The organism is Klebsiella sp. A-Nf5 (assembly GCF_002810545.1).
GTDB lineage: Bacteria > Pseudomonadota > Gammaproteobacteria > Enterobacterales > Enterobacteriaceae > Klebsiella > Klebsiella variicola.
The window spans coordinates 1-56,465 of record NZ_PIOG01000254.1; the positions used below are offsets into that span (position 1 = coordinate 1).

Genomic DNA, 56,465 nt, shown 5'->3' on the forward strand with positions numbered 1-56,465 from the left:
CAAACTTGATGCCTGCCTCGCTAAACACCTGGTACACCGGCTTAATGGCTTTTGACGCCATCATGGTCGCGGTGCCGACTTCATACACCTGCAGGATCGCCGGGGCGTTGCCGGTACGGAAAGCGGCGATACCGGCACTCAGGCTCTGTTCATAGTTGCCTTTGTATACCGGAACGATTTTGTAATCAGGATTGGCCGCGTTAAAGCGTTGCGCCAGAGAATCCACTTCTTTACCCAGCTCGCCTTCCATTGAGTGCCAGAATGGGATGGTGGTAACCGCCAGGGCCTGACCGGCAAAAGCCAGGCTCAGCGCCAGTCCTAAAGCTGTATGTCGTAACGATATCATCGGTTATCTCTCTTGTTGTGCCGGATGCGCGATTTCACGCGTTTTATGCTCGCGGGGTAACATGACATGTTCGAATTACAGAAAAATAACTCTTTTATTACAAAAAAAAGATAGTAACGGGTCAGAGAGATGACAAGCCGATGAAAGGACGGGGGAGGTAAAGTGGGGGCTGAGACACGGATAATATTCGTGCGATTGGCTCCCGGGGTCGGCGCAAGCGCCTCGCCCGGGCTACAACGGCTTGGGTAGCCCGGCCAAGCGAAGCGCCGCCGGGTTGCGATGAACTAACCGCCGAGATAGGCGCTGCGCACCGCCTCGTTGGCCAGCAGCGCGTCGCCGGTATCCTCCAGCACCACGTGGCCGTTCTCCAGCACGTAGCCGCGGTCGGCCAGCTTCAGCGCCTGGTTGGCGTTCTGCTCAACCAGGAAGATAGTCATTCCCTGCTCGCGCAGCTGCTCGATGGTGTCGAAAATCTGCTGAATGATGATCGGCGCCAGCCCCAGCGACGGTTCATCCAGCAGCAGCAGGCGCGGCTGGCTCATCAGGGCGCGCCCGATCGCCAGCATCTGCTGCTCGCCGCCGGACATGGTCCCGGCGCGCTGGATGCGACGTTCGAGCAGACGTGGGAACAATTCATACACCCATTTGATACGGGTCTGGAACTGATCGCGGTCGGCAAAGAAACCGCCCATCGCCAGGTTCTCTTCCACCGTCATGCGTGAAAAGACGCGCCGCCCTTCCGGGACGATCGCCACCGCTTCACGCATGATTTTCGCCGTCTGCCAGTCGGTAATATCCTTACCGTCAAAGACAATGCGCCCGCTTGACGCACGCGGGTCGCCGCACAGCGTACCGAGCAACGTGGTTTTCCCCGCGCCGTTGGCGCCGATAAGCGTCACGATCTCGCCCTGCTTGATTTGCAGGCTGACGTTGTGCAGCGCCTGAATCTTGCCGTAGTGGGCGCTGACGTTGTCAAAAGTTAACATCGCGTTTTCCATCTTATGCCTCACCAAGGTATGCGCGGATCACGTCCGGGTTATTACGAATCTCTTCCGGCGTCCCGTTGGCCAGCGGTGTCCCCTGGTTCACGACGTAGATGCGATCGGAAATGCCCATCACCAGCTTCATATCATGTTCGATAAGCAGGATGGTGGTGTTGTGATGGTTACGCAGCTCGGCGATAAGCTCGTCCAGCTCTTTGGTCTCTTTCGGGTTCAACCCCGCCGCCGGTTCATCTAGCATCAGAATTTCCGGCTGGGTCACCATGCAGCGGGCAATTTCCAGCCGGCGCTGGTCGCCGTAGGCCAGGTTGCTGGCCTGACGGTTGGCGTGCTCCAGCAGGCCGATACGCTCCAGCCAGGTGGCGGCCCTGTCCAGCGCTTCGCTCTGCGCCCGACGGAAGGCCGGCGTTTTCAGCAGGCCGGAGAAGAGCCCGGTTTTCAGCTGCTGATGCTGCGCCACCAGCAGGTTTTCAATCACCGTCATTTCGCGGAACAGACGCACGTGCTGGAAGGTCCGCACCACGCCCATCCGCGCAATCTGCTGACCCGGCAGCCCTTCCAGGTGCTGGTCGCGCAGCATAATGGTGCCGCCAGTGGGCTTGTAAAAACCGGTCAGGCAGTTAAAGACGGTGGTCTTCCCGGCGCCGTTGGGGCCGATCAGCGAGACAATCTCGCGCTCTCTGAGCTCCAGCGACACATTGTTGACGGCCAGCAGACCGCCGAAACGCATCATCAGGCCGCTGACGGATAATAATGGCTGACTCATGCCTGCTCTCCTTTCGCCTGACCGTTCTTCAGCTTCAACTGCACGCGCGTCATTGGCAGCAGCCCCTGCGGGCGCCAGATCATCATCAGCACCATCAGGCCGCCGAGCATTAACATGCTGTATTCGTTGAAGTCACGCATCAGCTCGCGCGACACCACCAGCAGAATAGCCGCGAGGATCACCGCGAACTGCGAGCCCATCCCGCCCAGCACCACGATCGCCAGCACGAAGGCCGACTCGGCGAAGGTGAAGGATTCCGGGCTGACGAAGCCCTGGCGCGCAGCGAACAGCGTCCCGGCGAAGCCAGCAAACGCGGCGCTGATGGTAAAGGCGGTCAGCTTGATGCGCGTCGGGCTCAGGCCCAGCGAACGACAGGCGATCTCATCTTCACGCAGCGCTTCCCACGCCCGCCCCAGCGGCATTCGCAGCAGGCGGTTGATGACGAACAGGCTGAGCACGACCAGCAGCAGCGCCACCAGGTAGAGGAAAATCACCCGGTCGGAGGGATCGTATTTGACGCCGAAGAAATTGCTGAAGGTATCCCAGCCGCCTTCGCGGGCGGTACGGCTAAATTCAAGGCCGAAGAAAGTCGGTTTCGGGATCTGGCTGATGCCGTTCGGCCCGCCAGTGATCTCGGTATTGTTGAGCAGCAGAATACGCACAATTTCACCGAAGCCTAAGGTCACAATCGCCAGGTAGTCGCCGCGCAGACGCAGCACCGGGAAGCCCAGCAGGAAGCCGGCCGCCGCGGAGACCAGGCCAGCCAGCGGCAGACAGGTCCAGAAGCCGAGACCGTAATAGTGGTTCAGCAGCGCGAAGGTATACGCGCCGATGGCGTAGAACCCACCGTAGCCCAGCACCAGCAAGCCGGAAAGGCCGACCACCACGTTCAGCCCGAGGCCGAGGATGATATAGATCATCGTCAGCGTGGCGATATCCACCGTGCCGCGCGACACCATAAACGGCCATGCCACGGCAATCACCAGCAGGGCTATCAGGAACAGCTTCTGCTTCACCGTCGAGCCGTCAATCGCCGGCATAATAAACTTCGGCCCGGAGACGTTCTTAACCGCTTTCTGGAACAGCGGCCGCAGCAACTGGAAGAAAAAGACCACCGCGGTGCCAATAAAGATCCACTGCCAGCGAATATCGGCGGCGGTATCGACCACCAGTTTGGTGCCGTCCAGCTCCAGCTGCACGCCCATAAAGACGCCCGCCAGAATGAAGAACATCACGGCAGACAGCAGCGCCATTGCAATTTGCATCGGTTTCATACTTTTTCTACCTCCGGGCGGCCCAGAATGCCGGTCGGCATCACTAACAGCACCAGAATCAGCAGCGCGAAGGAAACGACGTCCTTATATTCGGTGCTGAGATAGGCAGAAGAGAGCGCCTCGGCAATACCCAGGATCAGGCCGCCGATCATCGCGCCAGGGATACTGCCGATACCGCCAAGCACGGCGGCGGTGAAGGCCTTCATCCCGGCCATAAAGCCGATGTAGGGGTTAATTACGCCGTAGAACTGGCCGAGCAGCACGCCCGCCACCGCCGCCATCGCTGCGCCAATGACAAAAGTCAGGGCAATGACGCGGTCGGTGTTAATGCCGAGCAGGCTCGCCATTTTCAGGTCTTCGGCGCAGGCGCGGCAGGCGCGCCCCATCCGCGAGTAGCGAATAAACAGCGTCAGGGCCAGCATGGCGATAAAGGTCACCACCCAGATCACCAGTTGCATGGTGGTGATCGTCGCGGAGAAACTGTCGCTGTGGCCGACGACCCACTGGCCGTTAAACAGGCTCGGCAGCGCCACGTCGCGCGACCCCTGAGTCAGGCTGACATAGTTCTGCAGGAAGATAGACATCCCGATAGCGGAGATCAGCGCAATCAGACGCTTAGAGTTACGCACCGGCCGATAGGCCACGCGCTCGATACTCCAGCCGTAGGCGCTGGCAATCACAATGGCGCCCACGAATCCGGCGGCGACCAGCAGCCAGCTGGTGTCGATGCCCATCATCATCAGCGCGGCGATGATCATGAAAGAGACATAGCTGCCAATCATGTAGACCTCGCCGTGGGCGAAGTTGATCATGCCGATAATGCCGTACACCATCGTATAGCCGATGGCGATCAGCGCGTAGGTACTGCCCAGCGTGACGCCGTTAAACATCTGCTGCAGAAAATAGAGAAACTGCTCGGACATAAGGTAACCTTTTTCAAACCGCCCGCGGCTCGCGGGCGGAGGGATAACTCGTCTTTAGCGCTTATTTCGCCGCGCTCGAAGAGCCGTCGGCGTGCCACTGGAAGACACCAAACTCAAATCCCTTCAGATCGCCTTTTTCATCCCAGGTCAGCGGCCCAATCACGGTTTTCGCCCCGTGCGCTTTCAAATCTTTGATTAAATCCAGCGGCTGCTGGCTGCCAGTTCTGTCCATCGCCTGCGCCAGCGACTGAACGGCGGCATAGGTGATCCAGACGTACGGCCCGCTCGGATCTTTCTTCTCCGCTTTCAGCGCGTTGACGATGGCGCTGTTGGCAGGATCCTGATCGTAGCGTTTTGGCATCGTCACCAGCATCCCTTCCGCCGCGGCGCCCGCGATATTGGACAGCGAGGCGTTGCCGACCCCTTCCGGCCCCATAAACACGGTTTTCAGCCCAACGGAGCGCGCCTGGCGCAGCATCTGGCCCATTTCCGGGTAGTAGCCGCCGTAGTAGACGAAGTCGATGTTCTCTTTCTTCAGGCGCGCCAGCAGGGCGGAGAAATCTTTTTCCCCCGCGGTGATGCCGTCGAAGAAGACGATGTTGGCCCCGGCTTTTTTCAGGTTGTCCTGCACCGAACGCGCCAGCCCTTCGCCGTACTGCTGCTTGTCATGAATGATGGCGATACGCTGCGGTTTCACTTTCTCGACGATATATTTCGCCGCGGTCGGCCCTTGCGAGGAGTCGAGGCCGGCGGTACGCATGATGTACTGATAGCCGCGCTGGGTCAGCTCCGGGTTGGTCGCTCCCGGGGAGATCATCAGGATGCCTTCATCCTCATAGATGTCGGAAGCCGGCTGAGTGGAAGAGGAGCACAGGTGGCCGATAACGTACTGAATGCCGTCGTTGACGATTTTGTTGGCCACCGCGACCGCTTGCTTCGGATCGCAGGCGTCGTCATATTCGACGGCCACCAGCTTGTCACCCTTAATGCCGCCGCTGGCGTTGATGTCTTTAATCGCCTGACGCGCGCCATTGAACTCCATGTCGCCCCACTGGGCCACCGGACCCGACATCGCGCCGACGACGGCGACCTTAATATCCTTGGCCATCGCCGCGTGCGACATCGCTAATGCGACAATGCCCGCGACGATGGTTTTCGCGTTCCTTTTCATGCTGCAGAACCCCGTTCGTGATGTGGTGTAAATGTTTTGTATTTTTATGGTTAAAAAGCATTCTGTGCTTTTATTAAACAACGCCATTTTTACCATTGAGTTTAATGGTTTAGCGCAGCTTTTCACTAAAAAACAGATTAAAATCTCTATTTTTCAGTCGATTAAGCAAAGATAATATTCTGTATTTTGGTGAAGATAAACAAAAAAAAGTCCATCCTGCAGCATAAAATAACGATACATAAGGCGGAATAAAACGCTGCACATTAGGTTAAAATTCTGCTTATTTTTCGATCCATGACGGATTGCGCTACCCTGACTACATCCGGAAAACGAATCCCCTGATGTACGCGCAAAAAACAGCGCTCCGCCAGACAGCAATTTTGGGTACACTGGCGCCTCTGTTTTGCACTGGATTTGCCGCCCATGAAACTGACCATTATCCGTTTACAGCACTTCACCGATCAGGATCGCATCGACCTGGGGAAAATCTGGCCGTCGCAGGATCTGTCGACGTTAACCCTGGACGAGAATCATCGTCTCTACGCCGCCCGCTTTAACGAGCGCCTGCTGGGCGCTGTGCGCGTCACCCTGCGCGGCGTCGAAGCCGAGCTCAGCGATCTGTGCGTGCGTGAAGTGACCCGCCGCCGCGGCGTCGGGCAATACTTAGTGGAAGAGACGTTGCGAGATAACCCGGCCATCAATAGCTGGCGCGTCGCCGACCACGGGGTGGAAGACCGCGGTGTGATGGCCGCATTTATGCAGGCACTCGGCTTTAGCGCCCAGCAGACCGGTTGGGAAAAGCATTAAGAAAAGCGTTCGTCGGGTAACACAGCGCTTGTTTGTTGCCTCCCGGCAACGGAATAAAGCCCAGCCGCGGGTAAACGGCTGGGCTTGTTTATTTCATACTGCGACGATAATGCCATGGTGCCCCGAACGCGAAGCTGCGGATTGGCCTGTCAGATATTCACCAGGGCAAAGGCCCGCATGATATTTCAGAATTTAACGCGCGAGTGCACGTTTCCCCTGCGCTTCACGTGAGGTAAGATTCGCTGACGCGTAAAATTGCGCAGAAAGTATTCAGCGCAACGCGATCATCAGCAGTCAACATGGAACAAACATATGGAAATGTCTATCGGGCTGGCTATTGTCGCCGTGATCCTTATCTGGGCGATCTTCACTTATAACCGTTTTATCTCTTTACGCCGTTTCAAAGATGAAGCCTGGAGCGGTATTGCCGTCCAGCTCAAGCGCCGTCACGATCTGGCGCCCAACCTGTTCAGTCTGGTCAAACGCTATGCGCAGCACGAAAAAGAGCTGCTGGAAGAGATCGGCCGCCAGCGCAGCGTCCTGATCGGCAATCCCCGACAGGTGGCCGACAGCGAGCAGCAATATGCCGGAACGTTGAGCCGTATATTCGCCCTGGCGGAAGCCTATCCGGAACTCAAAGCCAGCGAAAACTTCCTCTCGCTGCAGCAATCCCTTAGCGAAATAGAAGAACAGCTGCAGATGGCCCGCCGTTACTTCAACGCCACGGTCCGCGAGTTTAATATTCTGGTGGAGTCTTTTCCCAGCCTGCTGCTGGCCCGCCTGTTTAGCTTCAGGGCGGAACTTTTCTTTGAACTGGAGTCCCCTGAAGAAGCCAAATTGCCACGGATGGAGTGACCCATGTCCACCTGGTCCATGCGGATACTGCGCAGTATTGGCCTGTTGCTGCTGTTGAGCATCTCTGGCTTAGCCGTCAGCGACGATAAAGCTATCACCGAGGCGTCGCCACCCCCGGCTAATGCCCGCCGGGTCCCCGCGTATGAACATATTCTCTTTTTCGATTCCCTGGCGCGTTTTCAGCCAAATGGCAGCATGGAGATGCGGGAAAATATCACCGTGCTGGCCCTGGGAAAGGAGATCCGTCGGGGGATTTTCCGCACGTTGCCTCTCAACTGGCACCGTCAGGACGGCAAAATTTTTAGCGTTAATTACGCCATCAAATCGGTCTCGCGCAATGGACTCCCGGAACCCTACAGCCTCGATCGCACGACAAAAACGCTGACCGTGCGCATTGGCAGCGCCGATCGCACCCTGAAGCCAGGTATTTATAACTATGAAATTCGCTATCAGGTTAGCCACCATTTCAGCCGCTTCACCGACTGGGATGAGCTTTACTGGAACGTGACAGGCAACGACTGGAGCTGGCCAATCGGGAAAGCCCGTTTCCAGCTTGCACTGCCTGACGCCGCCGGGCAGTTGAATGCGGATGGCAGAGATGCAAGGTTGCGCACCATTGATGTTTACACCGGTCGTCAGGGGGCGAAAGATCACCATGCGACCATCCTGCCTGATGGCAGCATACAAACGTCGCGCCCCCTTGCCGCCGGCGAAGGGCTGACCGTGGTCTATACCTGGCCCCGCGCCATTCTGGCAAATGCCGCCGCCCCCGAAGCGGTTTGGCCGTTGGTTCATTTACTGGTGCCGACGCTGGCCACCAGCGTTATCTGGCTTCCCCTGCTACTGCTTGTTGGCTACTACTGGCTGTGGTGGCGCAAAAACGTCACGGCGACGGGTTTAAAAATGCCGCCGGTGACGCCGCAATTTTCGCTGCCCGCCGCGATGTCGCCAGGCTATCTGCGCTTTATTACGCAACGTAAGTATGACGATGTGGCATTCAGTAGCGATTTGCTGGGGCTGGTAGCCAAACGAGCCATCACATTGACGAGGAAAAAAAGCCAAACCAAAGGCGCATGGTCCTCATCCCCTGTTGATGAGCAGTGGCTTTCCCGCCAGCCAGACGAAAAGCATAATCCGCTGAATCCCATAGAGAAGCAGCTGATGAGCCTGCTTTTCAGCGCTAAACGTAAGAACATCAATCTCAGTACGCCCCATCAAACGTTGATGCAAAACGCGCGCCGGTGGCTGGAAAAATGTTGTGAAGAGCAGAAACCGCAGCTGTGCCGGACATGGGGTAAACCGCTGCGTCATTGTATTTATATTGCTCTGCTGGTTCCGATCGTTTGCGGCATCGGATTTAGCCCGGCGGCAGCGGCGCTCACCGTTCCCAGTCTGCTGTTTGTATCGGTCGGCGGTGTGATGACGTACTTGTGCCTGAAGTTTTTACGCAACCCGATGAAAACATTGCGTAGTTTGGGACCAGTTATGATCCTGATGGCGCTGGTATTTAGCCCTTTCGCCACCGTGGCGGGAGGCGTTTTCCTGCTCGGCATGTTACCCATCACCCAACTTCCTGCCGGGTACCTGGGCGCCTTGTTAACCGCCATCGCGCTGTGTGCGCTCGTCGCCTGGAAAACGCCACGCTATACGCAGAAGGGGTTAAACGATCTGGCCGTCGCCAAAGGGTTGAAACGGTATATTAAAACGGCCGAAGAGAAGCGTTATCAGACACTTTATCCACCTGACCAGATGGTCGCGCACTTTGAAAGCCTGCTGCCGGTCGCTCTGGCGCTCGGCGTAGGAAAGACCCTGGCGAACACTTTTGCCCGATACTTAAGCAGCACCGGCGCGATGTCGGAAGTGTTACAGCAGACGGACTGGCAGGACATGCATCATTTCTACCAGAGCTGTCATTCCGCTGCCAGCGAGAAGCCGGTGCAGCGTTCAGAAGGTGGCTCTTCAGGGTCGGGCTATAGCGGTTCCGGCTCTTCCGGCGGCGGATCGTCAGGCGGCGGTTCCGGTGGTGGTGGTGGCGGTGGCTGGTAAGAGAAGGCCGGATAGCATTTATCCGACCAATAAAGCTGCGGCGTGAAAGGCCCCCACTCATTTAACCCAGCATTTCGCGTTGCAAAAAGGCGTCAAGACCCGACATCCCCGAGAGCTTACATCAGTCAGTGACCGGGGTTGAGGGCCGCAGACAACGCATTTGCAGCGTGAAAGGCGCCCCACCCATTTAACCCAGCATTTCGCGTTGCAAAAAGGCGTCAAGACCCGAAATCCCCGGGAGCTTACATCAGTAAGTGACCGGGGTTGAGGGCCGCAGACAACGTATTTGCAGCGTGAAAGGCGCCGGTTAAATTATTTGGCGTCGGTCGCCGTACCATTCGCATGCCAGGTAAAGATACCGAATTCAAACCCTTTCAGGTCGCCTTTCTGATCCCACGACAGCGGGCCCATCACGGTGTCCACGGTCGCGCCTTTCAGGTATTTAGCGATTTCCGCCGGATCGTCAGACTGGTTCAGGCCCGCCTGCAGCGACTGCAGCGCCGCGTAGGTGGTCCAGACGAAAGCGCCGCTCGGATCCTGTTTCTTCGCCTTGATCGCATCCACGATCGGTTTGTTCGCCGGCACCTGGTCGTAGTTCTTCGGCTTGGTCACCAGCAGACCTTCCGCCGACTCGCCGGCGATGTTAGACAGGGAGACGTTCGCTACGCCTTCCGGGCCCATAAACTGGGTTTTCAGACCGGCGGCACGGGCCTGACGCAGGATCTGGCCCATTTCCGGGTGGTAGCCGCCGTAGTAAACGAAATCGATATTCTCTTTCTTCAGGCGCGCCACCAGGGTGGAGAAATCTTTCTCACCGGCGGTGATGCCGTCGAAGAAGACCACGTTCGCCCCGCCTTTTTTCAGGCCATCCTGCACCGCACGGGCCAAACCTTCACCGTACTGCTGTTTGTCATGTACCACAGCGATACGCTGCGGCTTCACTTTGTCGAGAATGTATTTCGCTGCGGTGGGTCCCTGGTCGGAGTCCAGACCGGTGGTGCGCAGGATCAGCTTATAGCCGCGCGCGGTCAGCTCCGGGGCGGTCGCTGCCGGCGTGATCATCAGAATGCCTTCGTCTTCATAGATGTCAGACGCCGGCTGAGTGGAAGAGGAGCACAGGTGGCCGATGACGTATTTGATGCCGTCGTTGACCACTTTGTTGGCGACCGCTACCGCCTGTTTCGGGTCGCAAGCGTCATCATATTTGACGATCTGCAGCTTATTGCCCTTGATGCCGCCCTTGGCGTTGATATCTGCTACCGCCTGCTCGGCGCCGGTAAACTCCTGGTCGCCGTACTGGGCCACCGGGCCGGACATCGCCCCGACGACCGCGATTTTGATATCTTCGGCCAGCGCCGCGCTGCTCATAACTAAGGCAATACATCCTGCCAGTAACGCTTTACCCTTCATATTCATCCTGAGGCTCCCCATTATTATGGTTTTTGCATTTGTTGTGATGTTGTTTGTTAGCGCATTATTTTGTTTATATCGATAGGAAAAGCATATGATAGCTAATCCACCGGGGGCTGCTCGCGCTTTTGCAGCACACTATGCTAAACATACCGTCATTCTGAGGAATTTGAAACGACTAAATTGCGGGCTATGTAACAGATAAGTGACAAATAAAAAAACCGCGCCAGCATGAACCGGACGCGGTGCAAAACAGGGCCTGATTACCAGCCAGCGGGCAGGTAGCCTACCGCGGACGCTATCGCATAGACGGCGCTGCAAAGATACAACAACACAATGAAGCATTGGATAAGCGGATGGGTCATCCAGGCCGGACAGGTCCAGCCAGGGGTCAGGTCGCCACGCTGGCGGGCGCCCTTCAGCATCAGGATCGGCATAATCGATAAAATGACGCCGCTGAACACCCCGGCAAAATAGAGCGCGTTGACGAAAGAAACCATGCCGCTATAGGCCAGCACGAACGGCGGGATCGCCACCACCAGCAGCACCATCAAGCGCCGGACGGGTTGCTCATCATTCCCCAGGCGGAACTGATCGAAAATGTTGGTCAGGAAGCTACCGCCCAGCCCCCAGTAAGAGGTCAGCATGGCGCACAGCGCAAACAGGTTGGCTGAGAAGAACGCCCATTCGCCAAGCGCGCGGCCCCAGGAGATGGTGGCCACATCCGAGATATTGTCCAGGCCATTAAGCGAGATCACCGACAGCGGCACCAGCGCCAGCAGGGCAAAGGTCAAAGCCATACCGACCATAATGGCCCTGGGCAATTTTTCCGGTTTGTCGGCGAAGCCCCGCGCCATCTCCGGCACGATATACTGTGCCGAGAAGCAGAATGCCACAACGTTGAAGACCGGAACCATATACAGCCAGTTGCCATCGAGCAGATAGCCGACGCGGGTGGTCTCTTTCAACAGCGTGGCAATCACCAGCACCGAGATCATCACCACCATGCCGATGCTGATAAATTTCTCGCCGCGGCCGATCGCCTTCAGGCCCAGGTAGAGCACCCCTGCAGCCGGGACGAAAAACAACACGCTGCCCAGCGCCGGCGAGATGCCAAACAACGAGTGCAGCAGCTTGCCGCTGCCGGTCATATAAGCCGTCAATGCGCCGACGCTGTTGACGCAAACGGAGAGGAACATCATCAACGCGCCAAAGCCGCCGACGTAGCGCTTCGATAAACCGCTGAGCTGCAGATGTTTCCGGGTGCGGAGCGTGGATTCCGCGACATAGAGCATAGTCACCGTCGTCAGGCTGCCCACCAGCACCAGCCAGAACAGCAGCGGTAAGAAGCCCGCTTTGCTCGACGCATAGGCGATAGAGAGGACACCCGCACCGATATTGGTACCGACAATCATCGATACGCCTTCGACGAAGCTCAGAGATTTTGTAGGGACAGCCGTACGTTCCCGGCCGGTGAGGACGGGAGAAAAGGTGGAGTTTTCAGACATAATACTTTCCGTTTTACTCCGACGGTTTTTACCGCCGGAAAAAAGGTGATATCAGGGTGATAAACCACTCACGCTGAGCATGAACAGCCGGCTGCGGCGTCCTGTTTCTGTTCGGCTTCCGTGCCGCCGCAGCCCGCCGGGGAGACGTTAGCTCTTCAGGATGCGCGCCAGAATATCCAGCGCTTTCGAGAACTGGGCGTCGGGGATAGTCAACGGATACAGGAAGCGGATCACGTTGCCGTAGACGCCACAGCTCAACAGCAGCAGGCCGTTTTCCTGCGCTTTCTGTTGCACCTGGCGGGTGAACTCCGGCGACGGCTCGCCAGTTTGCGGATCGTTAAATTCCACCGCCACCATCGACCCCCGGCCACGGACATCAACGATCGCCGGGCAGGTGGCGCGCGCCTGGTTGAGCACTTCCTGCAGATGGCTACCCAACTGATCAGCGCGCTGACACAGCTGCTCTTCGGCAATGACATCCAGCACCGCGTGTGCCGCGGCCACCGCCAGCGGGTTACCGGCATAGGTTCCGCCCAGCCCGCCAGGCGCTGGCGCATCCATCACCTCAGCGCGACCGACAACGCCCGACAGCGGGAAGCCGCCGGCGAGGCTTTTCGCCATCGTCATCAGATCCGGTTTCACCTCATAGTGCTGCATAGCGAACAGCTTGCCGGTGCGGGCGAAACCGGTCTGCACTTCATCAGCGATCAGCAGAATGCCGTGGGTATCGCACAGGTCGCGCAGCGCCTGCATAAAATCGGCCGGCGCGACGTTAAAGCCGCCTTCCCCCTGGATCGGCTCGAGGATGATGGCCGCTACCTGGTCCGGCGCAATATCCGCTTTGAAAATGCGCTCCAGGCTTTTCAGCGCATCCGCGGTGGTCACGCCGTGCGCCTCATTGGGATAAACGCCGTGATAGACCGATCCCGGGAACGGCCCGAAGCCGATTTTGTAAGGAGCAACCTTACCGGTGAGGGCCATGGTCATAAAAGTACGGCCGTGGAAGCCGCCGCCGAAAGTAATCAGCCCCGGGCGGCCGGTATAAGCGCGGGCAATTTTCACCGCGTTCTCGACCGCTTCCGCGCCGGTAGTGAAGAAGGCCGTTTTTGCTGGCCCGTCAATTGGCGCCAGATCGTTGATACGCTCCGCCAGCGAAACATAGCTTTCGTACGGCACAATCTGATAGGCGGTGTGGGTGAACGCCTGCAGCTGATCGGCGACTGCGGCGACCACTTTCGGATGGCGGTGACCGGTATTTAACACGGCGATCCCGGCGGCGAAATCGATCACCTCATTGCCTTCGATATCCCACAGCGTGGCGTTTTCCGCCTTCTCGACAAAGTAGTTACACATTACGCCTACGCCGCGCGGCGTCGCCTGCTGGCGACGTTGATTCAGTTCTGAGCTTTTCACCTGCGAATCTCCTGTCGTGTATGTCACGTTATCGCAACAAATTAGAAACGATGTCGTTTATTTACACAGGAGTTGGCCCTATAATCGAGTACCAATTTAGAATATCTGAGGGATCCAATTGCGTTCGCTGGTGGGTGACCTGGTGCTGGTCCGTCTGCAGGAAGAGCGGGATCCTCTTCTGCACAAACGCTTATATAACGCGCTGCGCCGCGCGATCCTCGACGGTTCGCTGGCGCCGCAAAGCCGCCTGCCGCCGTCGCGCGATCTGGCGGGTGAACTCGGCGTATCTAGAAACACCATATTAACAACTTATGAACAATTGCTGGCGGAAGGATATGTGGTTTCCCGTCGGGGAAGTGGAACATTCGTTGCCCAAACCGCACCTGAGAGCTCATTGACGGCTAAAGATCAGCAAGAAAACAGCAGTATCGCGTCACCGACGGCACATCTTTCACGCCGTGGCCAGCACCTGCTCGGCCAGGTCAGCGCCAGCCCGCGCCAGTGGGGGGCGTTTATACCCGGCGTGCCGGACGTTAACGCCTTTCCCCACCCGCTGTTCAGTAAGATCCAGGCCCGTATCAGCCGTCGGCCCAAACCGGAGCGGCTCAGCTATAGCTGCAACGGTGGCACCCCGGAACTGCAGCAGGCGCTGGTGGATTATCTGCGCGTGTCGCGCGGCGTCCACTGTCAGGCAGATCAAATTCTTATTACCGAGGGGATCCACCAGGCGATCGATCTGGTCACCCGCATGCTGTGTGACAACGGCGATCTGGCGTGGGTGGAGGAGCCTTCCTATTGGGGGATCCGCCACGTGCTGGCAATGAACGACGTTCGGGTGGAACCCCTGACCGTCGATGCCAACGGCCTGTGCCCACCGGAAACGGTTGACGACGCGCCGAGACTCATCTTCGTCACGCCTTCCCACCAGTATCCGCTGGGCGCGGTGATGAGCCTTGAGCGCCGCCAGCGGCTGCTGGCGCTCGCTCGCCAGCAGGGCAGCTGGATCGTCGAAGATGATTATGACAGCGAATTTCGCTTTTCCGGTCAGCCGATCCCCGCCCTGCAGGGGCTGGTCCCCGATGCCCCGGTGGTCTATATCGGCACCTTCAGCAAGACGCTCTATCCCGGCCTGCGCCTGGGCTACGTGGTGATCCCGCGTCCGCTGGTCAGCGACCTGAAGCACGCCCATGCCGAGCTTTACCGCGGCGGCCATTCGCTGATCCAGATGGCGCTGGCGGAGTTTATTACCGCCGGCCACTATTCGGCCCATATCCGCCGTATGCGGTTGCTCTACAGCCGTCGCCGCGCCTTTTTAACTGAGCTTATCCAGCGGCACTGTATGCCGTACGCCCTGTCTGACTTCAGCGATAATGCCGGGCTGCATTTGATCCTCAATTTGCCCGCAGAGGCTGACGATGTGGCGATCGCCAGAGAGGCCAATGCGCGCCATATTCTGGTGCGGCCGCTGTCGCGTTACTACCTGACGACGGCGCGGAAGAAAGGATTACTGATGGGATTCGCCAGCCAGCCCGAAGAGCAGATGGCGCCGGCGTTCAGCGTCTTACTCGGCTGCCTGCAGACGCACTGCCCGCAGATGCTCCTGCCCCGGGAGGACGCCGAAAAACAAAACGCCCCGACCTGAGGCGGGGCGTTACCGGGGAGCCTGATATCAGGTATCAGGCAGGCGTGGCGTATCAGGCTTCGATAGCGGCACGCAGTTTTTTCATGGCGTTCTTTTCCAGCTGACGCACGCGCTCTGCGGAGACGCCGTAGCGGTCGGCCAGTTCCTGCAGCGTGGACTTGTTGTCTTCGTCCAGCCAGCGGGCGCGGATGATGTCCTGGCTACGCTCGTCCAGGCCCTGCATCGCGTCAGTCAGCTTATTCGCCGCCTGCTCTTCCCAGTTGTCGTCTTCGATGCCGTCGGCAAAGTTAGACGTTTTGTCCTGCAGATACAGGACCGGCGCCATCGGCTGGCTGTCGGACTCATCGTCGGAAGACATGTCGAAGGTCATGTCCTGGGCCGCCATACGGGATTCCATCTCGCGGACGTCTTTGCTCGACACGCCCAGCTCACGGGCTACCATTTCCACTTCATCCTGGTTGAACCAACCCAGACGCTGTTTGGTTTTACGCAGGTTAAAGAACAGTTTACGCTGTGCTTTGGTGGTAGCGACCTTCACAATACGCCAGTTACGCAGCACGTATTCGTGAATTTCGGCTTTAATCCAGTGCACGGCGAAGGAGACCAGGCGCACACCCACTTCCGGGTTGAAGCGACGCACGGCTTTCATCAGGCCGATATTGCCTTCCTGGATCAGATCCGCCTGCGGCAGGCCATAGCCCGAGTAGTTACGAGCAATGTGAACAACAAAGCGCAGGTGAGACAGAATCAGCTTTTTCGCTGCTTCCAGATCGCCCTGGTAATGCAGCTTTTCAGCAAGCTCCCGCTCTTCATCAGCCGACAGCATCGGCCAAGTGTTAGCGGCCCGGATGTACGATTCCAGGTTACCAACGGGGGCTAAAGCTAAAGTTTGCATTTCTTTGGTCATTCAAATCCTCTCAATTGATATCTTCTGACGCGTTCTTGTCCCCATCAAGCAACAAGCATGCCAGCATTCATGAGCAACGAGAATATCACTCACATTAGTATCAGACAGTGATTTTATCCACAAGTTCCATGCAACGGTGTGAATAAATTACGCACAAAATGTGACACCACGATGAACAAGTGAGGGCAGGAAAAGGAGAACAAGCTTGCGGTATCTTTCCCTGCGAACAGGAACTCATTGCAGCAGGGAAAGATTATATCACGCTTTTTTTAATCGGGAGTAAAGTGACGTAAATGTTGCACTGTCGCCAGCCAGGCGGCGACCCAACCGATCATCGAGCAGACAATCAGCATCAACAGGCACTCGTCGAAGCCCAGGCCGCTCAGCTCAAACTGGGTGCCGAACACTTTCGCCACTTCGGTCACCGCCGACGAGAGGCGCATCACCAGAATCTCCGACAGGATCAGCGATAAAAACGCGCCGGAGAAGCCCAGCATCGCCCCACCATAGAGGAACGGACGCAGGATAAAGCCGTCGGTGGCGCCGATCAGCTTCTGCACGTTAATGGTATCGCGGCGGGCGAAGATGCTCAGACGCACGCTGTTGCCGATCACCAGGAACACCGCCGCCACCATCAGCACGCCGATCATCGCCGACACGCGGCCTACCAGCCCGGTAAGCGAGGAGAGACGGGCAAACCAGCTGTCGTCCATCCGCACCTCATCCACCCCCTGGATCCGCGATACCCGTTCGCGCAAGGTATTCAGCGCTTCCGTGCTCTGGAAATCCAGCTTCGGTACCACGATGGCGACCGCCGGCAGCGGGTTCTCTTCCAGCATATCCAGTGCGCCGCCAAAGCCTGACCAGTTACGGAATTCACCCAGCGCCTCGTCACGGGACAAATAGTTTACCTTGTCGACGCCCTGCTCCGCCTGCAGTTGGCCCACCACCCGCGCCGCGGCGTCGTCATCCAGCGTTTTTTCCAGATAAACGGTGATCTGCGGCGATGGATAGTACTGTGACGCCGCGCTGCTAACGTTTTTGTAGACCATGTAGCAGACGCTTGGCAGGGTCAACGAAATGGCGATGACCATCACCGTCAGGAAGGTCGCCAGCGGCGTGCTTTTTAGATCCTGCAACGCGCCGTGCCAGGCATAGCGCACCTGTTCGTTGAACACGTTACTCTTACGCGAGGCCGGGTTAGGCGCCGCTTTCGGCCGTTTTGGCGCATTGCGCCCGCCGCCGCTGCCGCCCGCCGCGTTGCGCAGGCGATCGAACTTACTGCCGAACTGGCGAATCTGGTTCATTGCGTCGCGCTTATTCACCCCGAATGCCTCCATGCAGATGGCCGTCGCTGAGCGACAGCACGCGGTACGGACGACTGGAGATAAGCCCCAGATCGTGCGTCGCCATCAGTACCGTCACCCCAACGCGGTTAAACTCTTCAAACAGACGTAAAATCCCCTCCGAGAGCGCCTCGTCGAGGTTACCGGTCGGTTCATCCGCCAGCAGCACCGCCGGCTTGTTGACCACCGCGCGGGCAATACCCACGCGCTGCTGCTCACCGCCGGAGAGCTGAATCGGAAAGTTCTTCGCTTTGTCCAGCAGGCCGACCTTGTCCAGCGCCGCCGAGACGCGGCGACGAATGTCATCGCCGCTGGCACCGGCGATAATCAGCGGGATCGCCACGTTGTCATACACGGTACGATCCATCAGCAAATGGTGGTCCTGGAAAATCATGCCGATCTGGCGGCGCAGGAACGGCACCTCACGGCTCTTCAGACGGCTGATTTCATGACCGCTGAAGAAGATTTTCCCGGCGCTGGGCCGTTCGATACCACAGATAAGCTTCAGCAGAGTACTCTTCCCTGCGCCGGAATGGCCGGTCAGAAACGCCATCTCGCCCGGCTGCAGGTGGAAGGTCACCCCCTGCAGCGCTTGTCTCCCACCGAGATAGGCTTTGCTGACTTGTTCAAAGCGAATCATTCTTAATCCTCTCGGGCAAAAAGTGCCTCAATAAAGTCGCCCGCATTAAACGGACGCAGATCCTCAATACGCTCGCCGACGCCAATATAGCGAATCGGAATACCGAACTGATCGGCCACCGAGAAGATCACGCCGCCTTTGGCGGTGCCGTCCAGCTTGGTCAGGGTGATCCCGGTCAATCCTACCGCTTCATGGAACAGTTTGGCCTGGCTAATGGCATTCTGCCCGGTGCTGGCGTCAATAGTTAACATCACCTCATGCGGCGCGTCGACGTCCAGTTTTTTCATCACCCGGACAATCTTCTTCAGCTCTTCCATCAGGTGCGATTTATTCTGCAGACGCCCGGCGGTGTCGGCAATCAGTACGTCAACATGGCGCGCCTTCGCCGCCTGAATGGCGTCGAAAATCACCGAGGCGGAGTCCGCGCCGGTATGCTGGGCGATCACCGGGATATTGTTACGCTGACCCCAGACCTGCAACTGTTCCACCGCCGCCGCGCGGAAGGTATCCCCCGCCGCCAGCATCACCGATTTACCCTGCTGCTCAAACTGACGCGCCAGCTTGCCGATGGTGGTGGTTTTCCCCACCCCGTTTACGCCGACCATCAGAATAACAAACGGCGTTTTGCCTTCAACGTTCAGCGGCTCATCCACTTTGGCGAGAATCTCGCCCATCTCTTCTTTCAGCAGGCCGTACAGCGCTTCCGCATCGCGCAGTTGCTTACGGCTGGCGCCTTCCGTCAGGTTGGTAATGATCTTGCGGGTGGTTTCCACCCCGACGTCGGCGATCAGCAGTTGCTCTTCCAGCTCTTCAAACAGATCATCGTCGATCTTCTTGCCGCGGAACAGACTGATAAATCCGGAACCGAGGTTCTCTTTGGTTTTCAGCAGGCTACGCTTGAGGCGGGCGAAAAAGCCTTCTTTCGTCGGCTTTTCCTGCTCCTGAGCCAGCGCTTCCACCGGCGCCTCGTCCTCGGGCTCCGGCACCACGACCGCCGCCTCTTCTGCCGCCTCGGCCGCCAGCGCCAGTGCTTCCAGCTCTTCATCGCTTAACGGGGCGTCCTCTTCAGGGACATCCGTCTCCTGCGGCTCGGCGATAACGTCTGCCACAGGCTGCTCTGCTACGGCTTCCGCCACCACCGGTTCGGCGATAACCTCTTCCGCCAGCGGCTCAACCACCGCAGGCTGTTCAAGCGGTTCGCTGACCGCGGGCTCCGGTTCAACAACAGGCGCGTCTTCGGCCAGAGCAGGCGTTTCCAGCCCCTCTTCTTCCTGCACGCTGGCAGGCTCCGCGAGGTGCGCTTTTTCGCTTTCGACTACCGTCTCGGTCACTTCAACGACGTCTTCGGCAAACGCTTCCGGGTCTGCTTTCGGCGCGCTCGGCTCAGCAGGGGTTTCCGCTACCGGCGTCTCATCGGCAACCGCTTGTTGTTCTTCTACTTTTTGTTCAGTCTCGGTTTCCTGTGCCTGTTCTTTCTGTCCAAAGCCCAGCCAGGAAAAGAAGCCACGTTTTTTCTCTTTTGCCATTTGCGACCACACTCCTCGCTGTTTTATTCATGGCGCAGCTTCATCAGAAGCTGAAAAAATGATGAAATTAGTCGGATAGTCTATCACTTAACTTAACTCGCAGCACCGCCCCCGGATTAAGGTTTCGTCAACCGCCGTCGATCGCTAGAATAGCAGGCCGGAAGTTGAGACTTGAGCAGAGAGATGAAAAAACCAAACCACGCGGGCAGCGGCCAGATCCGCATTATCGGTGGGCAATGGCGCGGCCGTAAATTACCGGTGCCGGAGAGCCCGGGCCTGCGGCCGACCACCGACCGGGTTCGCGAAACCCTTTTTAACTGGCTGGCGCCGTCCATCGTTGACGCGCACTGCCTCGACTGCTTTGCCGGCAGCGGCGCGCTGGGGCTGGAGGCGCTGTCCCGCTATGCGGCCAGCACCACGCTACTGGAGATGGAGCGCGGCGTAGCCCAGCAGTTGCAAAAAAATCTCGCCACCCTGAAAGCGGATCGCGGCAAGGTGATCACCACCAACACCCTCAGCTTCCTGAGCCAGCCGGGGACACCGCACCAGATCGTGTTCGTCGACCCGCCGTTCCGTCAGGGGCTGCTGGAGGAGACGCTACGTCTGCTGGAGACACAAGGCTGGCTGGCCGATGAGGCCCTGGTGTATGTCGAAAGCGAAGTCGAAAATGGCTTACCGCCGGTGCCAGCTAACTGGCAGCTGTATCGTGAAAAAGTGGCCGGACAGGTCGCCTACCGTCTTTACCAACGTGAGGCCCAAGGAGAGCACCATGCTGATTAATTTAGGCCGCCTGCTGATGCTGTGCGTCTGGGCCTTTCTGTTATTGAATCTGTTTCAGCCCTTCCCGAAGCCGCTGAATATCTTCGTCAACGTCGCGCTGATTTTCATGATCCTGATGCACGGGCTGCAGTTGACGCTGCTGAAGGCGACGCAGCCGAAAGAGGCGCCGCCGCTGAGCCGCTTTGAGCAAATCCGCATTTTTATCTTCGGCGTGTTTGAGCTCGTCGCCTGGCAGAAAAAACTGAAGGCGACGCTGAAAAAGTAGTCCTGAAAAGGGCTCAGTGATCGGGCGTAAACGCCACGAACGCTGTGCCCTTATAACTCAACATCCCGCGATCGCCCACGCTCAGCGCATGATATTGCGGCGCTTCAAGGCGAAACACCACCTCCAGCCCACCGTTTTCGGGGCGAAAGCTCGCTTCATAGCGCATTTCACTGCCTGCAGGCGTCACCGTCTGCTGCCGCGAGCGCCGATCGTTAATCACTTTTTCCCGTTTATTGCTGACGATAACCCGCTTTTGCAGCAACGGCGCGGCGTCATTCGCCTGTTTCTCACGGCGCTGCTGTACATAGCGAAACGAAGCCGCCACCACAATCACCGCGACAACCAAAACAAAAAAGAGGGGCATTTTACTCATTAAGGTTACCCATAAAAAATATCAGGAATCAGCATACTGCGTCGGGAATAACATTGTCATCTGCTACGCCAAACCACTACACTGAGTTGTAGCATCACGCATCCGTAACTTTCTTTATGATAACAGATACAGGGACTTACTATGCTTTGGTCATTTATTGCTGTCTGTTTCTCCGCATGGCTTTATGTCGATGCATCCTATCGTGGGCCGGCCTGGCGACGCTGGGTATTTAAACCAGTCACCCTGATTCTGTTGCTGTTACTGGCCTGGCAGGCGCCGATGTTCAATGCCATCAGCTATCTGGTGCTGGCTGGCCTGTGCGCCTCGCTGCTCGGCGACGCCCTGACCCTGCTGCCGCGCCAGCGGGTGATGTACGCGGTGGGCGCTTTCTTCCTGTCACATCTGCTGTATACCATCTGGTTCGCCAGCCAGCTGACGCTGTCGTTCTTCTGGCCGCTGCCGCTGGTGCTGCTGGTATTCGGCGCCCTGCTAATGGCGGTGATCTGGAGTCGGCTGGAAGAGATGAAAATGCCGGTGCTGACCTTTATCGGAATGACGCTGGTGATGGTCTGGCTGGCCGGTGAGCTGTGGTTTGCCCGCCCCACCAACACCGCGCTGTCTGGTTTCGCCGGCGCGGCCCTGCTGCTGCTGAGCAATGCCGTGTGGCTGGTGAGCCACTACCGTCGCCGCTTCCGCGCCGATAACGCCATTGCCGCCGCGTTCTACTTTGCCGGCCACTTCCTGATCGTGCGCGCATTGTACCTGTAATTTAGTCCTTGACTCTGGAGTCGACTCCAGAGTGTATCCTACGGCTAATGAGAAAATTATCATTTCCCGGAGGGTGCCATGTCGACTCCAGACGCGCAGGATAAAAAAGTTCCACAATTCTCGTCATTCACCATGCGGCCAGCGACTGCGCCGGCGGAGAGCTGCTGCACAGACCACGCCTGCACCACAGAATCCGCCCCTGCCGCCGAAGCACTCAGCGACGCCCGCTATAGCTGGCAGGTTGATGGCATGGACTGCGCCGCCTGCGCCCGCAAGGTGGAAACCGCGGTTCGTCAGGTGCCCGGCGTCAGTCAGGTTCAGGTGCTGTTCGCCACAGAAAAGCTGCTGGTTAACGCCGAGGGCGATATCCGCGCTCAGGTTGAGAACGCGGTCCGCCAGGCGGGCTATACGCTGCGCGATGCCGATGCTCCCGCAGCAGAGAAAACCCGAGAGTCGCTGCTGCGCGACAATCTGCCGTTACTGACGCTGGTTATCATGATGACCCTGAGCTGGGGGCTGGAGCAGGCCAACCACCCCGCCGGTCAGTTGGCCTTTGTTGCTACCACCCTGGTCGGCCTGTGGCCGGTTGCTCGCCAGGCGCTGCGCCTGATCAAGAGCGGGAGCTGGTTCGCGATTGAAACGCTGATGAGCGTCGCCGCCATCGGGGCGCTGTTTATCGGCGCCACTGCGGAAGCGGCGATGGTGCTGTTGCTGTTCCTGATCGGCGAGCGTCTCGAAGGCTGGGCCTCCAGCCGCGCACGGCAGGGGGTGAGCGCGCTGATGGCGCTGAAGCCCGACACCGCCATCCGTCTGCGCAACGGCGTGCGGGAAACCGTCGCCCAGCGCGACCTGCGTCCCGGAGATGTGATTGAAGTGGCCGCCGGCGGGCGTCTGCCGGCGGATGGCCAGCTGCTGTCGCCGTTTGCCAGCTTTGATGAAAGCGCCTTGACCGGCGAGTCGGTGCCAGTGGAGCGTCAGGCCGGGGAACGGGTCGCGGCGGGCGCCACCAGCGTCGATCGCCTGGTGCAGCTTACTGTGATATCCGAACCGGGCGACAGCGCCATCGACCGCATCCTGAAGTTGATTGAAGAGGCAGAGGAGCGTCGGGCGCCGATCGAGCGCTTCATCGACCGCTTCAGCCGGATCTACACCCCGGCCATTATGGTCGTAGCCTTGTTGGTCGCCATTGTCCCGCCGCTGTTCTTTGCCAGCGCCTGGCTGCCGTGGATTTATAAAGGACTGACGCTGCTGCTGATCGGCTGTCCGTGCGCGCTGGTCATCTCCACACCGGCGGCCATCACCTCCGGCCTGGCGGTCGCCGCCCGACGCGGAGCGCTAATCAAAGGCGGTGCGGCGCTGGAACAACTGGGCCAGGTGCGGCAGGTGGCGTTCGATAAAACCGGCACCCTGACCGTCGGCCAGCCGCAGGTGACTTCGGTTGTCGCCACAGCTGAGGTTGACGACAACGCGCTGCTGGCGCTGGCGGCGGCGGTGGAGCAAGGCTCCAGCCACCCACTGGCGCAGGCCATCGTCCGTGAAGCACAGCGGCGTCAGCTGAGTATTCCGCTTGCCAGCGGCCAGCGGGCGCTGGCGGGCTCTGGTATCGAAGCCGAGGTGAACGGCAGCCGCATCTTGATCTGCGCCGCCAGCAAAGCCTCCCCGGCAGAGCATGAGGCGCAGATCCAGCAGCTGGAGAGCGCCGGGCAAACGGTGGTGCTGGTGATGCGCGGCGAGACGCTGCTCGGCATCCTGGCGCTGCGCGACACTCTGCGCGATGACGCGCGTCAGGCGGTGGATGCCTTACACCAGTTGGGGGTGCAGGGGGTGATCCTCACCGGAGATAACCCGCGCGCCGCGGCGGCCATCGCCAGCGAACTGGGGCTGGAATTCCGCGCGGGTCTGCTGCCGGAGGACAAAGTGAAAGCCGTCATGACGCTGAATGCCGATGCGCCGCTGGCGATGGTCGGGGACGGCATCAACGACGCTCCGGCGATGAAAGCAGCCACCATCGGCATCGCCATGGGCAGCGGCACCGACGTGGCACTGGAAACCGCCGACGCCGCGCTGACCCATAATCGTCTGACCGGCCTGGCGCAGATGATTTCCCTGGCGCGCGCCACCCATGCCAATATTCGCCAGAACATCGCGATTGCCTTAGGGCTGAAGGGGATTTTCCTCGTCACCACCCTGCTCGGCCTGACCGGCCTGTGGCTGGCGGTGCTGGCGGATACCGGCGCCACCGTGCTGGTAACGGCTAACGCGGTGCGGTTATTGCGTAAGAAGTTGTAGCATAGATACCGACTTCCCTGCTCGCGCTACGCTTAGCAGGGCTACGGTTCCGGACCGTGGGTAGCCCGGATAAGGCGCAACGCGCCGCCATCCGGGATATTCCCTGCTCGCGCTACGCTTAGCAGGGCTACGGTTCCGGACCGTCGGGTAGCCCGGATAAGACGCAACGCGCCGCTATCCGGGAAAAGCTCAGTGGCTTTTGCGGATCAGATAGCGGTACGGCAGGGCTTCGGTTTCCTGGGCCACCAGCTCATGCTCCATAAAGCGGCAGAATCCCGGGATATCGCGGGTGGTGGCCGGATCGTCAGCAATAATCAGCAGCGTCTCGCCGACCGGCATCGTCCGCACGGTTTTACGCACCATCATGACCGGCTCCGGGCAGCGGAGCCCCAGGGCATCCAGGGTGTGGTCAGGAGTGGAGAAAAGTTCGCTCATTTTAGTCTCACGTCAACAAAACGGCCCTAGTTTACCCCCAGTTCGCCAGTACGCAAGCCAGGTTAACGTTTGCGCGAAAAACAACCATTGCATTACGCCGGTAACGCAGTATCATGCAGCCGTTTTTATTGGGTTCCCTCACCCCAACGTTCCGCTGCCGATTGCTCCTTAACCTGAAGCATGACGGGCATAAAAAGGTCACAATATGAATCCGTTTACTACCGTACAGCGCAAAAAAGCGCTCGTCTGGCTTTCGCTATTTCATCTGCTGGTGATCACCTCCAGCAACTATCTGGTTCAGCTGCCGATCTCCATTTTTGGTTTCCATACCACCTGGGGCGCGTTTAGTTTTCCGTTTATCTTCCTCGCCACCGATCTGACGGTACGCATTTTTGGCGCACCGCTGGCGCGACGCATCATTTTCGCGGTGATGGTCCCGGCGCTGGTCATTTCCTACGGTGTTTCCGCCCTGTTTTACATGGGCGAGTGGCAGGGCTTTGCCGCGTTGGGCACTTTTAATCTCTTCGTCGCGCGTATCGCCATCGCCAGCTTTATGGCCTATGCGCTAGGGCAGATCCTCGACGTCCACGTCTTTAACCGCCTGCGGCAGAGCCGCCACTGGTGGCTGGCCCCCACCGCCTCAACGCTGTTCGGCAACATTAGCGATACCGTCGCATTCTTCTTTATCGCTTTCTGGCGCAGCCCGGACCCATTTATGGCCGCCCACTGGGGGGAAATCGCCCTCGTCGACTACAGCTTTAAAGTGCTTATCAGCATCATTTTCTTCCTGCCGATGTACGGCGTGTTGTTAAATATGCTGTTGAAAAGACTGGCGGATAAATCTGATTTGTCGGCATTGCAGCCGAGTTAAAGGTACTCGCGGGCTGATGTGTTAAGATAGCCGGATGAGCCATTAGTGGCCGTTTATCGAAAGGAAGATGTCAATGCGCAATTTGGTTAAATATGTCGGTATTGGCCTGCTGGTGATGGGGCTTGCCGCCTGCGATAACAGCGATTCAAAAGCGCCAACCGTTGGCGCAGCAGCGGAGAGCAATGCCAGCGGCCAGGCAATCAGCCTGCTGGATGGCAAGCTGAGCTTCACCCTGCCTGCGGGCATGGCCGACCAGAGCGGCAAACTGGGTACCCAGGCGAACAACATGCACGTCTACTCTGACGCTACCGGCCAGAAAGCGGTCATCGTCATCGTCGGCGACAGCACCAATGAAGATCTGGCGGTGCTGGCGAAACGTCTGGAAGATCAGCAGCGTAGCCGCGACCCGCAGCTACAGGTGGTGAGCAATAAATCGCTGGAGATTAAAGGCCATACCCTGCAGCAGCTGGACAGCATCATCTCCGCCAAGGGGCAGACCGCGTGGTCTTCCGTACTGCTTGGCAAAGTGGATGACAAACTGCTGACCCTGCAGGTGACCCTGCCGGCGGATAACCAGCAGCAGGCACAGACCGAAGCAGAAAGCATCATCAACACCCTCACCATTCAGTAATTACTGGCCTGGTGCGATGGCCTCCGGTTCGCTAACCGGGGGCCGTTTTTTTAGCCGCCAGCCCAACAGCAGCGCCGCCATCACCAGCCCCGCCGCGGCGAGATAAATCATCGAGATCCCGGTCCACGCCATCAGCAATCCGGCCAGCGGCCCGGTAACGCCCAACGACAAATCCATAAACACGGTATAGGTCGCCAGCGCCGACCCCTGATTGTGCTGCGGCACCGCTTTGACTGCCACCACCCCCAGCGCCGGGAAGACCAGCGAGAACCCCGCCCCGGTAAGGAAGGTACCGATCTTCGCCAACAGCGGCGTATCGGCAATGCCGACCAGCAACAGTCCGATAATCTCCACGCTAAAGCAGAGCATCGCCACGTTCAGTCCACCGAGGCGATGAATGCCGTTAGGAAACAGCAGCCGCGTGCCAACGAACGCGCAGCTGAATAACGTCAGAGCGAAAGCCGCGCCGTCCCAGCCTTTAGCGTCATAAAACAGCGTGATAAAGGTGGCGATCACCCCGAAGCCGGCGGAGGCCAGCGCCAGCGCCATGCCGTAGGGCCAGACCCGGCCAAGCACCGCGCGAAACGACATCGCTTTACCTTTAGCTGCCTTCACCGCCGCGCGGGGCAGCGCACAGAGGATCGCCACCAGCGCCACCGCCATAATGACCACCGCCAGGCCGCTGAGGCCAATATGCGAATAGCACAGCACGCCGAGCGGCGCGCCCATCGCCATCGCCCCGTAGGTCACAATCCCGTTCCACGAAATCACCCGGCCGATATGCAGCGAACCGACCACGCCGACGCCCCACAGCGTCGACCCGGTGCCGGCAAAGCTCTGACCGATTCCAAGGATCACCCGCCCGAGGCATAACAACAGCAGGCTAATCAGTGGCCAGCCGCTGCTGCAGGCCGCCAGCAGATAGCTCAGACCGCTCAAAAAACAGCCGCAGAGACCGAAGACAACAATCTTTTTGGGCCCCAGCAGGTCGGCGTAGCGCCCGGCGTGCGGGCGGCTGAGCAGCGTGGCGAAATATTGCAGACTAATCACCAGCCCGGCCCAGAAAGCGCTAAAGCCCATGACATCATGAACATAGCCGGGCAGCACCGCCAGCGGCAGGCCGATGGTGAGATAGCTGGCAAAGTTAAAGATTACGACAGAGACAATCCGCAGATTGAGGCGCAGTCCATTGAGCGCCGGTTCGGCGACGGGTTCGGGCATCAGGTTCCACCAGATTTCGACAACCAGCTTTCACTATTACCACGCTGTCGGCGGAAAAGCAGCCCTCCTTTCGGAATATTGGCAGTCGGCGAACCGCTACACTTAACTGGCGCGACTCATAAAAGGAATCCCTATGTCCTCTCCGCAGGCTGATAAAGCCGGGCTCCATATTTTACTTAAGCTGGCAGCGCTGGTGATTATCCTCGCCGGGATCCACGCCGCCGCCGATATTCTGGTGCAGCTGCTGCTGGCTCTGTTTTTCGCTATTGTTCTCAACCCGCTGGTCAGCTGGTTCATTCGCCGCGGGGTGCGCCGTCCATTCGCCATTACCCTGGTAGTGACAGCGATGCTGGTGATGCTCACCGCGCTGCTTGGCGTACTGGCGGCGTCGCTCAATGACTTCGTCGCCATGCTGCCCGATTTCAACCGAGCAATGACACGCAAGATCCTCCAGCTCCAGGAGTATCTCCCCTTCCTTAACCTGCATATCAATCCGGAGCGCATGCTGCGGCGCATGGATTCAGAACGGCTGATGACCTGGGCCACGACGCTAATGACCCAGCTTTCCGGGGCGATGGCCAGCATCGTGCTGCTGGTGATGACGGTGATCTTTATGCTGTTTGAGGTTCGCCACCTGCCCTACAAACTGCGTTTTGCCCTCAATAACCCTCGCCTGCACATCGCAGGATTGCACCGGGCGCTGAAAGGCGTCACCCATTATCTGGCGCTGAAGACGCTGATTAGCCTGTGGACCGGGCTGATTGTCTGGCTGGGGCTGCTGGCGATGGGGGTACAGTTCGCCCTGATGTGGGGGGTGCTGGCGTTTCTGCTGAACTATGTGCCGAACATTGGCTCCGCCATCTCCGCTATCCCCCCCATGCTGCAAGCGCTGCTGTTTAGCGGCATTTATGAGTGCCTGTTGGTCGGGGCGCTGTTTCTGGTGGTGCATATGGTGCTGGGCAACATGGTGGAGCCGCGCATGATGGGCCATCGGCTGGGGATGTCGACCCTGGTGGTGTTCCTGTCGTTGCTGGTCTGGGGCTGGCTGCTGGGGCCGGTGGGGATGCTGCTCTCGGTGCCGTTAACCAGCGTCTGTAAAATCTGGATGGAGACCACCGTCGGGGGCAGCAAGCTGGCGCTCCTGCTCGGCCCGGGGCGTCCCAAAAGCCGGCTCCCCGGCTAGCGGCGTTTGACCGGCCAGAAGATCGTTAATACGCCGGCGACGATGATTGCCACGCCCAGCAGCGATTGCCAGTAGAACGGCTCATGCCAGCCGGGCAGCCAGATGGCGGCGGCCCACACGAGGATATAGCTCAGGCTCAGCAGCGCATACGCTTTCGACAGCGGCAGGCGATGCAGGGCAAAGTACCAGCAGACCATCGACAGCAGGTAGCCCAGCAGGCCGAAAAACAGGCCGAAGGTACCTGGCTGAAAATGCAGCAGATGTTGGATAAATACCAGAATATCGGTCAGCGGCGGCAGGGCCACCATGGCGCTGCGCAGCAGGAGCTGCGCGGCGCTGACGAGGCCGACACTGAATAATGCCCAGAGAAAGCCCATCAGACGCTGGTCCCCAGAATGACGATGCCCACGACGATCAACCCGACGCCAAACCAGTGACGACGGGCGACCGGCTCATGCCAGATACCCCAGCCCGCCAGGGTAACCCAAACGAAGTTCAGGCTCAGCATTGGGTAGGCGATGCTGACCGGAATAGACTGCAGGACGCTCAGCCACAGCAGCATGCCGCAGCCCAGGCATAACAGCGCCATCCCCAGCCAGAAGAGTATATGGCGACTCCGCCGTCCGCGACGGGACGGGCGGGTCGCCTGTTTCTGGCAGAGTTGTCCGGCGCAGCTCAGCAGGCTGGCGAACACCAGACAGATCCAGACACTCATTGCGGCAGGTACTGAAGGAAGACCACCCGACCCAGCTCGTAGGCGTTATCCGGTTTCGGTAACGGTAAGTCGACCATACTCTCTCCTTTATCCATCAACAGCACCAGCGAGACCGGCCCCTGCTGACGATGCGTGGCCAACCAGTCAGTGAACCCGGCCTGGCTGACAAAGCTTCCCTGAGCGTCCGGCCAGTCGAGACCGTACTTCAGCTCACCCTGTTTGTCGAACATAATAATATCGCTGCGCTTCAGCTCCCAGGCCAGGCCACCGGCGATCCCAACGTTGTTGGTCAGGACGTAACGGCTGGGCTGCAGGGACTCGCTCACAATATCCACGAGGAACTGCGGCTGTTTGCTGTCGATAACCCGGTCCGGGATAGCGAAGCCCACCAGCAGCGCCAGGCCGAGCGGACAGAGCGCGGCGAGGCTCCAGCGGCGGCCAGGGTTTTTCATCGCCAGCCAGCCCATCAGCGCCCAGACGGCGAAGGCGATCGCCGCCAGCAGACATTTATACAGCTCAATCTTGCTCCACACCGGCTTGTGCATCACGCCCCAGGGAGAGACTACCAGCACGGCGACCAGCCCCAGCAGGCCAAATCCCAGGTTGATCATACCGTTGATGCGCAGCGCTTTCGCGCCGGTTTTCGCCGCCTCCAGCGCGTAGCGGGCCATCAGAATCGACAGCGGCACAAAGCACGGCAAGATATAGGTCGGCAGTTTGCCTTTGGCGATACTGAAGAACAGGAACGGCATTGCCACCCAGCCCAGCAGGTATAGCGCCCCTCGCGCCTCATCGCGCTCGCGCCAGCCGCGCTTCAGCGCCCCCGGCAGCAAGGCCAGCCACGGCAGGCTGCCGGCAATCAGGAACGGGATGTAGTACCAGAACGGCGCTTTGTGCTGGGCATCTTTTTCGGCAAAACGCTGAATATGCTCGACCCAGAAGAAGTAGCGCCAGAAGTCCGGCTCACGCTGGGCGATAGCCAGCCCCCAGGGCAGCACCACCAGCGTACAAACGACCACCGCCAGCCAACCGTAGGTCAGCACTTCACGCCAGCGTTTACGGGCGATCACCCACGGCAGAACGCCCACCACCGGCACCGCCAGCGCAAGGAAGCCCTTGGTCATCACCCCCATACCGCAGGCGACGCCCAGCAGCACGTAGCCCAGTATTTTGCCGTTGCGGGTCTGCGCCTGCGTCGCGCCCCAGAAGCTGCACATCGCCAGCGCCAGCCACAGGGTGATCATCGGGTCCAGCACCGCATAGGTGCCGATGCCGTAGACCAGCAGGGCGGTAAGGAAGATAACCGGCGACAGGACGGCTACCCGCTTATCGCGAAAGATCCGCCACGCCAGCCAGGCCACCAGCACAGCGGTCATGGTGATGGCGAAGACCGACCCAAAGCGTACGCCGAAGTTATTATGGCCAAACAGCCACTGACCGATACTGTTGATCCAGTAACCGGCAATCGGCTTTTCGAAGTAGCGCAATCCGAGAAAATGCGGCACCACCCAGTCACCGGTGGCCAGCATTTCACGACTGATCTCCGCGTAGCGGGTTTCATCGGGTTGCCAGAGCAAACGGAAATTGAGCGGCAGCAGGTAATACAGCGCAAACAGCGCAATCAGAGAGACGCCATAGCGAATGCTTTTCATCAAACACCCGAAGTCAGTAATTGTTCACGTCCGAGCCAGCCTTCCCGGCCAGCCAGTTCACCCCGAACCACTTTGCCAGACGGCAGCTCGCTAAAGTCAGCGGGCAGCAGCTGGCTCAGTGGGCAAAACTGAATTTCTTCTTCCGCCGCCATGGTCAGCAGTTCATCGAACTGATCGGCGTAGGCAATACCTTCCACTTCGGCGTGAATGGTATAGACCGGCACGCCCGTGTCGCGATGGATGCAATCCAGCAGGTAGCGGTTAAAGCCAGCGATATCGACCGCCGTGCCCACCGCCTCGTCCCAGGTCGGCAGCGTGACTGGGATCTGCACCGTACCGGACGTGCCGCTACCGAGCTGGGGCAGAAACGGCCGCGTGCCGCGACAGTCGCTGTTGTAGAGAAAATCGAAGGATTCTTTGGCTTTGACTACCCGCTGATCGGCGCGCCAGCCGGCGACAGCCGAGCAGGTGACCGGACGGCCGATAATGCGCTCGAGCTCCAGCAGACCGCGCTCAACCTCCAGCGTTAACCGCTCGGGCGGCCAGACGCCGCTCCACGCCTGCCAGCTGTAATGATCCCAGGCATGCAGCCCGACTTCATGAGACTCGGCGGTCGCGCGGATCACCGCTTCGTTACCCGCGCCGATGCGGCGTCCCGGCCAGGCGGTGCCGGCCAGCAGAATATCCCAGCCGTACAGCGAAGCCGCTCTGGAACGCAGCATCTTCCACAGAAACTTCGGTTTTATCAGGCGCCACAGATGGCGCCCCATATTGTCCGGCCCGACGCTGAAGAAGAAGCTTGCCTGAATCCCGTGCTGGCCCAGCAGGTCCAGCAGCCGCGGAACGCCGTCCCGCGTTCCGCGAAAGGTATCGACATCTATGCGTAAGCCGACCTGTTTCATGGATTTTTATCGTCCACCAGTTCAACCGTGCGCAGGAAGAAGTCCAGCGTATGCTCAACGGTCTCTTCCATCTCGACGGTCGGTTCCCAGTTCAGGCAGCGTTTGGCGTTGCGAATGCTCGGCTTACGATGCTCAACGTCCTGGTAGCCCTTCCCGTAGTAATCGCTGCTTTCCACTTCACGGAAGCCGGCAAACGGCGGGAAGCGATCGCGCAGCGGATGGCGTTCGAAGCAGGCGAGCAGCATTTCGGCCAGCTCTTTGATACTCGCTTCGTTTTCCGGGTTACCGATGTTGATGATCTGCCCGTCGCAGCGGCCGTCTTTGTTCTCGATGATGCGGAACAACGCTTCGATACCATCGCTGATATCGGTAAAGCAGCGCTTCTGCTTGCCGCCTTCGATGAGCTTGATCGGCGACCCTTCCACCAGGTTGAGGATCAGCTGGGTGATGGCGCGGGAACTACCGATACGCGCGGCGTTGAGGTTATCCAGGCGCGGCCCCATCCAGTTGAACGGACGGAACAGGGTGAACTTGAGATCGTACTTATCGCCGTAGGCCCAGATCACGCGATCCAGCAGCTGCTTGGAAACCGAGTAGATCCAGCGCTGTTTGTTGATCGGCCCGACCACCAGGTTGGAGGTATCTTCGTCGAAGTTTTTGTCGGTGCACATGCCGTACACTTCAGAGGTCGACGGGAAGATGATGCGCTTATTGTATTTCACGCAGTCGCGGATGATCTTCAGGTTCTCTTCGAAATCCAGCTCGAACACGCGCAGCGGGTTACGGGTGTATTCGATCGGGGTCGCGATGGCCACCAGCGGCAGCACCACGTCGCATTTCTTAATGTGATATTCGATCCACTCGGAGTGAATGCTGATATCGCCTTCCACGAAGTGGAAACGTGGGCTCTCAAGGAAACGGCTGATGGCGTCGGAGCCGATATCCAGGCCGTAAATTTCATAGTTGTCGTCCTGCAGCAGGCGCTCGGTCAAATGGTTACCGATAAAGCCATTGACGCCGAGGATCAGCACGCGGGTGCGACGCTTAATCGCCACCACCGGTTTGCTGCTGATCACTGCCCCGGACACCAGGCCAAGCGCCTGCGCCAGCTGAGTGCCCTGCATGTACACACCGCGTTCGGTCTGGCCGGTGACAATTTCCAGCGCCCCGTCCTGACACGCCACGATCAGCGGCGCAACGGAGATAACGGTGCCCGGTTTGGCTGCCGGCAGATCGCGGCGTACACGGGATTTCCAGACAATAAATTTGTTTGCGCCGGCGTAGCCGAACGCGCCCGGCCACGGGTCAGAGACGGCACGCACCAGATTGTGCAGCGTCTGCGCCGGCTGCTCCCAGTCGAGGCGGCCATCTTCCGGGGTACGACGCCCCACGTAGGTCGCCTGGCTGTGATCCTGCGGGCGCTCTGTAGTTTTTCCTTCAAGGATAGCCGGCAGCGCCTGGCCCAGCAGTTCAGTGGCAGCGGTGCACAGCTTACGATGCAGCGCCAGGGCGGCGTCATCCGGGCCAATCGCCACGGTTTGCTGGGCGACGATATCGCCGGCATCCGCGCGGTTCACCATGCGGTGCAGGGTCACGCCGGTTTCGCTTTCGCCATTGACCAGCACCCAGTTCAGCGGCGCACGGCCACGATATTTCGGCAGCAGCGAACCGTGCAGGTTAAATGCCCCTTTCGGCGCCAGATTGAGGATCTCATCGCCCAACAGGTTGCGGTAGTAGAACGAGAACAGCACGTCCGGCTTCATCTCGCGGATACGCTCAATCCACAGCGGATGGTTCACGTCTTCCGGCGCCCACACCGGAATGCCCTGCTCGGCGGCAAGGCGCGCCACGGAGCCAAAGAAATGGTTTTCGCCAGGGTTATCCGGGTGGGTGAAAATAGCAGCGATATCATACCCAGCGTCCAGCAGGGACTGGATACCTGTGCAACCCATATCGTGATAAGCGAAGACTACGGCTTTCATGAACGATCTTCCTCTTTAGATGCCGTTTCCGGCTGGCGAACAACACGTTGAATAAAGTAGCGGGGACGAGCGCGAACGTCGTTATAGATGCGTCCGATATACTCGCCGAGCAGGCCCATACCGATAAACTGGGCGCCGATGAACATAAACAGCACGGCGAAGAGCATAAACACCCCTTCCGCCGCCCACTGCGGGCCAAAGGCCAGACGCAGTACTACCAGCATCAGGCCGAAGGCGAAGCCCAGCAGGGCAATCACGCTGCCGAAAATACTGAGCAGACGCAGCGGTGTGGTGGTCAGACAGGTCACCAGGTCGTACATCAGGTTAATCAGGCGCATAAAGCTGTATTTGGAGTCGCCGAATTCGCGCTCGGCGTGCATCACCGGGATCTCGACCGCGCGCCGGGCGAAGGTATTCGCCAGGATCGGGATAAAGGTGCTGCGCTCGTGGCAGTTGAGCATCGCGTCGATAATGTGGCGGCGGTAAGCGCGCAGCATGCAGCCGTAGTCGCCCATCGCTTTGCCGGTGGTGCGCTGGATCAGGCGGTTAATCATCTTCGAGGCGCTTTTGCGGAAGATGCTGTCCTGACGGTTCTGGCGGACGGTGCCCACCACGTCGTAGCCTTCATCAGCCTTCTCTACCAACCGCGGAATTTCCTCCGGCGGGTTTTGCAGATCGGCATCAAGGGTAATAATCAGATCGCCCGTCACATGGCTGAAGCCGGCCATGATCGCCGAGTGCTGGCCGTAGTTACGGTTTAACAGTACAGCGACGACGTGACTGCCTTCCGCCTCAGCGGCTTCGGTCAGCATGCGCGCGGAATCGTCGCTGCTGCCATCGTCGATCAGCAGAATTTCATATTGCCGCCCCAGCGTGGCGCAAGCAGTATCCGTACGACGAAGCAGTTCCGGCAGGCTATCCTGTTCGTTATAAACCGGGATAACCACCGAAACCTTCTTCACGGGAGGGTATGTAAGCATATCAACGTCCTGACAGCTGGCGCAGTGCGGAAATAACGCGAGTGACATCGTCATCGGTCATGTCCGGGAACAACGGGAGAGAACAGATGCGGGCGCTGTTCCATTCGGTATTCGGCAGGGAAACCTCAGGGAAGCGCTCGCGGTAATATTTTTGCGTATGAGCCGCACGGAAATGCAGACCCGTACCGATACCCATCGCCTTCAGTTTTTCCATCAGCGCGTCGCGGCTGATGCCGCATGCGGCCTCATCGACGCGGATGATAAACAAGTGCCAGGCGTGCTGGTGATCCCATGCCGGGACGGTCAGCGGTTTAAACGGCGTGTCCGCCAGCTCGCGCAGGTAGCGCTGGGCAATCTCCGTCCGGCGCTGATTGGCGTGGCTCAGTTTTTCCAGCTGGACCAGCGCCAGAGCGGCGTTGATATCGGCAAGGTTGTACTTAAAGCCCGGGGTGATCACCTCCGCCTGCGGCGCGCGGCCGTGGGTCTGACGATCATAAGCGTCCACGCCCAGACCATGGAATTTCAGACTGCGGATGCGGGAAGCCAGCTCGTCGTCGTCGGTGACAATCAGCCCGCCTTCGGCGCAGGTCATGTTTTTGATCGCGTGGAACGAGAAAATGGCGGTCCCCTGCCAGCCAATGTGGCGGCCTTTATAATGGGTACCCGCCGCATGGGCGGCATCTTCGATCACCGGAACGCCATGGCGCTCGCCCACCGCGCGAATGGCGTCGATGTCGGCTGGCGCGCCCGCATAGTGCACAGGAATTATCGCTTTGGTACGCGAGGTGATCGCCGCTTCCACCGCCTGCGGGGTAATCATCAGATTGTCGTTATCGACATCGATCATCACCGGCGTGGCGCCCAGCAGGCAGATCATATTGAGAGTAGAGACCCAGGTCTGGGAAGGGGTAATGACTTCATCGCCGGGGCCAATACCCAGCGCCATCAGGGTCACATGCATCCCGCCGGTCGCTGAACTGACGGCAATCGCGTGGCGGTTGCCGGTCAGCTGGCAGAATGCCGCTTCGAGTGCCTGATTCTTCGGTCCGGTGGTGATCCAGCCCGACGCTAAAACTTCACGCAGCGCAGCCAGCTCTGCGTCGCCCATCGACGGGCGCGAAAACGGCAAAAAATCGCTCATCATCATCCTGTTCTGTAGATGACCCACGCACAAATCAGGGTCGTTAGAATAAAATATCCTGCGCCTGCGGACTTAAACGAAATTAAAATGAAGTGAGTTCAGCGCGGCATTCCATTTCAGGGTATTTCGACCACTATTAATGTAGTCGACCTTGCTTAGGATAATATTAAGAAATTAATATTTTCCCAACACAAGTAATAACTCATTATTAAACAGTATGATAGGATTTTTTTATGGCAGGGGTATGACAGAAAAGCGTTCCTGTTAGCGGGGACAAACAGGAACGCAATAGCAGAAAGTAAACGGAGATTAAACCAATACACAATACTTTAATTAGCGATCGTCACGCTTAATGACAAAAAGTTAGCGCAGATCACAAATTTATTTCTGCTGTATTACAAATTTGCAGGGAAATCAGCTGGCAATTCACTTGCCGGGCAATTAATAACCTCGTCATTATCGGCACCACAGTCGCGAATGAAGGTGATGGTGGCGAACTCGTCAATCACTTCCGTCGGGTAGGCCGGGCCGGCATCACGGTACGAATTCATCAGCGGAATATGGTCGTTCTGGAAGCAGACGGTTTTTTCCGGGTTATTCATGATCCAGCGCGGGAAGAAAATGGTGCCGTGGAACAGTTTGTCGCCCAGGTTGACGATCAGGCTGACGTCGGTGCCGGTCGGTTCGGTCCAGGAGATTTTGTAGATACTTTCCCCCACCCGCACAATGTACGCTTCCTGATCTTTCACCCAGCGATTGCCGACGATGCCGCTGTGAATACGGTAGTCGAGGGTGTGGCCATTTTTGACGTAAATCTCGTAGTTCCAGCCGTTGTCGTAGGTGTAGACCAGATGTTTACCGATAAAGCCGCTGAGGTCATGTTTGTCGAAAGTGCTCATCATTTATTCTCCTCTGTTTCGTTGAGGACAGCATACGTCTTTAAAAAATGAATGAATAACGTTATGTTTGGATTAAATACATCCAAATTTTAGATTGATTATGCACAAGACAACCCTGGAGCAGTGGGCGTTACTCGAAAAGGTAGTGGAATTGGGGAGCTTTGCCAGAGCGGCGGAGGAGACCAACCGCAGTCAGTCTTCGGTGAGCTATAATCTCGCGCTGCTGCAGGAGCGCTTAGGTGTGGCGCTACTGGCGCCGTCCGGCCGGCGGGCGGTACTCACCCCCGCGGGTGAACTACTGCTGAATCAGGTCAAACCGCTCCTGCAGGCCTTTGCCTACGTCGAGACGCACGCCGCCACTCTGCGCAACGGGGCGCGCACCCGCCTGGATCTGGTGGTCGACAGCATTTTCCCTCGCCAGCGACTGTTCGCCATTCTGCGCCAGTTTCAGCAGCGCTATCCGCAGACCCAGGTCAGACTCACCGAAGTGCTGGAAAACCTTGATGACGAGCGCGCGGCGCGGACGGAAGCCGATGTGATGGTGCTGACCCGCCGCCAGGATATTACCGGCCGCGGAGAGTGGCTGATGAATATTGATTTCATTGCCGTCGCCCACCGCGACCACCCTCTTGCCGCGCTCGATGGGCCGCTGGAGGATAGCGCGCTGGCGCCGTGGCCGCTGGTGCGCATTGCCGATCAGACCGGCGATGGCCAGGCGACGCGTGACGCCTGGACCTTCTCCACCATTGACGCCGCCATTGATGCGGTGATGTATCAGGTCGGGTTCGGCTGGCTGCCGGAGGAGCGCATTCGTTCCCATCTCGACCAGGGCGTGCTGAAGCGGCTGCCTCTCAGCCACGGCGCGCGCCGCGCGACGCCGCTGCATCTGATCGTCAAGCGGGACCTGGCGCCGATCGACGAACAGGTGGCCACGCTGCTGGGCTTATTCCGGGCGCCCTGAGAGGCGCAGGCGGCGTTTACCGCCTGCGCGTAATGATACGATTTTCTTATACTTTCCGGCGCAATATTGATCCAGGTTACTCCCAAAGTATGATGAATCACTAAAATCGTCATACTTTCCTGTCGCTGAGATCGCTGTCTTGTCTATTATCCGCCTCACCCTGCTGGCGCTGGTCGCCTGCGCCCCTCTGCTGGCTCAGGCCACGCCGCACCAGCTCACCACCGCCTGGCCGGTTAACGTCGGTCCGCTGAATCCGCATCTCTATACGCCCAACCAGATGTTTGCCCAAAGCATGGTCTATGAACCGCTGGTGAAGTATCAGGCTGACGGCAGCGTACAGCCCTGGCTGGCGACCCGTTGGCGTCACGCCGCCGATGGCAAAACCTGGTGGTTCACCCTGCGCGACGATGTGACGTTCTCCAATGGCGAACCGTTTAACGCCCAGGCCGCGGCGGCCAATTTCCAGGCGGTGCTGGCCAACCGCCAACGCCATGCCTGGCTTGAGCTCGCCAACCAGATCACCGACGTGCGGGCGCTCAGCGCCACTGAGTTGCAGATCACCCTGAAAAGCGCCTACGCGCCCTTACTCCAAGAGCTGGCCCTGCCCCGTCCGTTCCGCTTTATCGCCCCCTCGCAGTTTATCGATGGCGGCACTGCCAGGGGCATAAAAGCCCCGATCGGCACCGGACCGTGGCGGCTGGCAAGCTCGCAGCTCAATCAGCGCGATGTGCTGGTACGCAATGAGCGCTACTGGGGTAGCAAACCGGCACTGCAGCAAATCACCATCAAGGTGATCCCCGATGCCACCAGCCGGGCGGTGGCGTTCGAAACCGGGGAAATCGACATGCTGTACGGTGACGAAGGGCTGCTGCCGCTGGATACCTTCGAACGCTTTCGTCATCACCCCGGCTACGTGGCTCGTCTGTCCGCCCCGGTGGAAACGGTGATGCTGGCGCTGAACGCCAGCCAGGGCCCGACCCGCGAGCAGGCGGTTCGCGAGGCGCTCAACTACGCCGTCGATAAACAGACCCTCGTCGATAGCGTGTTGTATGGCACCCAGCAGGTTGCCGACACTCTGTTTGCCCCCTCGGTCCCCTACGCGCCGCAGGATCTGACGCCGCGCCGTTACGACCCGGCAAAAGCCCGCGCCCTGCTGGAGCAGGCTGGCTGGCAGCAGCCGGATGGCCAGCCCTGGCGACAAAAATCCGGGCAACCGCTGGCGATTGAGCTGGCGTTTATCGGCACCGATGCGCTGGCCAAATCGATGGCCGAAATTATTCAGGCCAATCTGCGGCAGGTTGGCGTCCAGGTCACCCTGGTGGGTGAGGAGGAGAGCAGCATCTACGCGCGCCAGCGCGAAGGCCGCTTCGGCATGATCTTCAATCGCACCTGGGGCGCGCCCTACGATCCGCATGCTTTTTTAAGCTCGATGCGCGTGCCGTCGCATGCGGATTACCAGGCCCAGCGAGGGCTGCCGGACAAGGCGCTGATTGATAAAGAGATTAGTGAGGTGCTGACCACAAGGGACGAAGCACAGCGGAGAAAACTGTACCACGATGTGCTGACCCGCCTGCATCAGGACGCGGTGTATCTGCCCATCAGCTATGTCTCGCTGATGTCGGTTGCGCACCAGAAGGTCGGGGAGATGCCGTTCGCCCCGGTGACCACCGAGATCCCTTTCGATCAGATTAACCCGGTAACGCCATAATGCTACGCTATATTTTACGCCGCCTGCTGCTGCTGATCCCGCTGCTGCTCGCCGCCTCCGCCATCATCTTTCTGCTGCTTCGGCTCGGCACCGGCGACCCGGCGCTGGATTATTTACGCCTGTCGAACCTGCCGCCCACTGAAGAGATGGTTGCCTCGACCCGCGAGCTGCTGGGGCTCAACCAGCCGCTCGCTATGCAATATCTGCACTGGCTGTGGCGGGCGCTGCACCTGGATTTCGGTCTCTCCTATGCCACCCAGCGTCCGGTCCTGGATGACCTGCTGCACTTCCTGCCTGCCACCCTGCTGCTCACCGGCGCGGCGCTGGCGCTGATCCTCGTCACTTCCCTGCCGCTGGGCATCTGGGCGGCGCGCCATCGCGATCGCCTGCCGGACTATGTCGTACGGTTGATTGCTTTTCTCGGCGTCTCAATGCCGAACTTCTGGCTGGCCTTTCTGCTGGTGATGCTCTTTTCCGTGCATCTGCAGTGGCTCCCGGCGATGGGGTATGGCGACTGGCAGCACCTGATATTGCCCGCCGTCTCCATCGCCTTTATGTCGTTGGCGATCAACGCCCGCCTGCTGCGCGCCAGCATGCTGGACGCTTCCAGCCAGCGTCACGTGATGTGGGCGCGCCTGCGCGGATTAAGCGATCGCCAGGTGGAACGGCGGCATATCCTGCGCAACGCCACCTTGCCGGTGGTGACCGCCATGGGCATGCACATTGGCGAGCTGATCGGCGGCACCATGATTATCGAAAATATCTTTGCCTGGCCCGGTGTTGGCCGCTACGCGGTTTCCGCCATTTTCAATCGCGATTACCCGGTGATCCAGTGCTTTACCCTGATGATGGTGACGGTGTTCGTGCTGGCCAATCTGGCGGTGGATGTGCTTAACGCGGCGCTCGACCCGCGCCTGCGCCGCCACGAGGAGGTGAGCGCATGAGATGGCTACGAAGTTTTCGCTGGCCGGTAAAACTGGCCATGCTGGTTATCGCGCTGTTGGCAGTCATCGCTATCGGCAGCGGCTGGTGGCTGCCCTGGGATCCAGCGGCGATTGACCTTCAGCAGCGGCTGCTGCCGCCGGGTGAAGCGCACTGGCTTGGCACCGATCATCTCGGCCGGGATATTTTCTCACGCCTGCTGGCCGCCACCCGCGTTTCGCTGGGGGCGGTGATGGCTTGTCTGCTGCTGGTGCTGCTGATCGGTCTGGCGGTCGGCGGCAGCGCCGGGCTGCTGGGCGGCCGTGCCGACCGCGGCCTGATGCGCCTCGCCGAACTGTTTATGACCTTTCCGACCTCGATCCTGTCTTTCTTTATGGTGGGGGTGCTGGGTACCGGGTTGACCAACGTGATCCTCGCCATTGCGCTGTCGCACTGGGCCTGGTATGCCAGAATGGTGCGTAACCTGGTGGTTTCCCTGCGCCAGCGCGAATTTATCCTCGCCGCCCGACTGAGCGGCGCCAGCCAGTGGCGGCTGTTCAGCGACCATCTGGCCGGGGCGGTGATCCCCTCGCTGCTGGTGCTCGCCTCGCTGGATATCGGCCATATGATGCTTCACGTGGCCGGCATGTCGTTCCTCGGTCTCGGCGTCAGCGCGCCGACGGCGGAATGGGGGGTAATGATCAACGACGCCCGACAGTATATCTGGACCCAGCCGCTGCAAATGGTCTGGCCGGGGCTGGCGCTGTTCATCAGCGTGATGGCTTTTAACCTGCTGGGCGACGCGCTGCGCGATCGTCTCGATCCCCACCTGATCGCGGAGCATAGCCACTGATGCCGCAGAAGATCCAACTGGAACAGATCTCGCTTGCCGCTGACCGACCGCTGGTCAGCGACGTTTCCTTCACCCTGCGCCGCGGGCAGGTGCTGGCGCTGCTCGGCAGCAGTGGCTGCGGAAAATCGCTGACCTGCGCCGCCGCGCTGGGCATGTTGCCGCCTGGCGTCAGGCAAACCGCCGGCCGGGTGCTGCTCGACGGCATTCCGGTGCACGGCGAACAACTGCGCGGCTCGACTATTGCCACCATCATGCAAAACCCACGCAGCGCCTTTAATCCACTGCAGACCATGGCCGCGCACGCCCGGGAAACCTGCCGGGCAGCGGGTCGTGAAACAAATGACGCCGTGCTGCTGGCAGCGATGGAGGAGGTCGGTCTGGACAATCCGCGGGCGTTGCTGAAGCGCTACCCCTTTGAGATGAGCGGCGGCATGCTGCAGCGGATGATGGTCGCTCTCGCCCTGCTCAGCCGCGCGCCCTTTATCATCGCCGACGAGCCGACGACCGATCTCGATGCCATCGCCCAGGCGCGCATTCTCGATCTGCTGGCGGATATCGTCGCCAGGCGCGGTCTGGGGCTGCTGCTGGTGACGCATGATATGGGCGTCGTGGCGCGGCTGGCGCATCACGTGACGGTCATGGAGAACGGTCGCCTCGTTGAACACTGCGATGTGAATACGCTATTCAGTGCCCCGCGGCACCCGCTCAGCCAGCGCCTGCTGGCCGCGCATCTGGCGCTGTACGGGCTGGAGAAAACACCATGAATTTACTCAGCGCTACCGGGGTGAGTCACGATTATCCCCACCACGGCAGGGTCCTGCACGAGATCCAACTCGCCATCGCTCCCGGCGAAACGGTGGCCCTGCTCGGACGCAGCGGCTGTGGGAAAAGCACCCTGGCGCGGATGCTGGTGGGTCTGGAAACGCCGCAGCACGGCGATATTGCCTGGCGCGGCACGCCGCTGCCCGCCCTGAAGGGCGAGGCCGTCAGCGCCTTCCGTCGTGACATTCAGCTGGTGTTTCAGGATGCCTTTAGCGCGGTGAATCCGCGCAAAACGGTGCGCGAGATCGTCAGCGAGCCGCTACGCCATCTGTTACGCTTGTCGCGTGAGGCGCGTGCGCGGCGGGTGGAAGAGATGCTGCTGGCCGTCGACCTCGCGCCGTCGCTGCTCGATAAGCGCCCGGCGCAGCTCAGCGGCGGACAACTGCAGCGCGTCTGCCTGGCACGCGCCCTGGCGGTGCGGCCGCAGCTGTTGATCCTGGATGAAGCGGTTTCGAATCTTGATCTGCTGCTGCAGGCGGAAATTATCGCCCTGCTGAAGCGCCTGCAGGCGCAGTTTGACACCGCCTGCCTGTTTATCACCCACGACCTGCGGCTGGTCGAGCGCTTTTGCCAGCGAGTGCTGGTGATGGAGCACGGGCGCATCGTCGAAACCGCGACGGTCAGCTTACCGCTGCGCCTGCACTCCCCTGCCGGTCAGGCGCTGCAGCGCGCGGTGCTGCCACCTTTTCCTGCCACTCTGCTAAACGAGGCCATGCCATGCAGCGCGTAACCCTGACCCTTGATGATGATCTGCTGGCCGCCCTCGATGCGCTCAGCGCCCGCCGTGGCTACCACAATCGCTCGGAGGCGGTACGCGATATTCTGCGCGACGCCCTCAACCAGGATCCTGCGTCGCCGGAATCACGGCGCGGATATGCCGTCCTGTCGTATGTGTATGAACATGAGAAACGCGAACTGGCGAGCCGGCTGGTGGCCACCCAGCATCATCATCACGATCTCTCCGTCGCCACGCTGCATGTACATATCAGTCATGACGACTGCCTGGAGATTGCGGTGCTGAAAGGAGACATGGCCGAAGTACAGCATTTTGCCGACGACGTGATTGCCCAGCGCGGCGTGCGCCATGGGCATTTGCAGTGTTTAGCGGATGAAAATTAAAACGATGGCGAGCTGCTGCAGACTGTTTTAAGCCTGTTTGAGACGTTCATTGAGCGTCTCGAGGATCCAGGTATTTACGGAAACCTGTTCCTCCGCAGCGGCGGAGCTAAGACGCTCACCAAATGACTCAGGATAGCGCAGCGTGAAGGTTTTCAGCTTTTCCGGGTGAGCATAAGGCTCAATCCCCGCTTCATGACAATCTGCGAGATATTCCTGTAATGATATCTCGCCCTCCTGTTGTAACCCTTGAATGCTATCGGAAACAAAATCGCAATATCCTGATAATCCCAGGAACTTACCACGGAATGCATTGAGCTCAGGCACGTAATTGATAACGGCAGGCTGGCCGGCAATCTCCATTGAGTTTGGCGTTTTAGGTTTGATCATGGTTTTACCCCTATAGTGATTAACCAATCGCGCACGCTCTCCACGGCGCCTTTGTCGGTATCCGGCGAAGGGTGAGGCCTGTGAAAGCTGGCAATGCTGTGGTTCAACAAAAATTTACAGCGCGAGCCGCGTCCTTCTTTAATCTCCCCGCCCAACGCTTTAATTAGCGATTCAATGTCGGCCCATTTAATGCCCTGTGGGACAGGGATTTTAAACAGTTGCTCCAGCGTGTGGCGCTGTTTATTACGTAAAGATAAAACCTGCTGGTCCATCGCCCTGCCCCATGACTTCATCCATTGAAGTCAAGCTAATGATAGCACAAGATGAAGTCAAGCCGTATCCTGATGAACTTTGTTTATCAACAGTTGATAAACCACATAAACTATACGCTTTGTTAATTATCCCTCTTCGCCAATAATGGCGCCTCATTTAACGATCTCGTTATGGCGAGGCTCCTGCATAAATACAAGTTACCGCCCTGTTGGTATCGAGAGAGACCACTCAGGGAAATACAGGCTTCCATCGAATCAAGGTGTTGCCAAGGTAACTTCTGGCGGTCATGACCGTTCAGATACGTTATGCAGTGCTAAAACCAGGACGTAGGGATCTGCCTGCGCTAACCCTGTCTTGTTCGCCCCTATGAGTGATTTTTTATAGGGATTTTAATCATGTCTTCCATTCAACTCTGCGCCGCCCATCAGGCGACCTCTGGCTTCGACGGCGATGCGATCGCCCAGTACATGCGTACCGATTTTATTACGCTGCAGGAACATCTCAGCGTCCATGAGGCGCGCGAACACTTTATCTCCCAGCTGGACAGCGATGATATTCCCGGCCAGGTGTTTGTCGTCGCCGGCAGGAAACTGCGCGGCAGCCTGTCGGTCAAAAAGCTCCTGCAGGAAGGGGATGTCGGGCAGTCTATCCGCTACCTGATGGACAGCTGCCTGTTTCGCGTCAAACCTGACGACGAGCGCCCGCAGGTGATTGCCGAGCTCAGCGAGCGCGGCCTCGACCTGGTACCGGTTGTCGATAAAGGCGAGCTGGTCGGCTGCCTGATGGAAAAGGAGATCGCCCATCTGCTGGAGGATGACGTCACCGAAGACGCCCAGCTGCAGGGGGCGACGCTACCGCTGGAAAAACCGTATCTGGAAATCAGTCCGTGGACGCTGTGGAAGAAGCGCTCGGTGTGGCTGCTGCTGCTGTTCGTGGCCGAAGCCTATACCAGCAGCGTGCTGCAGCATTTCGAAGAGGCGCTGGAATCGGCCATCGCGCTGGCCTTCTTTATACCACTCTTGATCGGCACTGGCGGCAACAGCGGAACGCAAATCACCTCGACGCTGGTACGCTCGATGGCACTGGGGGAAGTGCGGCTGCGCGATATGGGGCGGGTGATCCGCAAAGAGGTGTCGACCTCGTTTCTGATTGCCGTGACCCTGGGGCTGGCGGGCTGCCTGCGCGCCTGGATGATGGGGATAGGCATGGAAATCACGCTGATCGTCAGCCTGACGCTGGTATGTATTACCCTGTGGAGCGCGATTGTCTCGTCGATCATTCCGATGGTGCTTAAGCGGATCGGCATCGACCCGGCGGTGGTTTCCGCGCCGTTTATCGCTACGCTGATTGATGGCACCGGGCTGATTATCTATTTCAAAATCGCCCAGTATTTTCTTGGGTTGAACTGATCAAGTAGGCCCGGGCGCCAGAGTGCCCGGGCACGTTAATTAGGCTTCCACCAGCGCCTGCGCGCAGGCCCAGGCGCTTGACCACGCCCACTGGAAGTTATACCCCCCGAGCCAGCCGGTGACGTCCATCACTTCGCCGATAAAGTAGAGACCCGGCGCCTTACGCGCCTCCATGGTACGTGATGAGAGTTCGTTAGTGTCGACGCCGCCGAGCGTCACTTCCGCCGTCCGATAGCCTTCGGTGCCGTTCGGCTGCACGCGCCAGGCGGTTAACGTCTCCACCAGCGACTGCTGATCGCGAACGTTCAGTTGCTTCAGTGTCACATCAGGTATCTGCCCAAGCTGCTGTAAACATTCGACCAGCCGCTTCGGCAGCTGCATCGCCAGGGTGTTCTTCAGACTTTGGTTGGGATGCGCGCTGCGCTGCTCGTTCAGGAATTCGTCAAGATGACAGTCCGGCAGCAGATTGACGGTGACGAACTCGCCGGGCTGCCAGTAGCTGGAAATCTGCAGCACCGCCGGCCCGGAAAGGCCGCGATGGGTAAACAGCAGATTTTCGCGGAACAGGGTGCCATCCTCGGCGGTAATGGTAGAAGGCACTGAGACGCCGGAGAGCACCTGCAGCTGCTCGAGCAGCGGCTTATGCAGGGTAAACGGCACCAGCCCGGCGCGGGTCGGCAGCACCTTCAGGCCGAACTGCTCGGCCACCTTGTAGCCAAACGGCGAGGCGCCGAGCCCCGGCATCGACAGACCGCCGGAGGCAATCACCAGCTTTTTGGTCATCAGCGTTTCGCCGTTCACCTGTAGCCGGTAGCCTTGTTCATCTCGCTCGACGCTGAGGATTTCGCTGCGCAGGCGGATCTGCACGTCGCCCTTTTCGCATTCCGCGAGCAGCAGATTGACGATCTGCTCCGCCGAATCATCGCAAAACAGCTGGCCGAGGGTCTTCTCATGCCAGGCGATGCCATATTTGCCGACCAGCTCGATAAAATCCCACTGGGTATAGCGCGCCAGCGCAGATTTGCAAAAATGCGGGTTTTGGCTCAAATAGGCCGCCGGCTCAACATACATGTTGGTAAAGTTGCAGCGGCCGCCGCCGGACATCAGAATTTTTCGTCCCGGCTTTTTGCCATTATCGAGCAGCAGGACGCGGCAGCCCAACTGCCCTGCCTGCGCTGCACAAAACATTCCCGCCGCACCGGCGCCGATCACAATGGCATCAAACCTTTCCACTCAACTTTCCTCATTCCCCAATTGTCGGGAATTGTAAATATTTCACTCTGGTCGCACCAGCACGATAAAAACAGCATTCAGTTACGTCTTTGAAAGATATAGGATTACTCTCAACCGGGTAGAAACCAGACAGGAAGAAAATCAAAAAAAGTCTATATTTCACTTTGCCCGCGCCGCTAAAGTCACTGATAATGCGCCGCGTTCATGTCCTCAAAATGGCGTAACGTCCTATGCTACATTTATTTGCCGGTCTGGATTTACATACCGGACTATTATTATTGCTTGCTTTAGCTTTTGTACTGTTTTACGAAGCGATTAACGGTTTCCATGATACCGCAAACGCGGTGGCTACGGTTATCTACACTCGCGCAATGCGGTCGCAGCTCGCTGTGGCGATGGCGGCGCTCTTCAACTTTTTCGGCGTTCTGCTGGGCGGTCTCAGCGTAGCCTATGCCATTGTGCATATGCTGCCGACCGATCTGCTGCTTAACATGGGTTCCGCGCATGGCCTCGCCATGGTGTTCTCAATGCTGCTGGCGGCGATCATCTGGAACCTCGGCACCTGGTATTTCGGCCTCCCGGCCTCCAGTTCTCACACCCTGATTGGCGCCATCATCGGTATTGGTTTAACCAATGCGCTGATGACCGGTACTTCAGTGGTTGATGCGCTGAATATCCCGAAAGTGATTGGTATTTTTGCTTCGCTTATCATCTCGCCGATCGTCGGTCTGGTGATTGCGGGCGGCCTGATTTTCATTCTCCGTCGCTACTGGAGCGGTACCAAGAAACGCGCGCGTATTCACCTGACCCCCGCAGAGCGTGAAAAGAAAGACGGTAAGAAAAAACCGCCGTTCTGGACCCGTATCGCCCTGATCCTGTCCGCTATCGGCGTGTCGTTCTCCCATGGCGCCAACGATGGGCAGAAAGGCATTGGTCTGGTGATGCTGGTGCTGATTGGCGTCGCCCCGGCGGGCTTCGTGGTGAATATGAACGCCTCCGGTTACGAAATCACCCGTACCCGCGATGCGGTCAACAACGTGGAAACCTTCTTCCAGCAGCGCCCTGACCTGCTGAAGAAAGCCACCGGCGTTGACCAGTTGGTTCCGTCTCCGGATACCAATACCGCGGCCAACGGTGAGTTTCATTGCCATCCAGCAAATACCATCAACGCGCTTGACCGCGTGAAGACTATGCTGACCGGCGTTGAAACCTACGATTCACTGTCACCGGATCAGCGCGGTCAGCTGCGTCGCATTATGCTCTGCATCTCCGACACCACCGATAAAGTGGCGAAGCTGCCGGACGTCAGCAATGACGACCAGCGTCTGCTGAAGAAACTGAAAACCGATATGCTGAGCACCATCGAGTACGCGCCAATCTGGATTATTATGGCGGTCGCGCTGGCGTTAGGTATCGGCACCATGATCGGCTGGCGCCGCGTGGCGACCACTATCGGTGAGAAAATTGGTAAGAAGGGCATGACCTACGCACAAGGTATGTCGGCTCAGATGACCGCGGCGGTTTCTATCGGCCTGGCGAGCTACACCGGGATGCCGGTTTCCACCACCCACGTGCTCTCCTCCTCGGTGGCGGGGACAATGCTGGTGGATGGCGGTGGTCTGCAGAAAAAGACCGTAACCAGCATCCTGATGGCCTGGGTGTTGACCCTTCCGGCAGCCATTATCCTTTCAGGTGTCCTTTACTGGCTCTCCCTGAAACTGATTTAAACGGCATTCGATCAAAACGGGTCAGCTTGCTGGCCCGTTTTTTTTATCCCGAAGATGTCGTTAGTGCCAGATTATCAGCGCAATCATACTCACCAGCACCAGGCCGCACAGCGCGCTGGTCAGGATAAACTGCCGGCGAACACGTTCACAGCGACGAATAAATTCATCATCGTGATGGTCACGGTAACGCTGGGCATAGATATACCAGACCAGCCGCATTTGTTTACTGGGCTGCCCATGCGAGGTAAAAAAACCACCGCCATCAACATACTGATAGAGCAAGGGATCGCAACCACGTAGCACCACCAATAATGCACGCAACGATGAGAAGTAGCGTGCCATATTCACCACACAAACGACACACAGGGCCCAAAACAGCGCAATAGTGCTGATCATACCTCCTCCCCGGCGACCCGCCCACGGAGAAATCCTCCGCGGCTACCGCTCCCCAAATAACCCACGACGATACCGTAAAGAGTGCGATTCCGATCACATTTATTTTTCCGACCGGCTCATTAAATAGTGTAGGAGATCCATTAATTTTTTTACCACAAGGTTATTCGTTATCAATACGTAAGACGGATAAATTTGTTTAACTTTTAGGTGAACCCAGTGCATTGACGGAGTGCGGGGGGCGCTATAAGGTAGGAAATATCTTCTACAATGAAGTCCTTAAAGGCTACCCTCCCGCGAATGTAGCACGCAGGACGCGGGCGAAACGGCAGCGCCATCTGCCAGGTCCAATGGTCATCGACAAACTTATGGAAGGAGTAACACTATGGCTTACAAACATATTCTTATTGCAGTAGACCTGTCCCCGGAGAGTAAAGTACTGGTTGAAAAAGCCGTTTCTATGGCCCGCCCGTATAACGCGAAAGTGTCCCTGATCCACGTGGATGTGAATTACTCCGACCTCTACACCGGGCTGATTGACGTTAACCTCGGCGACATGCAAAAACGCATCTCCGAAGAGACCCATCACGCGCTGACCGAGCTCTCGACCAACGCGGGCTACCCGATCACCGAGACCCTGAGCGGCAGCGGCGACCTGGGTCAGGTGCTGGTCGATGCGATCAAAAAATATGATATGGATCTGGTGGTCTGCGGCCACCATCAGGACTTCTGGAGCAAGCTGATGTCCTCTGCCCGCCAGTTGATCAACACCGTCCATGTCGACATGCTGATCGTTCCGCTGCGCGACGAAGAAGACGAATAACCTTCGCTTTTTCCACACCCAAGACGCCCGCCGATGCGGGCGTTTTTTATTTCAGTCCGCCGCCGCCCACAACAGAGCTTCAATCCATAAACAAGCCATTCAATTAGTGTGATCAACCAGTTATTCGCCAAAACATCTATATAATAATCTATTCATTAAGCCAATAACCGCAGCATGGCGAGTTATCAGACATTTTCAGCGCGTTCTGGCATACGCGTTCATACTTTTTGGGAAAGTAAAACAAGGCGAAGGAATATGAATACAACTGCACCTACGGGCTTGCTGCAGCAACCTCGTCCGTTCTTCATGATCTTCTTTGTGGAGCTCTGGGAACGTTTTGGCTATTACGGCGTTCAGGGGATCCTGGCGGTCTTCTTTGTCAAACAGCTGGGCTTCTCTCAGGAACAGGCCTTTATCACCTTCGGCGCCTTCGCGGCGCTGGTTTACGGGCTGATCTCCATTGGCGGCTACGTGGGCGACCATCTGCTGGGGACCAAACGCACGCTGGTGCTCGGCGCGATTGTGCTGGCGATCGGCTACTTTATGACCGGGATGTCGCTGCTGAAACCGCAGCTGATCTTTATCGCCCTCGGCACCATCGCCGTCGGCAACGGCTTGTTTAAAGCCAACCCGGCGAGCCTGTTGTCAAAATGCTATCCACCGAAGGACGCCCGTCTCGACGGGGCGTTTACCCTGTTTTATATGTCGATAAACATCGGTTCACTGCTGTCGCTCTCGCTGGCGCCGGTGATCGCGGAAAAGTTTGGCTATGCCGTGACCTACAACCTGTGCGGCGCGGGACTGATTATCGCGCTGCTGGTCTACGTCGCCTGCCGCGGGATGGTGAAAGATATCGGCTCCGAGCCGGATCACCGTCCCCTCAGCCTGCGCAATCTGGCGCTGGTGCTGGCCGGTACCGTAGTGATGATTTTTCTCTGCGCCTGGCTGATGCATAACGTGATGGTCGCCAACCTGGTGCTGATTGTCCTGTCGGTCGTGGTCATTGCGTTCTTTTTCCGCGAAGCGTTTCGCCTCGATAAAACCGGGCGCAACAAAATGTTCGTCGCCTTTATCCTGATGATCGAGGCGGTGTTGTTCTACATTCTGTATGCCCAGATGCCGACCTCGCTGAACTTCTTCGCCATCAACAACGTCCATCATGAGATCCTGGGCTTTACCATCAACCCCGTCAGCTTCCAGGCGCTCAATCCCTTCTGGGTGGTGGTTGCAAGTCCGGTGCTGGCGGCGATCTACACCCATCTCGGTCACAAAGGGAAAGACCTGACCATGCCGGTGAAGTTTACCCTCGGGATGTTGCTCTGCGCGCTGGGCTTCCTGACCGCCGCGGCCGCCGGGATGTGGTTCGCCGACGCCCAGGGATTAACCTCGCCGTGGTTTATTGTGCTGGTCTATCTGTTCCAGAGCCTGGGCGAACTGCTGATCAGCGCCCTGGGGCTGGCGATGGTTGCCGCACTGGTGCCGCAGCATCTGATGGGCTTTATTCTGGGGATGTGGTTTCTGACCCAGGCCGCCGCGTTCCTGCTGGGCGGCTATGTGGCGACCTTTACCGCGGTGCCGGAAAACATCACCGACCCGCTGCAGACGCTGCCGGTCTATACCGATGTGTTCAGTAAAATTGGCCTCGTGACGCTGGCGGTCACGGTGGTGATGGCGCTGATGGTGCCGTGGTTGAACCGGATGATTAATACCCCGGCTGGCGCCGAGTAACCGCTTAGGATGGCCGATCCGCACTGGCGCCGTTTGTTCAGATATTGCGGTTCCCGGCTTGCGCTACGCTGAGCCGGGCGACAATTCGGTAGCCCGGATAAGGCGCATTGCGCCGCTATCCGGGAGATACCACCACGGCGTAATATTACTCCGGCGTACCGGTGTAAATATCAAACCGATGCCCTTTGGTCACTACCGCGTTCGGCGTGGCGACCTCCGCCAGCGGCGGCGCATAATCCGGGCGCTTTACCACCACCCGTTTGGTCGCCAGCTGGCGCGCCGGGGCCAACAGGCCATCGGCGTCTAAATCGGGCCCCACCAGCGACTGAAAGACGCGCATCTCTTTCTTCACCAGCGCGCTTTTCTGCTTATGCGGGAACATCGGATCGAGGTACACCACCTGCGGACGCGGGGTAATATCGGTCAGTGCATTGAGGCTGGAGGCGTGGATCAGCTGCAAGCGCTCCTGCAGCCAACCGCCAATTTCCGCATCGGCATAGCCGCGCGTCAGGCCATCGTCGAGCAGTGCGGCGACCACCGGATTACGCTCCAGCATTCGCACGCGGCAACCGACCGACGCCAGCACGAAGGCATCGCGTCCCAGCCCGGCGGTGGCGTCGACGACATCCGGCAGGTAATCGCCTTTAATGCCCACCGCTTTGGCGACCGCTTCACCGCGGCCGCCGCCAAACTTGCGCCGGTGGGCCATCGCCCCGCCGACAAAGTCGACGAAGATGCCGCCAAGTTTGGGCTCATCGCGCTTACGCAGCTCCAGATGCTCCGTCGTCAGCACCAGCGCCATCAGGTTATCGTCATCCTGCTCCAGCCCCCAGCGGGCGGCTAAAACAGATAAGGCGCCGTCTCCGGCGCCTGTTTCATCAATTAAGCAGATCTTCACCGCAGACTTAACCCTTGATCCCGTAGTGCTCCAGCATCGCGTCCAGCTGCGGCTCACGCCCGCGGAAGCGTTTGAACAGCACCATCGGCTCTTCGGAACCGCCACGGCTCAGGATATTGTCGAGGAACGACTGACCGGTTTCGCGGTTGAAAATCCCCTCTTCTTCGAAGCGTGAGAAGGCGTCCGCCGCCAGCACGTCGGCCCACAGGTAGCTGTAGTAGCCCGCCGCGTAGCCGCCCGCGAAGATGTGGCTGAAGGCGTGCGGGAAGCGGCCCCAGGTTGGGCCCGGCACCACAGCGACCTGCTTTTTAATCTCGGCCAGAGTCTCAAGAATTTTCGCCCCCTGCTCCGGCTTGTACTCCGCGTGCAGGCGGAAATCGAACAGGCCGAACTCCAGCTGGCGCAGAATAAACATCGCCGCCTGGTAGTTTTTCGCCGCCAGCATTTTCTCCAGCAGCTCCTGCGGCAGCGGTTCACCGGTTTCATAATGGCCGGAGATGAACGCCAGCGCTTCCGGCTCCCAACACCAGTTTTCCATAAACTGGCTCGGCAGCTCGACGGCATCCCATGGCACCCCGCTGATGCCGGAAACGCCGGCGGTATCAATGCGGGTCAGCATGTGGTGCAGACCATGGCCAAACTCGTGGAACAGGGTGATCACTTCATCGTGGGTGAACAGCGCCGGTTTGCCGTTGACCGGGCGGTTGAAGTTACAGGTCAGGTAAGCGACCGGTTTCTGCAGGGAACCATCCAGTTTACGCATCTGGCCGACGCAATCGTCCATCCACGCCCCGCCGCGCTTATGTTCACGGGCATACAGGTCAAGATAGAAGCTGCCGCGCAGCTCGTTATTTTCGTCATACAGCTCGAAGAAACGCACTTCCGGATGCCACACATCGACATCGGTACGCTCTTTGGCAGTAATGCCGTAAATGCGCTTAACCACTTCGAACAGGCCGTTAACGGCTTTGTTTTCCGGGAAATAGGGGCGCAGCTGCTCATCGCTGATGCTGTAGAGATGCTGTTTCTGTTTTTCGCTGTAGTAGGCGATGTCCCACGGCTGCAGTTCATCAACGCCAAACTCGGCTTTGGCGAAGGCGCGCAGCTGGGCCAGCTCTTTTTCGCCCTGCGGACGGGCGCGTTTGGCCAGGTCGGTGAGGAAGTCGAGCACCTGCTGGGGATCCTCCGCCATTTTGGTGGCGAGGGATTTAAACGCATAGCTGTCAAAGCCCAGCAGTTGCGCCAGCTCGTGGCGCAGGGCGAGGATCTCCGCCATCACCGGGCTGTTATCCCATTTCCCGGCGTTCGGGCCCTGATCGGAGGCACGCGTGGAGTAGGCACGGTACATCTCTTCGCGCAGCGCCTGGTTGTCGCAGTAGGTCATCACCGGGAGGTAGCTCGGGATATCCAGGGTCAGCAGATACCCTTCCTGCTCTTTCGCCTGGGCCTGAGCCTGAGCGGCGGCCAGCGCGCTTTCCGGCATGCCGGCCAGATCGGCGACGTCGGTCACCAGCTTGTTCCAGCCCATGGTGGCGTCGAGGACGTTGTTACTGTACTGGTTGCCCAGCTCAGAGAGGCGCGCGGCGATTTCACCGTAGCGTTTCTGCGCCTCCGGCGGCAGGCCAATACCGGATAATTCAAAATCGCGCAGCGCGTTGTCGACCGCTTTTTTCTGCGCGGTATTCAGCGTGGCGTAGTTATCGCCATCGCGCAGGTCGCGGTAGGCTTTATACAGGCCTTCGTGCTGACCGACCCAGGTGCTGTACTCGGAGAGCAGCGGCAGGGTCTGTTCGTAAGCTTCACGCAGTTCCGGGCTGTTTTTTACCGAATTCAGATGGCTGACTGGCGAGAAGATGCGTCCCAGCACATCGTCCACTTCCGCCAGCGGCTGGCAAAGATTTTCCCAGCTATACGGCGCGCCGTGCGCCACCGCGCTTTCCACCGCGGCCCGGCAATCATCCAGCGCTTTGGTGACCGCAGGGACCACGTGTTCCGGTTTGATCGCAGAAAAAGGCGGCAGGGAAAAAGGCGTCAGTAATGGATTGGTCATATGCGCTGTCCTGTTGAAAAGGGTGAATGAAGCGCGCGTCCGGCGCTTATGCATGAGATCTAGAATGGGGGATAGTTGGGGGAATTTCAATGACGGGCGGTGCGTCATCCTGGGTATTGCTGCGATAAGTCCGCCCGTTGCGGGAAAAGGCCGACACGCGGTGCAGCGTGCCGGAAACCGCATTAATGCCTTTTTTGCGCCATCTCCCAGGCCGCCGACAGATTCAACCGCTGCCAGAATTGTTGTTCGGGGGTGGCGCCGGAAAGGGGGTAACCCGCCGGCAGCGCGGTGTTGACCATCAACGCCCGACGCTGGGCCGCTGACAGCTGCGGCAGGGCAGCCTCCAGTAACACTTCCGCCCCCTCAGGCACCTGCAGACGCGGCTGCGGCCCCTTCTGCTGCGGCAGATCGTAGGTCATGGTGAAACGAGAGAAATCACGCATCGCCGGATCGCGCCAGGGATCGTCTTTCACGCTGCTCTTCGCGCACTCAGCAAGCGATGTGCCGCAGGCTTTCGCCAGCGCGGCGCGCAGCTGATCGCGGGCTTCGTTAAATAATACCCGGTAGTGCGGATCGTTAAGATAGTGGGCTACGTTGCGCTCAGCCACCATCCGCGAGCCGATCACGTCCAGCGGATAGTGGACGCCCAGCACGATGCGCGAGTAGCCATAGCGGGCGCCGCGCGCCACCAGCGCGTCGTAGCGCTCCGGGATCATCGCCGCCAGCAGCAGCGCATCGGTATAGCCGGTGTTGGTGTGGCCGCTGGGGAACGAGCCGCCGTCGGCGGTATAGGGCTGGTTATCCTTCACCACCACGTCGTCCGGCACCAGGTGAATGGTGTTGCCCTGAACCAGAAACGGCCGCGGATTGTTGAAGTGCTTTTTCGCCTCGCCGGTGCTGACTTCCGAGGCTTTGATCAATGCTGCCGCTTTCCCCAGCGCGCCCTGGTCATAGGCGGTCAGAAACGCTTTGCCCAGCCGCGGCCCCAGCGCATCGCTGAGGAAGTAGAGGTAGCTAATCCCTTCCGCATCGGCCAGCGCCTGACGGCGTGTCGTCTGCACGGCATCGCGATTGATGCTAGTCACCGTCGCCAGATTCTGCTTCACGACGGTCTCCGGCAGGGTGCTGAACGCCGACAACAGCGCAATACCCGCCTGCTGGTTGGCCCGGGTCTGGAAGTCATAGCCGCTGGCCTTCAGCCAGGCGGTATCGGCCTGAGTTTTGTTTTGTTTCGTGTGCGCCAGCCGATCGCGGGTCAGCGTGGCGGCATCCCCCTGCAGAGCATGACGTAGCTGCGTCAGCGCCTGTTGCTCAAGATCGTCATACGCCTGGCTGGAGGCCGCCGGCGTCACGCTATTGGCGAGGGCCGCCGCCCTGTCCAGCGGGATGTCTTTGGCCAGAACCGGTTGCGCCAGCAGCAGCGCGACGGCCAGCAGTGAGAGTTGCCTTTTCATTATTTTTCCTTTTATTCAAATAATTACCTTGCCTGTACCCGACGCTAGCGCGGCCGTTTGACGTTTTTATGACAGCGTTATGTTTTGCAACGCTTTTGGCACAAATGAAACAGCACGGCGGCGCAGCGGTAATCTCGGCCGATCTGCGGTAAACTATCGGTTAACTTGTTTACTTCCCGGAATCTCTGTATCCATGCTCAGTTATCGCCACAGCTTTCACGCAGGCAACCACGCCGACGTCCTCAAACACACTGTTCAGAGCCTGATCATCGAAGCGCTGAAAGAGAAAGAAAAACCGTTTCTCTACCTGGACACCCACGCTGGCGCGGGCCGCTATCAGCTGAGCGGCGAGCACGCCGAGCGTACCGGCGAGTATCTCGAAGGCATCGCCCGCATCTGGCAGCAGGACGACCTGCCGGCAGAGCTGGAGCCGTATATTTCCGTGGTCGAACACTTCAACCGTAATGGCCAGCTGCGCTACTACCCGGGCTCTCCGCTGATCGCCCGCCAGCTGCTGCGCGAGCAGGACAGCCTGCAGATGACCGAGCTGCACCCGAGCGACTTCCCGCTGCTGCGCGCCGAGTTCCAGAAAGACAGCCGCGCGCGCGTCGATAAAGCCGATGGCTACCAGCAGCTGAAAGCCAAACTGCCGCCGGTTTCACGCCGTGGTCTGATTCTGATCGACCCGCCGTATGAAATTAAAACCGACTATCAGGCGGTGGTGACCGGGATCCACGAAGGCTACAAACGCTTCGCCACCGGCACCTACGCCCTGTGGTATCCGGTAGTGCTGCGCGCACAGATCAAACGCATGATCAAAGAGTTAGAAGCCACCGGCATTCGCAAAATTCTGCAAATCGAGCTGGCGGTGCGTCCGGACAGCGACCAGCGCGGCATGACCGCCTCCGGGATGATCGTCATCAACCCGCCGTGGAAGCTGGAGCAGCAGATGAACAATGTGCTGCCGTGGCTGCACAGCAAGCTGGTTCCGGCCGGCACCGGCCACGCCACCGTCAGTTGGATCGTACCGGAGTAATC

53 protein-coding genes, 1 pseudogene and 1 riboswitch are annotated in these 56,465 nt (G+C 58.8%); of the genes and pseudogenes, 23 read left to right on the forward strand and 31 right to left on the reverse strand.

Annotated features, from left to right (window positions below):
* From CWM53_RS23400 to livK, 6 genes and pseudogenes are all read right to left on the reverse strand, one after another.
* Positions 1-346: pseudogene (locus CWM53_RS23400) on the reverse strand (sn-glycerol-3-phosphate ABC transporter substrate-binding protein); the annotation flags it as partial.
* 284 nt (positions 347-630) lie between these two features.
* Positions 631-1,344, reverse strand: a complete 714-nt coding sequence (gene livF, locus CWM53_RS23405) for a high-affinity branched-chain amino acid ABC transporter ATP-binding protein LivF (RefSeq protein ID WP_100631027.1) — start codon at positions 1,342-1,344, stop codon at positions 631-633.
* 1 nt (position 1,345) lies between these two features.
* Entirely contained in the window at positions 1,346-2,113 is a 768-nt protein-coding gene (gene livG / locus CWM53_RS23410; RefSeq protein WP_008806972.1) for a high-affinity branched-chain amino acid ABC transporter ATP-binding protein LivG, read from the reverse strand.
* Positions 2,110-3,387 (reverse strand): branched chain amino acid ABC transporter permease LivM, encoded by a 1,278-nt coding sequence (gene livM / locus CWM53_RS23415; protein ID WP_008806971.1) that lies wholly within the window; start codon positions 3,385-3,387, stop codon positions 2,110-2,112. Before livM ends, livG begins: the two co-directional genes overlap by 4 nt.
* Positions 3,384-4,310 (reverse strand): high-affinity branched-chain amino acid ABC transporter permease LivH, encoded by a 927-nt coding sequence (gene livH, locus CWM53_RS23420; RefSeq protein ID WP_002920807.1) that lies wholly within the window; start codon positions 4,308-4,310, stop codon positions 3,384-3,386. The genes livM and livH overlap by 4 nt, the downstream gene beginning before the upstream one ends.
* Positions 4,311-4,371: 61 nt before the next feature.
* Entirely contained in the window at positions 4,372-5,481 is a 1,110-nt protein-coding gene (gene livK / locus CWM53_RS23425) for a high-affinity branched-chain amino acid ABC transporter substrate-binding protein LivK (protein ID WP_002920808.1), read from the reverse strand.
* Positions 5,482-5,904: 423 nt separating this feature from the next.
* On the opposite strand from livK, the gene panM reads away from it, so the two are divergent.
* The 3 genes from panM (at position 5,905) to CWM53_RS23450 (ending at position 9,189) form a co-directional block, all read left to right on the forward strand.
* Positions 5,905-6,288, forward strand: a complete 384-nt coding sequence (gene panM / locus CWM53_RS23440; RefSeq protein ID WP_064180469.1) for an aspartate 1-decarboxylase autocleavage activator PanM — start codon at positions 5,905-5,907, stop codon at positions 6,286-6,288.
* Positions 6,289-6,600: 312 nt separating this feature from the next.
* Complete coding sequence (locus CWM53_RS23445) at positions 6,601-7,143, forward strand: LemA family protein (RefSeq protein ID WP_074387036.1); 543 nt, start codon at positions 6,601-6,603, stop codon at positions 7,141-7,143.
* 3 nt (positions 7,144-7,146) lie between these two features.
* A complete protein-coding gene (locus CWM53_RS23450; protein WP_100729730.1) occupies positions 7,147-9,189 on the forward strand; it encodes a DUF2207 domain-containing protein in 2,043 nt (680 codons plus the stop codon).
* 312 nt (positions 9,190-9,501) lie between these two features.
* On the opposite strand, the gene livJ is transcribed toward CWM53_RS23450, so the two are convergent.
* The 3 genes from livJ to CWM53_RS23465 all read right to left on the reverse strand — a co-directional run bounded on the left by livJ (position 9,502) and on the right by CWM53_RS23465 (position 13,520).
* Entirely contained in the window at positions 9,502-10,605 is a 1,104-nt protein-coding gene (gene livJ / locus CWM53_RS23455; RefSeq protein WP_074387034.1) for a branched chain amino acid ABC transporter substrate-binding protein LivJ, read from the reverse strand.
* 257 nt (positions 10,606-10,862) lie between these two features.
* Positions 10,863-12,107 carry an aromatic amino acid transport family protein gene (locus CWM53_RS23460; protein ID WP_074387033.1) on the reverse strand — a complete coding sequence of 415 codons (1,245 nt, stop codon included), beginning with the start codon at positions 12,105-12,107 and terminating at the stop codon, positions 10,863-10,865.
* A gap of 147 nt (positions 12,108-12,254) precedes the next feature.
* Complete coding sequence (locus CWM53_RS23465) at positions 12,255-13,520, reverse strand: 4-aminobutyrate--2-oxoglutarate transaminase (protein WP_074387032.1); 1,266 nt, start codon at positions 13,518-13,520, stop codon at positions 12,255-12,257.
* Between the two features lie 118 nt (positions 13,521-13,638).
* Here CWM53_RS23465 and CWM53_RS23470 point away from each other — a divergent pair, with 118 nt between their 5' ends.
* On the forward strand, positions 13,639-15,162 hold the full coding sequence (locus CWM53_RS23470) for a PLP-dependent aminotransferase family protein (protein WP_074387031.1): 1,524 nt from the start codon (positions 13,639-13,641) through the stop codon (positions 15,160-15,162).
* A 52-nt stretch (positions 15,163-15,214) separates the two neighbouring features.
* Here CWM53_RS23470 and rpoH read toward each other — a convergent pair whose 3' ends face one another.
* The 4 genes from rpoH to ftsY all read right to left on the reverse strand — a co-directional run bounded on the left by rpoH (position 15,215) and on the right by ftsY (position 19,581).
* Complete coding sequence (gene rpoH, locus CWM53_RS23475) at positions 15,215-16,069, reverse strand: RNA polymerase sigma factor RpoH (protein WP_002920815.1); 855 nt, start codon at positions 16,067-16,069, stop codon at positions 15,215-15,217.
* A 269-nt stretch (positions 16,070-16,338) separates the two neighbouring features.
* Complete coding sequence (gene ftsX, locus CWM53_RS23480; protein ID WP_008806965.1) at positions 16,339-17,394, reverse strand: permease-like cell division protein FtsX; 1,056 nt, start codon at positions 17,392-17,394, stop codon at positions 16,339-16,341.
* Positions 17,387-18,055: a cell division ATP-binding protein FtsE gene (gene ftsE, locus CWM53_RS23485; RefSeq protein ID WP_008806964.1), complete on the reverse strand. Its 669-nt coding sequence runs from the start codon at positions 18,053-18,055 to the stop codon at positions 17,387-17,389. Before ftsE ends, ftsX begins: the two co-directional genes overlap by 8 nt.
* 2 nt (positions 18,056-18,057) lie before the next feature.
* Entirely contained in the window at positions 18,058-19,581 is a 1,524-nt protein-coding gene (gene ftsY, locus CWM53_RS23490; protein ID WP_074387030.1) for a signal recognition particle-docking protein FtsY, read from the reverse strand.
* Positions 19,582-19,764: 183 nt separating this feature from the next.
* On the opposite strand from ftsY, the gene rsmD reads away from it, so the two are divergent.
* Together rsmD and CWM53_RS23500 are read left to right on the forward strand one after the other, a co-directional pair.
* A complete protein-coding gene (rsmD, locus tag CWM53_RS23495; protein ID WP_002920820.1) occupies positions 19,765-20,361 on the forward strand; it encodes a 16S rRNA (guanine(966)-N(2))-methyltransferase in 597 nt (198 codons plus the stop codon).
* The gene (locus CWM53_RS23500) at positions 20,351-20,626 is read left to right on the forward strand and encodes a DUF1145 family protein (protein ID WP_002920822.1); all 276 of its coding nucleotides are present in this window, start codon (positions 20,351-20,353) and stop codon (positions 20,624-20,626) included. The genes rsmD and CWM53_RS23500 overlap by 11 nt, the downstream gene beginning before the upstream one ends.
* A gap of 13 nt (positions 20,627-20,639) precedes the next feature.
* Here CWM53_RS23500 and CWM53_RS23505 read toward each other — a convergent pair whose 3' ends face one another.
* Positions 20,640-20,990, reverse strand: a complete 351-nt coding sequence (locus CWM53_RS23505) for a DUF2500 domain-containing protein (protein ID WP_165784227.1) — start codon at positions 20,988-20,990, stop codon at positions 20,640-20,642.
* A 150-nt stretch (positions 20,991-21,140) separates the two neighbouring features.
* Here CWM53_RS23505 and CWM53_RS23510 point away from each other — a divergent pair, with 150 nt between their 5' ends.
* The gene (locus CWM53_RS23510; protein ID WP_004173987.1) at positions 21,141-21,767 is read left to right on the forward strand and encodes a lysoplasmalogenase; all 627 of its coding nucleotides are present in this window, start codon (positions 21,141-21,143) and stop codon (positions 21,765-21,767) included.
* A gap of 78 nt (positions 21,768-21,845) precedes the next feature.
* Entirely contained in the window at positions 21,846-24,056 is a 2,211-nt protein-coding gene (gene zntA, locus CWM53_RS23515) for a Zn(II)/Cd(II)/Pb(II) translocating P-type ATPase ZntA (RefSeq protein ID WP_100729729.1), read from the forward strand.
* 189 nt (positions 24,057-24,245) lie between these two features.
* Here the strand turns inward: zntA and tusA are convergent, their stop codons facing one another.
* Entirely contained in the window at positions 24,246-24,491 is a 246-nt protein-coding gene (tusA, locus tag CWM53_RS23520) for a sulfurtransferase TusA (RefSeq protein WP_002920858.1), read from the reverse strand.
* A gap of 205 nt (positions 24,492-24,696) precedes the next feature.
* On the opposite strand from tusA, the gene CWM53_RS23525 reads away from it, so the two are divergent.
* Both CWM53_RS23525 and CWM53_RS23530 read left to right on the forward strand, forming a co-directional pair.
* Complete coding sequence (locus CWM53_RS23525; protein ID WP_025710747.1) at positions 24,697-25,362, forward strand: 7-cyano-7-deazaguanine/7-aminomethyl-7-deazaguanine transporter; 666 nt, start codon at positions 24,697-24,699, stop codon at positions 25,360-25,362.
* A gap of 73 nt (positions 25,363-25,435) precedes the next feature.
* A complete protein-coding gene (locus CWM53_RS23530; RefSeq protein WP_025710746.1) occupies positions 25,436-25,993 on the forward strand; it encodes a DcrB family lipoprotein in 558 nt (185 codons plus the stop codon).
* Here the strand turns inward: CWM53_RS23530 and CWM53_RS23535 are convergent, their stop codons facing one another.
* Positions 25,994-27,214: an MFS transporter gene (locus CWM53_RS23535; protein WP_100631019.1), complete on the reverse strand. Its 1,221-nt coding sequence runs from the start codon at positions 27,212-27,214 to the stop codon at positions 25,994-25,996.
* Between the two features lie 133 nt (positions 27,215-27,347).
* On the opposite strand from CWM53_RS23535, the gene CWM53_RS23540 reads away from it, so the two are divergent.
* Positions 27,348-28,397, forward strand: coding sequence for an AI-2E family transporter (locus CWM53_RS23540; RefSeq protein ID WP_100631018.1), 1,050 nt, complete (start codon positions 27,348-27,350; stop codon positions 28,395-28,397).
* Here CWM53_RS23540 and arnF read toward each other — a convergent pair.
* The 8 genes from arnF to CWM53_RS23580 form a co-directional block, all read right to left on the reverse strand.
* Positions 28,394-28,774 carry a 4-amino-4-deoxy-L-arabinose-phosphoundecaprenol flippase subunit ArnF gene (gene arnF / locus CWM53_RS23545; protein WP_074387023.1) on the reverse strand — a complete coding sequence of 127 codons (381 nt, stop codon included), beginning with the start codon at positions 28,772-28,774 and terminating at the stop codon, positions 28,394-28,396. The two genes, CWM53_RS23540 and arnF, sit on opposite strands and share 4 nt — an antisense overlap.
* Positions 28,774-29,112 (reverse strand): 4-amino-4-deoxy-L-arabinose-phosphoundecaprenol flippase subunit ArnE, encoded by a 339-nt coding sequence (arnE, locus tag CWM53_RS23550; protein ID WP_004202083.1) that lies wholly within the window; start codon positions 29,110-29,112, stop codon positions 28,774-28,776. The genes arnF and arnE overlap by 1 nt, the downstream gene beginning before the upstream one ends.
* Positions 29,109-30,764, reverse strand: a complete 1,656-nt coding sequence (gene arnT / locus CWM53_RS23555) for a lipid IV(A) 4-amino-4-deoxy-L-arabinosyltransferase (protein ID WP_100676309.1) — start codon at positions 30,762-30,764, stop codon at positions 29,109-29,111. Before arnT ends, arnE begins: the two co-directional genes overlap by 4 nt.
* Complete coding sequence (gene arnD / locus CWM53_RS23560) at positions 30,764-31,666, reverse strand: 4-deoxy-4-formamido-L-arabinose-phosphoundecaprenol deformylase (protein ID WP_074387021.1); 903 nt, start codon at positions 31,664-31,666, stop codon at positions 30,764-30,766. The genes arnT and arnD overlap by 1 nt, the downstream gene beginning before the upstream one ends.
* The gene (gene arnA, locus CWM53_RS23565) at positions 31,663-33,648 is read right to left on the reverse strand and encodes a bifunctional UDP-4-amino-4-deoxy-L-arabinose formyltransferase/UDP-glucuronic acid oxidase ArnA (RefSeq protein WP_074387020.1); all 1,986 of its coding nucleotides are present in this window, start codon (positions 33,646-33,648) and stop codon (positions 31,663-31,665) included. The genes arnD and arnA overlap by 4 nt, the downstream gene beginning before the upstream one ends.
* Positions 33,645-34,628 carry an undecaprenyl-phosphate 4-deoxy-4-formamido-L-arabinose transferase gene (gene arnC / locus CWM53_RS23570; RefSeq protein ID WP_074387019.1) on the reverse strand — a complete coding sequence of 328 codons (984 nt, stop codon included), beginning with the start codon at positions 34,626-34,628 and terminating at the stop codon, positions 33,645-33,647. Before arnC ends, arnA begins: the two co-directional genes overlap by 4 nt.
* A gap of 1 nt (position 34,629) precedes the next feature.
* Positions 34,630-35,769, reverse strand: a complete 1,140-nt coding sequence (gene arnB / locus CWM53_RS23575; RefSeq protein WP_061153055.1) for a UDP-4-amino-4-deoxy-L-arabinose aminotransferase — start codon at positions 35,767-35,769, stop codon at positions 34,630-34,632.
* Between the two features lie 395 nt (positions 35,770-36,164).
* Positions 36,165-36,671 carry a phenolic acid decarboxylase gene (locus tag CWM53_RS23580; protein ID WP_012540376.1) on the reverse strand — a complete coding sequence of 169 codons (507 nt, stop codon included), beginning with the start codon at positions 36,669-36,671 and terminating at the stop codon, positions 36,165-36,167.
* A 97-nt stretch (positions 36,672-36,768) separates the two neighbouring features.
* Here CWM53_RS23580 and CWM53_RS23585 point away from each other — a divergent pair, with 97 nt between their 5' ends.
* From CWM53_RS23585 to nikR, 7 genes are all read left to right on the forward strand, one after another.
* Positions 36,769-37,629, forward strand: coding sequence for a LysR family transcriptional regulator (locus CWM53_RS23585; RefSeq protein WP_061153054.1), 861 nt, complete (start codon positions 36,769-36,771; stop codon positions 37,627-37,629).
* A 139-nt stretch (positions 37,630-37,768) separates the two neighbouring features.
* Entirely contained in the window at positions 37,769-39,337 is a 1,569-nt protein-coding gene (gene nikA, locus CWM53_RS23590) for a nickel ABC transporter substrate-binding protein (protein ID WP_100729728.1), read from the forward strand.
* On the forward strand, positions 39,337-40,281 hold the full coding sequence (gene nikB, locus CWM53_RS23595) for a nickel ABC transporter permease subunit NikB (protein WP_061153052.1): 945 nt from the start codon (positions 39,337-39,339) through the stop codon (positions 40,279-40,281). Before nikA ends, nikB begins: the two co-directional genes overlap by 1 nt.
* Positions 40,278-41,111 carry a nickel ABC transporter permease subunit NikC gene (gene nikC, locus CWM53_RS23600; protein ID WP_074387016.1) on the forward strand — a complete coding sequence of 278 codons (834 nt, stop codon included), beginning with the start codon at positions 40,278-40,280 and terminating at the stop codon, positions 41,109-41,111. Before nikB ends, nikC begins: the two co-directional genes overlap by 4 nt.
* Entirely contained in the window at positions 41,111-41,875 is a 765-nt protein-coding gene (locus CWM53_RS23605; protein WP_023340796.1) for a nickel import ATP-binding protein NikD, read from the forward strand. Before nikC ends, CWM53_RS23605 begins: the two co-directional genes overlap by 1 nt.
* The gene (gene nikE / locus CWM53_RS23610) at positions 41,872-42,663 is read left to right on the forward strand and encodes a nickel import ATP-binding protein NikE (protein WP_100729727.1); all 792 of its coding nucleotides are present in this window, start codon (positions 41,872-41,874) and stop codon (positions 42,661-42,663) included. Before CWM53_RS23605 ends, nikE begins: the two co-directional genes overlap by 4 nt.
* Positions 42,651-43,052 carry a nickel-responsive transcriptional regulator NikR gene (gene nikR, locus CWM53_RS23615; protein ID WP_048330886.1) on the forward strand — a complete coding sequence of 134 codons (402 nt, stop codon included), beginning with the start codon at positions 42,651-42,653 and terminating at the stop codon, positions 43,050-43,052. The genes nikE and nikR overlap by 13 nt, the downstream gene beginning before the upstream one ends.
* Before the next feature lie 27 nt (positions 43,053-43,079).
* Here the strand turns inward: nikR and CWM53_RS23620 are convergent, their stop codons facing one another.
* Positions 43,080-43,439 (reverse strand): type II toxin-antitoxin system HicB family antitoxin, encoded by a 360-nt coding sequence (locus tag CWM53_RS23620; RefSeq protein WP_022066422.1) that lies wholly within the window; start codon positions 43,437-43,439, stop codon positions 43,080-43,082.
* Positions 43,436-43,711, reverse strand: coding sequence for a type II toxin-antitoxin system HicA family toxin (locus CWM53_RS23625; protein WP_074387014.1), 276 nt, complete (start codon positions 43,709-43,711; stop codon positions 43,436-43,438). Before CWM53_RS23625 ends, CWM53_RS23620 begins: the two co-directional genes overlap by 4 nt.
* Before the next feature lie 158 nt (positions 43,712-43,869).
* Positions 43,870-44,051, forward strand: a riboswitch (M-box (ykoK) riboswitch).
* Positions 44,052-44,107: 56 nt separating this feature from the next.
* Between CWM53_RS23625 and CWM53_RS23630 the strand changes: the two genes are divergently transcribed.
* Entirely contained in the window at positions 44,108-45,121 is a 1,014-nt protein-coding gene (locus CWM53_RS23630; protein WP_074387013.1) for a magnesium transporter, read from the forward strand.
* Between the two features lie 39 nt (positions 45,122-45,160).
* Here the strand turns inward: CWM53_RS23630 and CWM53_RS23635 are convergent, their stop codons facing one another.
* Positions 45,161-46,354 carry an NAD(P)/FAD-dependent oxidoreductase gene (locus CWM53_RS23635; protein ID WP_074387012.1) on the reverse strand — a complete coding sequence of 398 codons (1,194 nt, stop codon included), beginning with the start codon at positions 46,352-46,354 and terminating at the stop codon, positions 45,161-45,163.
* A 230-nt stretch (positions 46,355-46,584) separates the two neighbouring features.
* Here CWM53_RS23635 and pitA point away from each other — a divergent pair, with 230 nt between their 5' ends.
* Positions 46,585-48,081, forward strand: a complete 1,497-nt coding sequence (pitA, locus tag CWM53_RS23640; RefSeq protein WP_061153045.1) for an inorganic phosphate transporter PitA — start codon at positions 46,585-46,587, stop codon at positions 48,079-48,081.
* A 60-nt stretch (positions 48,082-48,141) separates the two neighbouring features.
* On the opposite strand, the gene uspB is transcribed toward pitA, so the two are convergent.
* Complete coding sequence (uspB, locus tag CWM53_RS23645) at positions 48,142-48,477, reverse strand: universal stress protein UspB (protein WP_061153044.1); 336 nt, start codon at positions 48,475-48,477, stop codon at positions 48,142-48,144.
* A 382-nt stretch (positions 48,478-48,859) separates the two neighbouring features.
* Between uspB and uspA the strand changes: the two genes are divergently transcribed.
* Both uspA and dtpB read left to right on the forward strand, forming a co-directional pair.
* The gene (uspA, locus tag CWM53_RS23650) at positions 48,860-49,297 is read left to right on the forward strand and encodes a universal stress protein UspA (RefSeq protein WP_004145166.1); all 438 of its coding nucleotides are present in this window, start codon (positions 48,860-48,862) and stop codon (positions 49,295-49,297) included.
* Between the two features lie 255 nt (positions 49,298-49,552).
* Entirely contained in the window at positions 49,553-51,025 is a 1,473-nt protein-coding gene (gene dtpB / locus CWM53_RS23655; RefSeq protein WP_074387011.1) for a dipeptide/tripeptide permease DtpB, read from the forward strand.
* Between the two features lie 145 nt (positions 51,026-51,170).
* On the opposite strand, the gene rsmJ is transcribed toward dtpB, so the two are convergent.
* The 3 genes from rsmJ to CWM53_RS23670 form a co-directional block, all read right to left on the reverse strand.
* Entirely contained in the window at positions 51,171-51,923 is a 753-nt protein-coding gene (rsmJ, locus tag CWM53_RS23660; RefSeq protein WP_100680930.1) for a 16S rRNA (guanine(1516)-N(2))-methyltransferase RsmJ, read from the reverse strand.
* Positions 51,924-51,930: 7 nt separating this feature from the next.
* Positions 51,931-53,973 (reverse strand): oligopeptidase A, encoded by a 2,043-nt coding sequence (gene prlC, locus CWM53_RS23665; RefSeq protein WP_032733902.1) that lies wholly within the window; start codon positions 53,971-53,973, stop codon positions 51,931-51,933.
* A 182-nt stretch (positions 53,974-54,155) separates the two neighbouring features.
* Positions 54,156-55,427: an acid phosphatase gene (locus CWM53_RS23670; protein WP_032731403.1), complete on the reverse strand. Its 1,272-nt coding sequence runs from the start codon at positions 55,425-55,427 to the stop codon at positions 54,156-54,158.
* A gap of 193 nt (positions 55,428-55,620) precedes the next feature.
* Here CWM53_RS23670 and CWM53_RS23675 point away from each other — a divergent pair, with 193 nt between their 5' ends.
* A complete protein-coding gene (locus CWM53_RS23675) occupies positions 55,621-56,463 on the forward strand; it encodes a 23S rRNA (adenine(2030)-N(6))-methyltransferase RlmJ (RefSeq protein WP_008806933.1) in 843 nt (280 codons plus the stop codon).
* Positions 56,464-56,465: the final 2 nt, after the last annotated feature.

What these genes read in the sequence shown, in the direction of transcription:
- livF (WP_100631027.1), bottom strand. Translation starts at nt 1,344, where the DNA reads ATGGAAAACGCGATGTTAACTTTTGACAACGTCAGCGCCCACTACGGC.
- livG (WP_008806972.1), bottom strand. Translation starts at nt 2,113, where the DNA reads ATGAGTCAGCCATTATTATCCGTCAGCGGCCTGATGATGCGTTTCGGC.
- livM (WP_008806971.1), bottom strand. Translation starts at nt 3,387, where the DNA reads ATGAAACCGATGCAAATTGCAATGGCGCTGCTGTCTGCCGTGATGTTC.
- livH (WP_002920807.1), bottom strand. Translation starts at nt 4,310, where the DNA reads ATGTCCGAGCAGTTTCTCTATTTTCTGCAGCAGATGTTTAACGGCGTC.
- livK (WP_002920808.1), bottom strand. Translation starts at nt 5,481, where the DNA reads ATGAAAAGGAACGCGAAAACCATCGTCGCGGGCATTGTCGCATTAGCG.
- panM (WP_064180469.1), top strand. Translation starts at nt 5,905, where the DNA reads ATGAAACTGACCATTATCCGTTTACAGCACTTCACCGATCAGGATCGC.
- CWM53_RS23445 (WP_074387036.1), top strand. Translation starts at nt 6,601, where the DNA reads ATGGAAATGTCTATCGGGCTGGCTATTGTCGCCGTGATCCTTATCTGG.
- CWM53_RS23450 (WP_100729730.1), top strand. Translation starts at nt 7,147, where the DNA reads ATGTCCACCTGGTCCATGCGGATACTGCGCAGTATTGGCCTGTTGCTG.
- livJ (WP_074387034.1), bottom strand. Translation starts at nt 10,605, where the DNA reads ATGAATATGAAGGGTAAAGCGTTACTGGCAGGATGTATTGCCTTAGTT.
- CWM53_RS23460 (WP_074387033.1), bottom strand. Translation starts at nt 12,107, where the DNA reads ATGTCTGAAAACTCCACCTTTTCTCCCGTCCTCACCGGCCGGGAACGT.
- rpoH (WP_002920815.1), bottom strand. Translation starts at nt 16,069, where the DNA reads ATGACCAAAGAAATGCAAACTTTAGCTTTAGCCCCCGTTGGTAACCTG.
- ftsE (WP_008806964.1), bottom strand. Translation starts at nt 18,055, where the DNA reads ATGATTCGCTTTGAACAAGTCAGCAAAGCCTATCTCGGTGGGAGACAA.
- ftsY (WP_074387030.1), bottom strand. Translation starts at nt 19,581, where the DNA reads ATGGCAAAAGAGAAAAAACGTGGCTTCTTTTCCTGGCTGGGCTTTGGA.
- rsmD (WP_002920820.1), top strand. Translation starts at nt 19,765, where the DNA reads ATGAAAAAACCAAACCACGCGGGCAGCGGCCAGATCCGCATTATCGGT.
- CWM53_RS23500 (WP_002920822.1), top strand. Translation starts at nt 20,351, where the DNA reads ATGCTGATTAATTTAGGCCGCCTGCTGATGCTGTGCGTCTGGGCCTTT.
- CWM53_RS23505 (WP_165784227.1), bottom strand. Translation starts at nt 20,990, where the DNA reads ATGCCCCTCTTTTTTGTTTTGGTTGTCGCGGTGATTGTGGTGGCGGCT.
- CWM53_RS23510 (WP_004173987.1), top strand. Translation starts at nt 21,141, where the DNA reads ATGCTTTGGTCATTTATTGCTGTCTGTTTCTCCGCATGGCTTTATGTC.
- zntA (WP_100729729.1), top strand. Translation starts at nt 21,846, where the DNA reads ATGTCGACTCCAGACGCGCAGGATAAAAAAGTTCCACAATTCTCGTCA.
- tusA (WP_002920858.1), bottom strand. Translation starts at nt 24,491, where the DNA reads ATGAGCGAACTTTTCTCCACTCCTGACCACACCCTGGATGCCCTGGGG.
- CWM53_RS23525 (WP_025710747.1), top strand. Translation starts at nt 24,697, where the DNA reads ATGAATCCGTTTACTACCGTACAGCGCAAAAAAGCGCTCGTCTGGCTT.
- CWM53_RS23530 (WP_025710746.1), top strand. Translation starts at nt 25,436, where the DNA reads ATGCGCAATTTGGTTAAATATGTCGGTATTGGCCTGCTGGTGATGGGG.
- CWM53_RS23535 (WP_100631019.1), bottom strand. Translation starts at nt 27,214, where the DNA reads ATGCCCGAACCCGTCGCCGAACCGGCGCTCAATGGACTGCGCCTCAAT.
- CWM53_RS23540 (WP_100631018.1), top strand. Translation starts at nt 27,348, where the DNA reads ATGTCCTCTCCGCAGGCTGATAAAGCCGGGCTCCATATTTTACTTAAG.
- arnF (WP_074387023.1), bottom strand. Translation starts at nt 28,774, where the DNA reads ATGGGCTTTCTCTGGGCATTATTCAGTGTCGGCCTCGTCAGCGCCGCG.
- arnE (WP_004202083.1), bottom strand. Translation starts at nt 29,112, where the DNA reads ATGAGTGTCTGGATCTGTCTGGTGTTCGCCAGCCTGCTGAGCTGCGCC.
- arnT (WP_100676309.1), bottom strand. Translation starts at nt 30,764, where the DNA reads ATGAAAAGCATTCGCTATGGCGTCTCTCTGATTGCGCTGTTTGCGCTG.
- arnD (WP_074387021.1), bottom strand. Translation starts at nt 31,666, where the DNA reads ATGAAACAGGTCGGCTTACGCATAGATGTCGATACCTTTCGCGGAACG.
- arnA (WP_074387020.1), bottom strand. Translation starts at nt 33,648, where the DNA reads ATGAAAGCCGTAGTCTTCGCTTATCACGATATGGGTTGCACAGGTATC.
- arnC (WP_074387019.1), bottom strand. Translation starts at nt 34,628, where the DNA reads ATGCTTACATACCCTCCCGTGAAGAAGGTTTCGGTGGTTATCCCGGTT.
- arnB (WP_061153055.1), bottom strand. Translation starts at nt 35,769, where the DNA reads ATGAGCGATTTTTTGCCGTTTTCGCGCCCGTCGATGGGCGACGCAGAG.
- CWM53_RS23580 (WP_012540376.1), bottom strand. Translation starts at nt 36,671, where the DNA reads ATGATGAGCACTTTCGACAAACATGACCTCAGCGGCTTTATCGGTAAA.
- CWM53_RS23585 (WP_061153054.1), top strand. Translation starts at nt 36,769, where the DNA reads ATGCACAAGACAACCCTGGAGCAGTGGGCGTTACTCGAAAAGGTAGTG.
- nikB (WP_061153052.1), top strand. Translation starts at nt 39,337, where the DNA reads ATGCTACGCTATATTTTACGCCGCCTGCTGCTGCTGATCCCGCTGCTG.
- nikC (WP_074387016.1), top strand. Translation starts at nt 40,278, where the DNA reads ATGAGATGGCTACGAAGTTTTCGCTGGCCGGTAAAACTGGCCATGCTG.
- CWM53_RS23605 (WP_023340796.1), top strand. Translation starts at nt 41,111, where the DNA reads ATGCCGCAGAAGATCCAACTGGAACAGATCTCGCTTGCCGCTGACCGA.
- nikE (WP_100729727.1), top strand. Translation starts at nt 41,872, where the DNA reads ATGAATTTACTCAGCGCTACCGGGGTGAGTCACGATTATCCCCACCAC.
- nikR (WP_048330886.1), top strand. Translation starts at nt 42,651, where the DNA reads ATGCAGCGCGTAACCCTGACCCTTGATGATGATCTGCTGGCCGCCCTC.
- CWM53_RS23620 (WP_022066422.1), bottom strand. Translation starts at nt 43,439, where the DNA reads ATGATCAAACCTAAAACGCCAAACTCAATGGAGATTGCCGGCCAGCCT.
- CWM53_RS23625 (WP_074387014.1), bottom strand. Translation starts at nt 43,711, where the DNA reads ATGGACCAGCAGGTTTTATCTTTACGTAATAAACAGCGCCACACGCTG.
- CWM53_RS23630 (WP_074387013.1), top strand. Translation starts at nt 44,108, where the DNA reads ATGTCTTCCATTCAACTCTGCGCCGCCCATCAGGCGACCTCTGGCTTC.
- pitA (WP_061153045.1), top strand. Translation starts at nt 46,585, where the DNA reads ATGCTACATTTATTTGCCGGTCTGGATTTACATACCGGACTATTATTA.
- uspB (WP_061153044.1), bottom strand. Translation starts at nt 48,477, where the DNA reads ATGATCAGCACTATTGCGCTGTTTTGGGCCCTGTGTGTCGTTTGTGTG.
- uspA (WP_004145166.1), top strand. Translation starts at nt 48,860, where the DNA reads ATGGCTTACAAACATATTCTTATTGCAGTAGACCTGTCCCCGGAGAGT.
- dtpB (WP_074387011.1), top strand. Translation starts at nt 49,553, where the DNA reads ATGAATACAACTGCACCTACGGGCTTGCTGCAGCAACCTCGTCCGTTC.
- prlC (WP_032733902.1), bottom strand. Translation starts at nt 53,973, where the DNA reads ATGACCAATCCATTACTGACGCCTTTTTCCCTGCCGCCTTTTTCTGCG.
- CWM53_RS23670 (WP_032731403.1), bottom strand. Translation starts at nt 55,427, where the DNA reads ATGAAAAGGCAACTCTCACTGCTGGCCGTCGCGCTGCTGCTGGCGCAA.
- CWM53_RS23675 (WP_008806933.1), top strand. Translation starts at nt 55,621, where the DNA reads ATGCTCAGTTATCGCCACAGCTTTCACGCAGGCAACCACGCCGACGTC.